This window comes from Citrobacter sp. R-1.5.2 (assembly GCF_035064245.1).
Lineage (GTDB): Bacteria > Pseudomonadota > Gammaproteobacteria > Enterobacterales > Enterobacteriaceae > Citrobacter.
Map to the genome: position 1 here is coordinate 1 of NZ_JASEYC010000003.1, position 57,671 is coordinate 57,671.

Below are 57,671 nucleotides of genomic sequence, written 5' to 3' on the forward strand. Positions count from 1 at the left end.
TCGGTGGAGCTGCATGACAAAGTCATCGGGCATTATCTGAACATAAAACACTATCAATAAGTTGGAGTCATTACCCTGGACTCATTACAAATCACGCTGCAACGTGCTCGTGCACTCTATCAAAATGGTGCTGTTAGTTATATCGAAGTACTGGACGCCGAGCGTTCTTTATTCACTACACAGCAATCGCTACTCGACCTTAACTATGCCCAACAGGTTAATGAAATTAAGCTGTTTGCTGCCTTAGGCGGTGGCTGGGTTGAATGATCTTTAATCTTAAATTCTCAGGAGTATATTGCATGAAAACTACCGCTAAAGCCGCTTTGTTTACTGTGTTATCTGTCGTCATGTTTAACGCTCAGGCCAATGAACATCAGCATGGCGAGATGATGAATATGGCGCCTGCGGCCCAGCAGGAGCAAGTGATTAGTGCGACAGGCGTGATTGACGCTATTGATATGGATAGCAAAAAAGTCACGATTAAACATGAACCGATTCCCGCAGTGAACTGGCCGGCAATGACGATGCGTTTCACGCTGGTATCTGATACCAAGGCCGACGATATTCAGCCAGGTGATAAAGTTGCATTTACGTTTGTTCAGCAGGGAAATCTCTCTGTCTTACGCGATATTCACATCAGTAAATAACGGATCTCGCTGGTCTCTTTTATTCTTGCCCGGGTTTTCCTGAACACGGGCGAGACTATCGCGCAATGGAAATCACTATGGCGTCTTTAAATATTAAAAATACCGCGCTTATTCTCGGCAGCATGATTGTCGGCGGAATTATTTCTGTCGGTGTGTATACCTATTATTCATCCGCAAAAGTATCGGCCGATACCGGCGCTGCTCAAAAAAAAGAAGAGCGTAAAGTTTTATTCTGGTACGACCCCATGTATCCCAACACGCGGTTTGATAAACCGGGTAAATCACCGTTTATGGATATGGATCTGATCCCGAAATATGCCGATGAAGAGACAGCGAGTACATCCGCACCGGGTGTGCGTATTGACCCGACACAGACCCAGAATCTGGGGCTAAAAACCGAACCCGTGCGTCGTGGGCCATTGCAATATGCACAAACTTTCCCGGCGAACGTCAGTTATAACGAATATCAATTTGTCATTGTTCAGGCGCGTTCGGCAGGTTTTATCGAGAAGGTCTATCCGCTGACCGTGGGCGACAAAATTAAGCAGGGCTCGCCGCTTATCGATCTGACAATCCCTGACTGGGTAGAAGCACAAAGTGAATATTTATTGCTGCGGGAAACGGGCGGCAGTGCGACGCAGGTTGAAGGCATTCTGGAGAGATTACGCCTGGCGGGAATGCCAGAGGCGGACATTCAACGCTTGAAAGCGACGCGGAAAATTCAGACTCGCTTTACCCTGAAGGCCCCTATTGATGGGGTGATTACCGCGTTTGATTTACGTACTGGTATGAATATCTCAAAAGATAATGTGGTCGCGAAAATTCAGGGAATGGATCCGGTATGGGTCAGTGCTTCAGTCCCGGAATCTATCGCCTGGCTGATTAAAGACGCCTCACAATTCACCATTACCGTGCCTGCCTGGCCGGGTAAACCCTTCACCATTAGCAAATGGAGTATTTTGCCGAGTGTGGATGCCACGACGCGCACGCTCCAGGTTCGCCTGCAGGTTGATAACCCGGATGAGGCCCTGAAGCCGGGAATGAATGCCTATCTGCAACTAAAAACGCAAAGCGAGCCGATGCTGCTGATCCCGTCTAAAGCGCTGATTGATACCGGTACTGAACAGCGGGTTATCACCGTCGATAATGAAGGGCGATTTGTACCTAAGCAGGTTGCCGTATTCCATGAGTCTCAGGGGTTAACGGCCATCCGCTCTGGTCTGAGCGAAGGTGAAAAGGTGGTGTCCAGCGGTCTGTTTCTGATCGATTCCGAAGCGAATATTTCTGGCGCTCTGGATCGTATGCGCGCCCAGACAAACGGGACACACGCTGTACCCGCGATGCCAGCCCAGGCGAGCCATTCACACTGAGGACATGATAAATGATTGAATGGATTATTCGCCGCTCGGTGGCAAACCGTTTCCTGGTGATGATGGGGGCGCTGTTTCTCAGCATCTGGGGCACCTGGACCATCGTGAATACGCCGGTTGATGCGTTGCCCGATCTCTCTGATGTGCAGGTGATCATCAAAACCAGCTACCCGGGGCAAGCGCCGCAAATTGTTGAAAATCAGGTGACCTATCCGTTGACCACCACCATGCTGTCGGTGCCGGGAGCGAAAACGGTGCGGGGTTTCTCGCAGTTTGGCGACTCTTACGTGTATGTCATTTTTGAAGACGGTACCGATCCTTACTGGGCGCGCTCCCGTGTCCTGGAATATCTCAACCAGGTGCAGGGGAAATTACCCGCAGGCGTCAGTGCTGAAATGGGACCGGATGCGACAGGGGTCGGCTGGATATTTGAATATGCGCTGGTGGATCGCAGCGGCAAACATGATCTCGCTGAATTACGTTCGCTGCAGGATTGGTTCTTAAAATATGAATTGAAAACTATCCCTAACGTGGCGGAAGTTGCCTCGGTGGGCGGTGTGGTTAAAGAGTACCAGGTTGTCATCGATCCGATGAAGCTGACGCAATATGGCATCAGCCTGGGTGAGGTGAAATCGGCGCTGGATGCCTCAAACCAGGAAGCCGGTGGTTCATCTGTCGAAATGGCCGAAGCGGAATACATGGTCCGCGCCAGTGGGTATCTGCAGTCCCTTGATGACTTCAATAATATCGTACTGAAAACCGGCGCTGATGGCGTTCCAGTCTATCTGCGTGATGTTGCCCGCGTACAAATTGGGCCGGAAATGCGCCGCGGGATCGCCGAACTGAATGGCGAAGGCGAAGTGGCAGGCGGCGTAGTCATCCTGCGCTCCGGTAAAAATGCGCGCGAGGTGATCTCCGCGGTTAAGGCTAAACTTGAAACGCTGAAGAGCAGTCTGCCGGAAGGCGTTGAAATAGTTACAACATACGATCGCAGTCAACTGATCGATCGCGCGATTGATAACCTGAGCTACAAGCTGCTGGAAGAATTTATCGTTGTGGCGCTGGTGTGCGCGCTGTTCCTGTGGCATATCCGCTCGGCGCTGGTGGCCATAATTTCTCTGCCACTGGGACTGTGTATCGCGTTTATCGTGATGCATTTCCAGGGACTGAACGCCAACATTATGTCGCTTGGGGGGATAGCCATCGCGGTCGGGGCGATGGTTGATGCCGCAATCGTTATGATTGAGAACGCGCATAAGCGGCTGGAAGAGTGGGGGCATCAGCATCCGGGTGAAAAGCTGGATAACGACACGCGCTGGAAAGTCATCACCAATGCCTCGGTGGAAGTCGGCCCGGCGCTGTTCATTAGCTTACTGATTATCACACTGTCGTTTATCCCCATCTTCACGCTTGAAGGGCAGGAAGGACGGTTATTTGGTCCGCTGGCATTTACCAAAACCTACGCTATGGCAGGTGCTGCGTTTCTGGCCATTGTGGTGATCCCGATCCTGATGGGGTTTTGGATCCGTGGCAAGATCCCAGCGGAAAGCAGCAACCCGCTTAACCGTTTCCTGATTCGTATTTACCATCCGTTATTGTTGAAAGTGCTGCACTGGCCGAAAACGACCCTGCTGGTGGCGGTGCTGTCGATCCTGACCGTTATCTTCCCGCTGAATAAGGTTGGGGGCGAATTTTTACCGCAGATTAACGAAGGCGATCTGTTGTATATGCCTTCAACCTTACCGGGAATTTCCGCAGCACAGGCGGCGGATATGCTGCAAAAAACCGATAAGCTCATTATGACGGTTCCTGAAGTGGCGCGCGTGTTTGGTAAAACCGGTAAAGCTGAAACGGCGACCGACTCCGCACCGTTAGAAATGGTTGAAACCACCATCCAACTGAAGCCGCAGGATCAGTGGCGTCCGGGGATGACGATGGACAAAATCATTGAGGAACTGGACAAAACCGTTCGTTTACCGGGGCTGGCGAATCTGTGGGTACCGCCAATTCGTAACCGTATCGATATGCTCTCTACGGGGATTAAAAGTCCTATCGGCATTAAAGTTTCGGGTACCGTGTTGTCGGATATTGACGCCACGGCAGAGCAAATCGAAGAAGTCGCAAGAACGGTGCCTGGTGTGGCGTCCGCATTGGCTGAACGTCTGGTCGGCGGGCGTTATCTTAGCGTAGATATTCATCGTGAAAAGGCCGCCCGTTATGGGATGACCGTCGGTGATGTGCAACTGTTTATCACCTCAGCAGTAGGCGGTGCCATGGTAAGTGAAACGGTTGAAGGTATCGCTCGCTATCCGATCAATCTTCGTTACCCACAAAGCTATCGCGATAGCCCGGAAACGCTACGCAATCTGCCGATATTGACGCCAATGAAACAGCAAATCACGCTAGCGGATGTGGCGGATGTGCAGGTGGTTTCGGGGCCATCGATGTTGAAAACGGAGAACGCGCGGCCAACCAGTTGGATCTACATTGATGCCCGCGATCGCGACATGGTGTCGGTGGTGAACGATCTGAAAAAAGCGATTGCGGAAAACGTCCAGCTAAAACCGGGGACCAGCGTGGCATTCTCCGGGCAGTTTGAGCTGCTTGAGCGCGCCAGCCACAAGCTAAAACTGATGGTGCCGATGACGCTGATGATTATCTTCGTGCTGCTGTATCTGGCATTCCGTCGTTTTGGTGAAGCCCTGTTGATTATTACCAGTGTGCCCTTTGCGCTGGTAGGCGGAATTTGGTTTCTCTATTGGATGGGATTCCATATGTCGGTCGCGACCGGAACTGGATTCATCGCACTGGCAGGCGTGGCTGCCGAATTTGGTGTGGTGATGCTGATGTACCTGCGCCACGCCATTGAAGCAGAGCCTGCGCTGGAAAATCCGCAAACCTTTACCGTGGATAAACTGGATGAGGCGTTGTACCACGGAGCGGTACTGCGTGTGCGTCCTAAAGCAATGACTGTGGCGGTCATCATTGCGGGTCTGCTGCCGATTTTATGGGGAACGGGAGCCGGGTCTGAAGTCATGAGCCGTATCGCTGCACCGATGATTGGCGGCATGATCACGGCACCGTTGCTGTCACTGTTCATCATTCCGGCAGCGTATAAGCTGATGTGGCTACACAGGCATCGCACCCAGAAATAGCCCCTGCTAGCGCTCGCTTTCATTCCTTTGAAGGTGAGCGCTATGATTCCAGCGCTTTCACCCGTTTACGGTACTCGCCAGGCGTGCAACCGAATTCACGCAGAAAAACTTTGTGAAAAGATGACTCGCTGGCATATCCCACCGATTCGGCAATCACGACCAACGGTTGGGCGCCGCGCGACAGCATCTGGGCGGCGAATTGCAGGCGCAATGTGGTGAGTACGGCGAGCGGCGTGGAGTTTGAAACCTCGCGAAACAGTTGGGCAAAACTGGCCCGGGACATATGCGCGCGCTGCGCCAGTTCTTCAACACTCCAGGGATGTGCGGGTGATTCCAGCATCTGGAACACCACGGCTCCCAGTCGGGGATGTAATAGCAGATTCAGCACATTTTTGGCGGGGGGAGCCTGAGATAACCATTCGCGAACGGCAAACGTGAAAAGCGTGGCGCATTGCTGGCTGCACACAACGTTGGAACCGGGCAGCATGCTCAATGATTCCTGCTGCATCAGCCCAATCATCGCCTTAAGCCAGTGGTAAGCGGGGCTATTTTCGCCAGGTGCCAGCAGCAAAACTTCCGGCAGCGCGGTTAAGAAATAGCGGGAGGATGTCTGTAGTTGCAGACTTCCGCAGACAATATGCGTTTGCTCTTCACCTGACTGGCACAACCGATGCGCGGAGTTTTGCGGCAAGATGACTACCGTACCAGGACGCAGTGTATAAGTGTTGCCGTCAGGCATCTCCAGTAAAGCGCTACCCTGGGTTACCGTATGCCAGCGGATCACGGATAACTCACCTGCTGCATGAGGGAGTTGCCAGTCTCTGCTCAATAGGCAGTTTTGATCAATAGAACCCTGCGGATCGTTAAGCATTAGCAAGCGGCTAAGTGCATCCATAAAGACTCCTGAACAATTTTTATTGTCGTTGATAGAACCGTGATTATCATCATATTTTCACATTAAAGTAATACCATCAAATGGTTACTTTGCATTTTGTTTTGGGGGTTTTTAGTTTTTATTATATGGCTGTAGACGATTGAACAGAATATTGCGCGTTATGGATATGCTGGCCTGACAGGGCACTGCCTATAATCCAGAGTAACAAATGAACAATGACTTTGCGGAGAGGCAGTATGAAACAGTATCAGGCGATCATTATTGGATTTGGCAAAGCAGGTAAGACGCTGGCGGCTACGCTGGCAAAGACGGGCTGGCGGGTAGCGATTATTGAACAGTCCAACACCATGTATGGCGGAACATGCATTAATATCGGCTGTATTCCAACCAAAACCCTGGTGCACGATGCTGAGCTTCAGCATGACTTTGCGACGGCGATGCAACGTAAAACTTCCGTGGTCAGTTTTCTGCGCGATAAAAACTTCCATAATCTGGCCGATCTGGAAAATGTGGATGTGATTGCAGGGCGTGCTGAATTTGTTGACAACCATACCGTGCGGGTAATGCAGTCGACAGGAACGCTTGAGCTGAGCGGTGAGAAGATTTTTATTAATACCGGTGCACAGTCGACGATTCCGGATATTGAGGGATTATCCAGTACGCCAGGCGTCTTTGACAGCACCGGGGTGCTGAATTTGACCCAACGCCCACAGCGCCTGGGTATCCTGGGAGGGGGCTATATCGGCGTTGAGTTTGCGTCGATGTTTGCCAACTTCGGCAGTCAGGTCACTATTTTTGAGGCTGCACCACTGTTTTTACCCCGTGAGGACCGGGATATCGCCGATGCGATCGCTGATATTTTACGCGATAAAGGCGTAGAGCTGATCCTCAATGCTAAGGTGCAGTCGGTTTCGTCTCAGGATGGCGCGGTGCAGCTACAGATGCCGGAAGGGGAACAGGTTGTTGACGCACTGCTTGTCGCATCAGGCCGCAAGCCGGCGACCGAACAGCTGCAACTGAAAAAAGCCGGTGTCGATGTGAACGATCGTGGCGGCATTATTGTGAATAAGTATTTGCGGACATCGGCGGATAACATCTGGGCGATGGGAGATGTAACAGGGGGGCTGCAATTTACCTATATCTCACTGGACGACTTCCGTATTGTGCGTGATGGCCTGTTAGGCGAAGGGCTGCGAAACACCGGCGATCGGCAAAATGTGCCATATTCCGTGTTTATGATACCGCCACTTTCCCGCGTGGGGATGACTGAAGAGCAGGCTCGTGCCAGCGGTGCGGCGGTACAGGTGGTGATGCTTCCCGTCGCTGCGATTCCACGGGCGCGAGTCATGGATGATACGCGTGGTGTACTTAAAGCGGTGGTGGACACGGATACGCAGCGGATATTAGGTGTCTCACTGCTGTGTGTGGATTCGCATGAGATGATTAATATCATTAAAACGGTGATGGATGCCGGCTTACCTTATACCGTATTGCGCGACCAAATATATACCCATCCAAGTATGAGTGAGTCATTAAACGATCTTTTTTCTCTCGTTCAATAATAAATATAGCGTCTGCATCTTTGCCTCACTTGTGTGGGGCTTTTTTTTATCATGTTTTTATAAAGCAATACTATCGAACAGCTATTCTGGCGTTCTGGAATAAATGAAATTAGTGGCTGTGTTTTATTATATCGGTACTGAAATTACGAATGAATGGAAATAGAAATGAACATGGTTAAAACGACGCTACTGATGACAACGTTATTGGCGGCACCAGTGACTTTTTCCGTACTGGCCCAGACACCAACCGAACTGGCCCACGTCAGTGTCTCCGCCGTTTCAGCGGCACCTTCTGTTGTCGAAGCGGCCATTGCTAAACTGGCGCAAGAAAAGCAGGCATCCTCATGGAAAATTACCTCGATGAGAATTGATGGCAGTACTTATGCCACTGCCATTTTGTACAAGTAGGATTGCTGTCATGGAAAAATATCTTCGTTTACTGGGGCAGGGGGATCGAATTGGATTAACCTTGATTCGCCTGAGTATTGCGATTGTCTTTATCTGGATTGGTTTATTGAAATTTATACCTTATGAAGCTGACAGTATAACACCGTTTGTGGCAAACAGCCCGCTGATGTCATTCTTTTATGAACATCCGAATGAATACCAACAGCATTTGACGCACGAAGGTGAGTTAAAACCGCAAGAGCGAGAATGGCAAACTGCGAATAATACGTATCGCTTCTCTAATGGGCTCGGTGTAGTTGAAATTATTATCGCGCTGCTGGTGCTTGCTAATCCGATCAGCCGGTGGTTAGGATTGATGGGGGGAGTGCTGGCATTTGCAACACCGGTTGTCACCTTGTCGTTTTTAATTACCACACCAGAAGCATGGGTTATGCCATTGGGTGATTTACACCACGGCTTTCCGTATTTATCGGGGGCGGGACGTCTGGTGCTAAAAGATACGTTAATGTTGGCTGGGGCAGTAATGATAATTGCTGATTCTGCCCGAGCAATCGTTAAACAACGGTATTGAATTTTTAACGCTGTACCCTCTGTAAGATAGTTTGCCACTCTAATTTAATTCGGTATTTACCGGGGCCAGCATGATGCTGGCCTTTTTTATCACTTAAGTTAAATTACGATTAATATACCTGAATAATGCATTCTTCCCTGTGAAATGAGAGGTTATGGTATTGGTATCAATCCCCGCTGGATATCGTGCCTATAGGTTCAGCACCCCCCCGTCCACGCTCTGTGTTGTCAACCCCTTAGTTTTACAGCATTTTTTCTATTTTATTTCTATGCGATTATTGCTATTTATTATCTCAAAATCGCATTTTTATAAGTCTTGTTATTCGCTTTTGTTATAGCTATTGCGTAGGTTTGCATGGTTTTAGGCATGGCTTAAGCTAAAATTAATTCTGATTAAATGTTTTTACGTATCAATAAATGACAAAAGATAGTTAAAAACTTAAGTTTTAATCAACTGTTCGACATGGAATCCACTATGGTAATTAGGCGCCAGGGGTGGATGCTGATCTCGCGTTTTTGTCTGTCATCAGACCGGGGCCGAGACATATCTTAAATATGGAAATAAGGGTTTTAGAATGAACTTTGGATTAGCAAAGGACAACAAGTTTGAGATCATCGCTATCCTTCGTGAAGAGCTGCATAAGAAGACGAAGCTGGAAGTTTTATGTGAAAACACCAGCGTCATCACGCAGTTAGAAAGGATCGATTTCGAACGCTTTGTGGTCACCGGTCATGAAGACATCATTCCTGAAAAGATCCAGTACTTTATCCTGCACAGTGACAGCGGGATTATAAAATTTAGCGCCAGATTTGAAGCAACCCCATCAACAGGTGCTGAGGCAGGATTATCCTACCTCATCCCGGATATGATTTTCTTTGCCCAACAGCGACAGAATCAGCGGTTTTCTTTTCTGAAGGGGTTCGATTTTTTCTGTTTTGGTCGTTACAAAAACGGAGAGAACTACTCACTTAAGATTAAAAACATCTCTCAGGGTGGCTGTGCGTTAATCGCTAAAGATGTTAATGCCCGTTTTCTTTACAAGGATGCAGTGATTAAAAATGCTGCTCTGGATTTTGATACGTTCGGCAGTTTTCAGCTTGATTTAAAGGTCATTGATGTCGTCGCGATCAACGAATTTGATGAGGATAATCAATTGTATTCCTGTCATCAGGTTTCTTGGGAGTTCGATTTTAAGAACCGTCGTGAAGAGGCTGAAGTTGAGAAAACCATTATTAAATTTTTAATGAGTAATAAAATTAGAAGCTTATAAGGAGCGATGAACAGGATGTTGATGTGTGGCAGTGATAATTTTGTGGGCAACGGTATGTTTGCCTACCTGACAAGCAAACATGTGCCGATAAAAACATTCCAGTTTGAGGATATGTTGCAGCAGTCGTCATTATGCCAGCATCAGACAATGGTTTTTAATATCATTAACAATGAACAGCCGTGTTCCGCCATTGTGCAATTTTTGAATAAAAACCGGTTCAAGTTTTATAATAGCGTCGTCGTCATCGTCGCTGATAGTTTGGTGGCGAAATTATGTGTTGAATTATTATACGTTGAAAAAACGATAGTATTGACTGAGAAATCCTCATTACGTGATTTTTCTCAGTTGGCAACGTTATCGGTCGGGAAATGGAATCCCCGGCTGTATCGCTCGCAGAAAAGATTGACGGAAAGAGAACAACAAATCCTCAGTCTATTGGTAAGTGGTTATTCTGCCAAGGAAATTTCTGAGTTGGTTAGTCTGAACTATAAGACTATTCAGGCGCATAAAATGAGAGTTGTCGCCAAGCTGGGACTGACCAATACATCTGATCTGAATAAACTGATTGTCAGATTTACCCATAGCATGTCTTTTTTACCCTAACCTGGCTATTCTTTTCTGATGTAGCGCACTTAACAGCAGGTACAACTCGGGAGTGATTTTGACTGGTTTTTAATGTATATGATTTGTAAAGGGAGAGGGGAATGTTTAATTCCGATGAGGTGCTCACCGCGCTTGAAAAGGCATTGAATACCAGTCAGCTTTATATGGTTTATCAGCCTATTTTTAATTTACATACCGAGTGTATTAGCGGGTTTGAAGCATTAATGCGGTGGAACAGTCCTCAGATGGGTATGATTTCTCCTGATGTGTTTATCACGTTACTGGAAGACAGTGGCAATATATTTTCAATTGAAGATATGGTTGCCAGTCCACCGTGGAATGTTGCGAGTGCCTGGCCTGAACCTCTTGTATTATCAGTAAATATTTCTGCGCTTGAATTCTGCGATCCTCTTTTACCTCAACGAATAAGACAAAACCTGGCCGCTTCCGGCCTTCCGGTTCATCGATGCCAGATTGAAGTAACGGAAACATCGCCGCTGTGTGACAGTCAAATAGCGGCGAAAAATATGACGGAACTGAAGGCAATAGGGGTCAAATTAGCGCTCGATGATTTTGGTACCGGGCACGCTAATCTTAATTATCTGCTGAAATATCCTTTTGATACCTTAAAAATTGATAAAGAGTTTGTCACCGAAATAGAGCCCGACACTAAATCGACAAGGATTATTGAGGGTATCATTTCTTTAGCGCACAATTTTGGCATTGAAGTCCTGGCCGAAGGGGTCGAAACCCAGTCTCAACTTGATCGCCTGACGCAGATTGGCTGCGACAAAATTCAAGGCTTCTTCATTTCTCCCCCGGTGTTGGCAGAAGAAATCCCTTCACTGTTAGCGCAATATAACCGTTAATCCCTCCTTATTTACGTTTCCCAATCCCTTGATTGTTCCGCGTTGCTGGTAAGTCTGTCAGCCTGATAAGCGTAGCGCATCAGGCGGCCCTGAACGGCAAAAAAAAGCCCCCTGTGAATAGGGGGCTTGCGAGGTTATGCCTGCTTAAAACGATTTCTTAAAGCCAATAGACGCATTGACCGGGGCTTCAACCTGCGATTTATTGCTGCCGTTGCTGAACTGTGTCCCCAGTTCGCCGTAGACCTGCAGATTACGATCGATAGACCACGACAGACCCGCTGCAACCTCGGTGCTGGAGTACTGCTGTGAAGATTCCAGCGTGGTGGTGGCGACCGCATTGCTGAAGTGCGTTTTATCTTTGGAACCCAGACCCTGCCAGACGTTTACCCGGCCGTACGGCTGGAACTTGCCGTGGTTGGTGTCGTAGTCCGCGACCAGACGCACGCCCAGACGCGCGGTAAATGAATCGGCGGTATCCATATTCACTCTCGTTTGGGTTACACCATCCAGCGTGTTGTTATCAAAGTCGCTGTACTGATAGATCAACTGGGCCTGCGGTTCCAGGCTCCAGGCGCTGGCACCTAAACGGAATGCTTTACCCACTTCAGTTGAGGCCGTCAGCGTATTGCCTTTGACGGTGTAAGAGCCGTTGTTACCCGATGCCGACAGGCGGGACTTATGGTTCCCGTACTGCAGAACGTTATCGACATACATACCGTCACCAGAGAACCAGGTGGCATAACCGCCAACGTAAAATGCGTTGTCGTCGATGTTGCCGCCTTTGCCGTTGCTGCCCGTTTTACTGCCTTTCACATTGCTGTCGATATCCAGAATGCTGGTGTACATACCGGCTTTCCAGCTTTCATTGGCGTACATATCGACGCCGACCTGAATACCCATGGTATGGGAGCTGGTTTGCGTACCGGCTGCATCATCCAGTTTGGTTTTACCGGAATAACCAATCATTCTCGCCCAGGCGCGATTGTCTTCATCAATACCCGGTTTAACCTCATCACCCATACGTTGGTGCATGTTGCCCAACAGACTGATGTCACCCTGGCGAACCACGCTGGCGAGACCGGAGTACAGCATGGTTTCCGGACGATATTCACTCCTCAGGTACCAGTTTTCGCCCTGACCCTGTGCATTCCCGGCGTGGAGCTGATACTCAAAGGCACCCGCAGCCATACGCTCAGCGGCAAGATGGAAGGCATCCTGCGACGTTTGCGCCGTCGTCGTTGCGCCATTAAGCGCCGTGACCACTTCGATACCATCACCCACGGTCGGTGCGCCGAGCCCGGAACCGTCGACATCCAGCAACGTGCTTCCGCTGGCTTTACCGCCATCAATAATCAGTCGGTCAGCAATACCTGTGCCGCCGGCATTCTGCCGGGCAGCCATGTTGATAGTGCCTTGTTCGCCGCTGTAATCCCCTTTAACCGTTAAGGTTGTGCCAGGTTGCTGGCCGATAAGGGATACATCGCCACCGTTGCTCAGCCCGGCGACTGTCTGGTTATAACCCTGGGTATTCAGGGTGGTGCCCGCGACAACATAGTGGTGCGAGGCGGCACTCAGGGTGTTGGTATCACCGGCTTGCAATACCCCGCTGGTGATGAGTGTTGCACCGCTGTAGCTGTTTTGACCTTGCAGCTCCGTCGTACCATTACCGGTCTGATGCAGCTGGCCTGTACCACTGATGTTCCCGCTTAACGCCAGCGTATCGGCGCGATTAACGTTGAGCACGCCGTTATCAACGATATCCCCTTCAATGCTACCTATCGTACCGCCGGTACCGAGCTGCAATACACCTTGTTCGATGGTGGTACCGCCGGTATAGGTGTTATCCAGTGTCAGCGTCAGTGAACCTTTACCGGTTTTGGTCAGTTGACCGTTACCTTCGACTTCCGTCAGCAGGGATACATCATGTCCGTTGGTGTCGAATGTCCCACCACCAGATTCCAGCGTAACCTGACGTGCGGTATCAAACGCTTCACCATATTTCAGCGTACCGCCGTTAAAGGTGATTCCGGTCTCTGCTGCGCCGAGGTTGGTATCGCCTGCAACCTGAAGCGTCCCTGACGTGATAGTCGTACCGCCGCTGTAGGTGTTGTTGCCTGTCAGGATTAATGTACCGAGGTCGCCTTTATTCAGACCACCGGTACCGCGGATCACGCTATCAATGGTTGCGGTGTAGTTGATACCATCGACTGTGCCATCGCCGACGCGAATCAAGGTATTGGCGGTATCGGTAGTGATGGCTTCACCGCCTACACGATAACCGTCGGTGGCGAATTGTGCGCCACTGATGATCACGTCGCCTTTGCTGTTATCGACGGTCACATTACCGGCTTCCCCCTGGAAGACGGCAAATGCGGCATCGGTAAACGGTGCGTTCAGCGCGCCTTCTGGCGTAGACTCATCCGTCGTCCAGTTGTCGTTCCCCTGGCTTGACTGCCAGATACCATCACCGCCGTTGATGACGCCGTTATTTTTCAGCTCGCCATTTTCACCGCCGGTACCGTCCCAGAAGCGCAGCGTCAGCCCAGCATGGTTGACCAGGTTGACCTGATTTTTCACCGACGTCTGCACGTACAGGCTGTCAGCCGCTTCCGGCGCGTCAGCAATATCCATCACATTGTTAGTCAATGTGCCGGTGTAGTTGATGACGCGATAGACGCCAACGTCAAAGCTACCGCCCGGTGAGGTTTCAATGTTGAGCTTACCGTCGAGCGTCAGATCGCCATTCACGTCAATCAAGTCGTTGAAAGCACCGCCCGGGGTATAAGCCTGTCCAAACTGATAATCCAGTTGGGCGTTATCGCTGAGCGTCAGAGAACCGGTAGTCAGTTTACCCACGCTATTGATGGCGGCACCGGCAGTAATGTGGCCGTTATCCTGCACATCGACCGCACCGCCGATAATACCGTTACCGCCGAGTGTGGCACCCGATTTCACTGTGACCTGACCGGTAGAAGCAGATTGATTGCCGTTGACCAGCAATACCCCCTCATTGACATCAGTGATACCGGTGTAGGTGTTGTCGCCTGTCAGGGTCAACGTACCGTTACCCACTTTCACCAGGCTGCCGTCGTTGCCGCTGATAATGCCGCTGATGGTGTCAGCAAGATGCAGATTCCCCAGCGACAGTTGCTTATTACCCAGCTCGACGTTACCTGCGCCGGACAACGAACCGATGGCGGTCTCGCTGTTTACTGCGCTGACATCTACCAGACCGCCTGCAAGGTTGGCCACGCGGGTATTTTCTGCCATTGCCTCATCGGCCATGGTCATCAGCCCACTGTTGGTCACAATGGCATTCCCGCCGCTGGCATTGTCTTCCAGCGCCAGTGTGCTGTCTTTCGCCACGCTGACCGTCGCGTCACCGGCTGTTGCTTTGTTTGAGAGTACGGCTTTGGCTTTACCTGTCAGATTCAGTTTGGCACTGGCGGCGGTGACGGTATCCGCCAGCGTTAACAGGCTGTCGGCAATGTTCATGGTCAGTGATTGCAGACGGGTGTCTGCGCCGCTGACGTTAAGCGTTGCCCCATTATTAACCGTGATGGTGCTGCTCTCGTTGCTGCCGAATACCCCTGTTTTGCTGGCATTGACCGTCACATTGTTGCTATTACCGGTACCGGCAATTTCTGTGTCGCCTTTGTAGCTGTTGGCACGGTCGAGCGTCAGAGTACTGCCCGCATCGCTTGAGCTACTGGTGACTTTCAGTTTGCCATCACCGGTAATCTCGCCGGTCGGCGTGAAGTGGTGCGAATTGAGATCGAATACGGCCGCATTAGCATTGGCGCCCAGCTCAATGGTGCGATTGCTGGTTAAATCTGCGCCTAATTGCAGCGTCGAGGCGTTGTTAATCGCCAAATCGGTTCCGCTCTGGCCGAGGTTGCTGTCAGAGGAGATCTGCAACGTACCGCCATCAATTCGCGTGCCGCCGCGATATGTGTTATCCCCGCTTAGGATCAGACGGCCGAGGTCGGTTTTCACCAGTGTCAGTTTGTCGTTGGTGCTGGCTTCACGAAGGATTGACTCAATGGTTGCCGTAAAGTTTTGTCCCGCACCACCGGCGCCTACGCGCAGCAACAGTTCACCGGTTCCCGGTGTCTGCCCCGCATGGGTGGCATTTTCTGTGGTGGCCCAGGCGTTAAGTGCATCGCCTTTTACGACGTAACCATCGGCATCAAACTGCGCACCAGAGAAGTTGACGTCACCTGCAGCGTTATCCACGGTAACAGTGCCACCCTGGGTGGTGAACACGGCGAAGGATTTCTGCGCCCACGGGGCGTTGCCCTCGCCGGTCGCTGTCGTCCAGTTGTTGTCACCCTGAGCACCGATCGCCATCCATTTACCATCGCCACCGTCAATCTTGCTGTTGCCTTCGATGCCCGTTAAGCCGTGGTTCTGGCTGGTGGTTGCGCCATCCCAGAATTGCAGGGTCACGCCATTGGCATTTACCAGGTTGACCTGTTTGTCGATAGAGGTCTGGACAAAAATGTTGCTCTTATCCTGAGTGTCCGGTACCGCACCTAACTCCAGCGTCTGGTTATTCAGCGTACCGCCGTAGTTATAAATACGGTACACACCAGGACCGAAATTCCCGCCCGATGACGTGGTGACATCCAGTGTCCCGTCCAGTTGCAGATCGCCTTTGACGTTGATCAGGTCATTCAGACTACCGCCCGGTGTGTAGGCCTGGCCCAGCTCGAAGGCGGACGTCGTTTTGCTGCCAAGCTGCAGATTACCGTTAATGGATAACGTACCCGCACCGCCGTCACCAGCGCTAATCGTTGTGGCATCGTTCATCAACACGTTGCCGCCGATAATGCCATTACCACCCAGTGTGGATGTGCCGCTGACGGTGGTTGCGCCACGTGCCGCGCTTTGATCGCCATTCACCAACAGCGTGCCGTGGGTGACCGTTGTGTCGCCGGTATAGATGTTGTTGCCGGCCAGACGGGTAATGCCGCCACCTATTTGCTGCAGTGCACCGATACCGGAAATAACGCCGTTCAGCAGGACGTCGTTGGCGCGATTAATTACCAGTATGCCGTTATCGATGATGTCAGAAACGTCGCTGACTTCACCCGTATTTCCGCCGGAACCTAACTGCAACGTACCTGTTTGCTCAATGGTGGTAGAGCCTTTGTAGCTGTTGTTGGCGGTAAATACCGTGGTACCGCCTGCCGCACGTTCGAACTTCCCGTCGCCGCTGATAGTACCGTTATAGATTTGCGCTGCGGTGTTATCACCCTGGGTATCAAAGATGACCCGGCTGTCTGGGCCTTGAGTCGTCACATCGTAATCAGCAATCGTTGCCGCGGTGCTGGTGGATTCACCGTGATCGCCTGTACGCAGCGTTGCACCGCCGGTAACGGCAATGGTTTGGCTGGCCAGTTCCAGACGGTCGACAATACGCATATCCGCCTTTTGACCGCTAATTGTCAGTGAATCCCACCCCGTGCCGATGTTGGTGCCGGTGGTCAGGTTATCGCCGCTCAGGCTGCCAATTTTTGCACTGAGGCCGTGTGTATCGGTGAAGGTGAGGGCGTTGCCGCTACCGGCTTTCGTAGTGATGTGGCGGGTCTCATTCAGTTCAACGTCGCCAATATTGGCTTTATTGTTGCCGTTGGCTCCCGCGAAATTCACTTCGCCCGCAAAAGAGCCACTACGCCAGTTAAAGGTATCAGTGCCTTCACCCGTGTTGATCACGCCACTGGTCGTGCCTTTACTGATATCAATCGTGTCATTGCCCTTGCCCGATTCGATAGCCACCGCTGTGTCGGTCAGGGCCTGAAGGGTACCGGTGTTGGTAATGGTTTTATTACTGTCGCCGCTGGCGTCAATCACTGGAGCCGTGGTGCTGGCTGAGACAATTTTTCCGCTGTTGGTCAACGCGCTGACGTTTTTCGCGATGATGGCAGAGCCACCGGCGGCGTTTCGCACATTGATATCGGCACTGGTAGTGACTTTACCGTTTGTGTTGGCGCGGATACCGCTGCCTTCGCTATTCAGTACCTCAATGGTATAGCCTTTACCGATGGCCAGGTTACCCGTTGTCGCGCTCCCGTCGTGCTGCTCAAAAGCGAAGCCGGTACCTTTACCATTGACGTTAAGGATGTTATCAAGCCCATCTTTCATGTTCAGGGCAACGCTGGTGCGGATCCCCGCGCCGTCGTTGGCATCGATGGTCACATTTTGCAGTGTGATATTGGTGTTGTTAGCATCGTTTTGAATACCTGCGCCTGTGCCATCAGCACGGATCTTCACATGCTGCGCTGACAGGTCGCCGGCTTTATCTGCCAGACGAATGCCATCGGCGGTGCCGTTGGTGGTAATGCTGTCGCCACTAATGCCGTTAATCTGCAGGCTGGCCCCTTCCGTCAGCAATACGCCAGCGGTGCCATCATCAACCTTAACCTGGCCCAGTTGATTAATTTGCGCACTGGCACCCGACGCGCGAACGCCGATACCGTTGCTGACATGCAGAGCGGAGGCGGATTTATTGGTCAGACTCCCGCCTTGTTGAACGTCCACGCCGATACTGTCGACGCTGGCAAGATTGATACTCGATTCGCTATCGAGGATCAGGTTACCCAGATTTCTCGCTATATAAGCAATCACTTCATTGCCACTGGCTTCAGAGGTGATCTTCGCGTTTGAGGTAAGCGTCGTGCTGGTGGCATTGTCCTGATTACGACCATTGAGCTGATGCGCCTGGCCATCAACCACCCCGGCAACGGTACGTTCACCGGTTAAATTAATGGTGGTTTTGTCGCTGATATTACCGCTTGCGCCGCCTTCGATGACCAGCGCTGCGGAATCGCTACCCTGCACGGTAAATGTGGCTTCACCAGTATCGACTTTACTGCCTGCGCCGGTAGCGAGAACACCAACAGAGTTTTTGCCGCTTAAGGTGAGATCAAGGTTGGATTGGGTCGGGCTCTGCGGATCGTTGGGGTCGCCGGACAACAATGCACCATTGGCAATACGGAAAATGGTGGTACGTTCTTTACCGTTGTCATTCATCACCGCCTGACCAATATTGGCGGTAGCGCCTTTCCCATACAGATAATAGCCAATCTGATCGGTGTTGTTGAACACCGGGCTGCTCAGGTTGTCGACGTTAGCAATGGCGTTATCACGTACGTGCACGCCGATATTCCCGACCTTGTCCAATATGATGTTGGAATAGACGTTGACTGTCGCCTGTCCGTTGGTGCCACCTTCAGCCCAGACTGCATAGTTACGATCGTTGATGCCACCCGTACCATCTACGATAATGGAACCTGTATCGCTGGTGGTCACTGCGGCGTTCTTTTTGTTGGCGCTGACGTGGATCCCCACGTTATTCGTGCCGTTGACGTTAATCTTGCCGTCGTTTCTGATTTGCTGATTATTTTCCGCGCCGCTGTCACGCACGGAGATACCGTAGTTCTTGCTGTTTCCCGCATCCCCATTACCGTTGATGACGATGTTGCCCGTATTCAGTACGTTACCGGTTGCGTTGCCGATCAAAATTCCTGCCGCGTTACGGACACCGGTGCCCAACGTGATGAGACCGTTGTTAATAACCTCTTGGGTACTTTTGGTCATAATCCCGGCGCTCAGGCTGGCACCACCTGGCATGATGACATCCTGGGTCAGGTTACTTGCGTCACGCCCCAGGTAAATAGCGGCATCGGCACTGTTGGTAAAGGTCGCATTTCCCGCAACTTCCACGCCAAAGGCGGTGCCGTCACCGTAAGATGCACCGTTTTTACGTCCGTCGACGACGTTAATATTGCCGTTATTGACGCCTTTTGCCTCGCCGGACAACTGCATACCAATGGCCAGCGTCAGCGAAGCATCCGGGACATCTTTGCTCCAGGGATCGGCGGCAGATGCGGTGCCGAAGTTATCGGTGGTGATCGCCTGGTTGATGGTGCCTTCGTTGGTGATAACGCTGGTACCTTGCCCCTGCATACCGAATGCGCCGTAGCTGTTGACGTTTTGATTACCATCTTTATCAATGAACAGACCTGAGTTGATAGTCCCGTGGTTGGTTGCCTCGGCGTTTAGCGCCAACATGCCAATCGCCAGGCTTTGCCCGCCAGAACTGCGTAGCGCGTTCAGCTCGCCGAGGTTGTTGATAACCCCACCGTCAATGGCTTTCATGACGCCATTAATACTGCCGTCAACGGCGATTATCGCCCCTTTATTCAGGGTGCCGGTAGTGCCAGCGCCGTTGGCATAAATGGCATGCAACTCACCGCGCGCGGCAGTGGCGTTGTTGGTATGTGAGTCGCCATCGGTCCAGACTTTGTAGTCCCAGGTGAGTTCGTCAGACGGCTGACTGGAATGAATTAAGCTATCGATATACCCGGCATACTTTGCTTGTGCTGCTGTAACGGTTGTGACCTCTTTAGCATCCAGCCACAATTGGATTTGGCTGACCTTATCCCCATTGGCATTTTCTGCGGCGTCGTCACTTCTGCCCAACAGGAAGTCGTTAAAATCGGCCAACTCCTGCGTACTGGTAATGGTGAATGTGCGCACCCCGGTTTCGATAACCTTGCCATCGGCGTCATAGCCATAAGTCATCAGCGTCACATCTTCGCCAAAGACAGAGGTTTGCTTTGAGCCGGTGAACGTTTGTGTGGGGACCACGGGTGCTGCGTTAAATTTTATATAGTTGTCAGACTGCCAGTTTACCTGGCTGTTGGCGCCTTGCGCTTCCAGTAAGGAGGAGTCTTTGGCCAGTAACTCAATGGTATTGGCTTTGTCGCGTACATGGAGCGAGTCATTACCTATGTTCAGGTTGGCCGTGGCGCCATGGGTTGCCAGCGCGATACCAAACTGCTTATAGATTTCAGACTTGGTTGCATCATAAGTATTTAAGACGGAATCGCCGATTTGCGATTTAGTAAGAAAGCTACTTAACACATTGGTATCAAAGACTTTAATGGTTTCTGAACCGTCCGGGAATGCGGGGTCAACCACCGTGAAGTTTTCGCTTTGAGAAGGCTCTGCCGATTGGTTATACGTCAGGTATTCCGCCAGTTCTTCAGGTGTGGTGATTGTTTTGGCACCCTGGCCTGGGCTGGTGGCCTGCAGCGTGATTTTTTTTTCTTGCAGCAATTGACTGATGGTGGTTGATTCTACAACGCCGCTTTGACCGGGATTAATCGTCGGGATTGCGCCGCTGATATTGAGTTCCTGACTGGCGGTATTATTTTCATATAAGAAGCCGTAGTCGTGGGGAGCCTGATAAACGCCCGCAGAAATACCGTTCTGGAAGTCGTCAGAAATATTTCGCGCGCCCGTAGCGGTAATCTGCGCCGCTGAGGCCATCATCGTAGCGCCACTTAATGCGCTGGCTGCCAGTACCGCAACAGTTTTACGTGAACTGCTTTTTTTCTTACCTCTGGTTAATTCAGAGACGACAACCCAGATACCGAGTGCCGCGTTCCAAATAATGCTGTAAACCTTATTCATATATAACCCTCGTCTACATTCCTGTTATGTATGTGTTAATACGTTGAGTTGTTGGCTATGGTTGGCACGCGGATGTGCTACCCGGTATGTCTATTTTCGAAAATAGCGATCCCTTCCGGGCCAGGCGGAATTAAAAAATGAGCCGAAAGGAAATCTGTTAATAATTAACCGTGATTACTATCCTTAAATAAGTCAGTTACGGCTGGCTATAGTGAGAAATGGTGTACTTGAGCCGGGTATTACTTTTACCCAGCTTTCTGGCAATGTTGCTTTTGTACGCCCCGATTGTTTTTTCACTTTTTTGTGATACGCCGGCGATTTGTGTCAGTGACCACCCCCGGGCTAGCATCATCATCACATTGAATTCGTTGGTCGTTATTTTTGTTTGTAGCTCTTTGATATTGCGCGTATTTTTGTTATCGGTGATACGCGTGATTGTTTGCAATAGCTGATCAAGGCTGGTGTCTTGATCGAGGAACTGCAGGGCCATTCCGCACACTGTTTGAAAAATAGAAAAAGTGGCTTCATCGGCTAACACGATGATCGTTGTGGATGGTCGTATAGCCATGTTGCGGATAATCCTGGCATATTTTAAAAAATCTGATTTGTCAGGATTAATAATGATGCAATCCGTTTCATGAGATTGCGTTTGGACGGCAGAAAGCGTCTGGGAGGAATGGTACGCGATATCAATATATAATGATGAGCCACGTAGGATTTCTCGCATGCCTAGCCAGGGGTAAATTGAGTCACCCAAAAAAATAGCTTTAGACATAACGATCTCCTTGAAATTTTGGTGCAAGCAGTCGCCTCTTTTTTTAGTTAAAAAAGAGTTTCTCGCGATGCATGAAATGTTAATTAATTCTCGTATGCCCTAAATAATTCCAGTTGCAGGAAGTCCGGGGAGTGAATTCCCAGGCACACAGATACGATGTGGCTGAGGTGAACTAACGCAGCCAACGCATAGGCAACTTGAAATATGACGGGTATATTTCGCTCTTTACTTTGAACGCATCCTTATTTATTCGGATATCAACAGATATTTTCTGTCTTTATTTAAATCATTAACTATTCTTAAAGTAGATATTACACTTTGTTAAAATTTAAGATAAATCGTTTAAATCACCTCTGCGAAGATGATTGATAGATTTCGCTTATTGATCAGCGAGGTTTTGTGTTCGCCAATTCGATAATGACAGGGGATTCCTATAGATTTAGAAGGGGGAATATTGTTAATTATTAGTAATTTCAAGCAGATATGTTATTTTCTTAACGGAGAGGGAAACAACCAGGAGAATTCTTAATCAAAGAGAGGGTCGGAAAGGAGATAAATGTTCAGAAGAAGAAAATAGTGTTTGATTTAAATTAATGGGCTGCAAATGAAAATAATTTAGATTTATATTCTTTTTGTTTATGAGTTTTAAGATGTTTAACCTGAAGTAAGCTTTTCGTGCTTAATCTAAAAATCAGTCTTGCAGCTGCTTTTTTGTCTGCTTTTTGTACGCGAATTTTCTCAGCCAGCCAATAGCTCTTGCTCCACTTGTTGTACCTGCATTTCCAGCGTATTGCGGATTTCTGTCAGTGCTCGTTGCTGATCGGAAAAGTAGGCTTCTTTGTCTGTTACTGAAGTGGCAAGGCGCCAGGCGTTTTCCGCTTCCAGATCGCTAATCTCTTTGAGCAGTGCATTAATTTGCTCCCTGAGCTGCTGAATCTTGCTGCGTAAATGCTGCAGATCGTTTAATCGGTCACTTGCCATCATCGGTTCGAGTCCGGTTTGTAACTGGGTCAGCAATGCCCTAACCGCGGCCAGATCGGCATTTTGTCGTGCCTGATTAAGCTGCACCATCATCTGATGGGCTTTCTCTTTCAGGTCATCCGCTACCACGTCCGGGTGGCAAAGACGACTGGCCTGGCGCCACAGGCGTTTTAATTCATTACGTTCATCCGTTGAAAGCCGCTGGTCGCGGGTGTAACGGTGCTGTGCATCCTGCTGTTGCTCCTGATATTCATCATATTCATGGCTGGCTTCCTCCTGTGCCTGACGGGTCGCGCTGTCGTCCTGGCGAGAAAAGTCGTTTTCCAGTTCACGAATTTCCGCCAGCAGGGCGGTGATAAGCTCAGTCTGTTGCTGAATGCGCTGGCGAGTTTCCACGGATTCGCGGGAGTCTGAACTCAGATTTACCCAGTGCTGCTTGAGTTTCGCCAGTTGATCAACGGCCTGTGAAATATAGTGCTGGCAGGACTGATAATCTTTTTCCCGACGTTTTCGTTCTGCTTCCTGCTTCCGTTGCGCGCTGGCAGCCAGCTGCTTACGCAGTTCGAGAATTCGGCTCATCAACGGTCCGAGGCGAAGATGGTACAGGTCGTTGAAATCATCGAGGATTTGAATACGCGTATTGCGCTTATCAATCAGATCACGCAGTTGGGTTTCAAGCGCTTTCAGTTCGAGCTTACTGGCGGCAATGCCGGGGTCCTGCCACGTTGATACTGCGCGCTGGGATTGTAGCCAGTGTGTAATTTCACGCAGGGCATCGCCGAAACGCCGTTCTTCAATCGCCTGCACAATGACGCCGGGAATGACTGGCAAAGGTTCATTTTTCAGATGCGCCAATTGCTGGAAAATAATCTCTTCATCTTCCAGTTCGATAGCGCTTTTGACGATCTCAAGTCGTTTAATGATCTTATTCATGACAGTCGTTGCCTGGCGTGGTTCAAAAACGAGTGACTGAACCACGGCAGGTTCACCCGTTTGAAAATGTTGGAAAAACAGTAAAGTGCATTCTGTGGCCTGCGATGCCTTTTCGTCCAGAATAATTCACTGTAATTATGAAAAAGCGGTACTACCGCGCACTTCTCCGCGTCTTTAAACCCTCGTTTCATCTTTTTTATTCACCGGCTAATTATTCTTGATCTGATAAAGATAATGCGTATAGTTCTCATTCTCTTTTTGTTATTAACAATCTGCGTGAACTCTGGTAAGGATCCCGACAATGAAAAAAACAACATCCGCTTTGGCATTGTTGGCTGCCGTTGCATTAAGCGGCTGCACAGCTAACGCCACGCCAGCCAGTAACCCGGCGGCACAGGAAAAAACAATCGCCCCGGCAGCAACGGATATTCAGCAGCGCGCACTGGCTGACGGCTTGTATGAAATGGCGCTGAGTCCAGCGGGTGATGCGCTGTACGTCGCCAGTGCGGAAGGGTTCAAAGATGTTCAGGGTGGGGTAGTTTACAAGCTGGATCCGCAAACGCTGAAGACCCTCGGTCTGAGCCACACCGATCTGAAAAACTTTGGTATGGCTATCTCGCCAGACGGTAAAACAGTGTATGTCACAAACTCCCTGGATGGAGGGTTAAGCGCGCTGAATACCGCTGACGGCAAAGTCAAAAACCGTATCCTGTTCCCGGAACGTAATCCGCAAGGATTCCCCTATGGCGCGCGCCAGGTACTGCTGCATAACGGTCTGCTCTATATTGGCGCCGTTGCCGATCCGGCGGTGATTTGGGTGGTCGATGCCGAAACACTGAAACTGAAAACCCGGATTAAAAATACCGGTAAATGGATGACCGGACTGCATTACTCAGAAATGACGCAGCGTATTTATGCGGCAAACGGCGGCGGCGAAATCCTCGTTATCAACCCGCGTACCCAGCGCGTTGAAAAACGCTGGCAGCCGCTGGGCGATAAGCCCGCATTGCTGCTGAATATGGCGGAGGACCCGCAAACCGGTCGCCTGTTTGTCACCGACAATTCCAAAGCGAAAACGACATTGGTGTTGGATATTCATACGGGCAAGCTGCTTAAACAGCTGGATATCGGGGATTCGCTGGCGGTGAAATTCAATGCAAAACGCAACGAAATCTATATTACCCAGCGTGATTCTGGAAAATTGCTTAGCCTGAATGCAACGGATTACAGCGTGAAGAAAAGCTGGGATCTCCTCCCCAATCCAAACAGCCTGTTGCTCTCTGCTGATGGCCAAACCTTGTTTGTCACAGTGAAACAGAAATTCAATAAAGACCACTCCACCTCCGCGCCAGATAACGTGGTGCGTATCGAACTGAATAAATAATAACACCATGTTGCCGGGGCGTTCTCCGGCAACGTCGTCAGACTTTTAATGGCATGGCTATGGACAACACTAAAACATACGCACACTTAATGAGAAAAACGGTGCTGGCCGCTACTATTGGCGCGCTTTCCGGTACGGTAAATGCTGCTGAGACCCCGACAGAAGCGGAAGAGACCATTGTGGTACAGGCTGCAGAGGGACGTGATTTTAAACCCGGTGGTGATACGTTACTGCCTGCTTTTCTCGACGGTCAGGTTGCCAATGGCGGTAGGCTCGGGATGCTTGGTCAGCAAAATGCCATGGATGTGCCATTTAACGTTATAAGCTACACCTCAAAACTGGTCGAAGATCAGCAAGCTAAGACCGTAGCCGATGTTGTCGCCAATGACGCGAGCGTGCAGGCGGTACAAGGCTACGGTAACTACGCAGAGACATACCGTATTCGCGGTCTGAAACTTGACGGCGATGATATGACTTTTGGTGGATTATCCGGTGTGCTGCCGCGTCAGGTGGTGGATACACAGATGATCGATCGCGTTGAAATCTTTAAAGGTGCGAATGGATTGCTCAATGGCGCGGCCGGTAGCGGCGTTGGCGGGATGATTAATCTTGAACCCAAGCATGCAGACGATACGCCGATCACACGCCTCGGTATGGATTACACCAGTGACTCACAGGTGGGAACGTCGCTCGATGCCGGACGCCGTTTTGGTGACAATAACCAGGTCGGCGCCCGTGTGAATCTGTTGCATCGTGAAGGGGAGGGGGCGGTAGACGACGATAAACGTCGTACTACGCTGGCATCGCTGGGGCTGGATTACCGTGGCGACCGTTTCCGCAGTTCATTAGACGTTGGGTATCAGAAAAAGACGTTTCACGGCGGCAACATGGGAATCAATGTCTACTATGTGCCATTTGTCCCCGATTTGCCGAAAAATACGCACAACTATAGCCAGAGATGGGGCTATAGCGATATTGAAAATGAGTTCGGAATGGCGCGCACGGAATATGATCTGACTGATAACTGGACCGCTTATGCCGGTCTGGGTGCGCAGCACGCGCATGAGATTGGCTTGTACAGTGCCCCGGAAATATACAACCAGGCCGGTGATGCGAAAGCCGGACGCCTTGATACCAATCGTATTATTGATGCGTTCAGTGGGATGGCAGGGCTGCGCGGGAATTTTGATACGGGCTTTGTTTCGCATAAGGTGAACGTAGGTTATTCCGCCGTCACTAAAGAAGACAAAATCGCCTGGCGCATGGGGTCACGTGCCGCACGTCCGGACGTCAATATCTACGATACGCAAGATGTAGCAAAACCCGCGGTGACGGCAACGGGAGGTAACTACAGCGATCCGCTAACCAGTGGACGTACGCGTAGTCAGGGGTGGTTACTCAGCGATACGTTGGGCGTACTTGATGATCAGCTTCTGTTTACTGTCGGCGCACGTCACCAAAAGGTCGTGGTACGTGATTACAACAAAGAAACTGGCGCTGAAAACGTTAAGAACAGTTTTGATGACAGCCGCTGGATGCCGACGTACGGTGTTGTATATAAGCCGTGGCAGGAACTCTCTTTTTACGCGAACCATACCGAATCACTACAGCCAGGCAGCACCGCGCCAAGTAGTGCGGTGAACTACGGTCAAAGCACCGGAATCATCCATGCAAAACAGAATGAGGTTGGGGTCAAAACAGACTTTGGGCGTGTAGGCGGTTCACTGGCGCTGTTTGAAATCAAAATGCCGGTTGCGCAGTTGGATAGCCAGACCCGGTATTACGCAATCAACGGTGAGCAGCGTAACCGTGGCGTGGAGCTGAATGTTTTTGGTGAGCCGGTGTTAGGATTGCGGCTGAACGCCAGTGCAACGTGGCTGGATGCGACGCTCAGTAAAAATCAAAACGGCGTCAACGACGGTAACACGGCAATCGGCGTACCGGACTTCTATGCGGTGCTGGGGGCTGAATATGATATTAAACCGGTTGAAGGACTCACCGCGACGGCACGGTTGAACCATTCTGGCGCTCAGTATGCCAATGCGGCAAATACCAAGAAACTCGACAGTTTTACCACACTGGATTTAGGTGTGCGTTACCGTATGTCACTCAATCAAAACCAGAACCAGATGATTTTGCGTGCAGGGGTCGATAACGTCACCAACGAGAATTACTGGTCAGGTATTGATGATACCGGGACTTATCTGTTCCAGGGTGAGCCACGCACGCTGAAGGTTTCCGTCAGTTACGACTTCTGATTTTTTTTCCTGGGCCTCGGTGCGTTGGGCAAGGATGCCCGGCGTATCCAAACGATTGCGCCTTGCGACAACCAGGTTGAAATGTTAAAAGAAGCCCCTTCAATAAAAACCACACAGGGGTAGGGCGTGAAAAACGCGTCAACTGCATCTGACACCAGCGTGTCCGATGCCGCGTCGACGAATGAACCGACGCTTCAGCGGGGGTTGCAAAACCGCCATATTCAGTTAATTGCGCTGGGCGGCGCAATTGGTACAGGCTTGTTTCTGGGAATCGGCCCGGCTATTCAGATGGCGGGACCTGCTGTATTACTCGGTTACGGTGTTGCCGGGATCATCGCGTTTCTGATTATGCGCCAGTTGGGCGAAATGGTGGTTGAAGAACCCGTTTCAGGATCGTTTGCCCACTTTGCCTATAAATACTGGGGGCCGTTCGCCGGTTTCTTGTCTGGTTGGAACTACTGGGTGATGTTTGTGCTGGTTGGCATGGCAGAACTCACCGCTGCCGGAATTTATATGCAGTACTGGCTGCCTGATGTCCCAACCTGGATTTGGGCCGCGGCTTTCTTCGTGATTATCAATGCGGTCAACCTGGTCAACGTGCGTCTGTATGGCGAAACGGAATTTTGGTTTGCGCTGATCAAAGTCCTGGCGATTATCGGCATGATTGGCTTTGGTATCTGGATGCTGTTTTCCGGCAACGGTGGCGAACATGCAAGCATCGATAACCTGTGGCGTTATAACGGCTTTTTCGCGACTGGCTGGAACGGACTGATCCTGTCGTTGGCGGTAATTATGTTCTCGTTTGGTGGTCTGGAACTGATCGGGATTACCGCTGCCGAAGCGCAGGACCCGCAAAAAAGCATTCCGAAAGCGGTAAACCAGGTGGTGTATCGTATTTTGCTGTTTTACATCGGCTCACTGGTGGTGCTGTTGGCGCTGTATCCGTGGGTGGAAGTAAAATCGAATAGCAGCCCGTTCGTGATGATTTTCCATAATCTTGACAGTAACGTGGTGGCATCTGCGCTGAATTTTGTCATTCTGGTGGCTTCGCTGTCGGTCTACAACAGCGGTGTTTATTCGAACAGCCGTATGCTGTTTGGCTTGTCGGTACAGGGAAATGCACCGAAATTCTTAACCCGGGTCAGCCGTCGTGGCGTACCGGTGAATTCATTGATTCTGTCCGGCGCGATTACGTCGCTGGTGGTGCTGATCAACTATGTGTTGCCGCAAAAAGCCTTCAGCCTGTTGATGGCGCTGGTGGTTGCGACGCTGCTATTGAACTGGATTATGATCTGTCTGGCGCACCTGCGTTTCCGGGCAGCAATGCGTCGTAAAGGGCGTGATACTCAGTTTAAAGCGTTGCTGTATCCGGCGGGTAACTACGTGTGTATCGCCTTCCTCGGCATGATTCTGGTGCTGATGTGCACTATGGATGATATGCGCCTGTCCGCTATCCTGCTGCCGGTGTGGATCCTGTTCCTGTTCGTGGCATTCAAACTGCTGCGTCGCAAGTCTCGCTAATATCTAACCGATCTCATCCTGGTGATGAGATCGGTTCTTTCTTCATGCTACCGATTAACGCTGAAAGACACCTGCCAGTGCACGAATATCATTTCCGGTAGGGGATTGATGAATGCGTAAGCCAAACTCTTCGACGACGGCAAAAATATGGTCGAAGATATCAGCCTGAATACTTTCATATTCCAGCCATACCACCGTATTGGTAAACGCATAAATTTCAATCGGTAAACCGTGGTCATCGGGTGCAAGCTGGCGCACCATTAATGTCATATCTTTGCGAATGCGCGGGTGGTGGCGTAAATATTCGTTCAGATAAGCGCGGAAGGTGCCGATATTGGTCATCTGGCGATGATTCAATACGGACTCAGGCGCATCTAATTGCTGGTTCCACTCGCTGATTTCCTGGTGACGCGTGGTTAAATAGGGTTTCAGCAGATGCGCTTTATGCAATCGCTGGCGTTCATCTTCATCGAGAAAATGAATGCTGGTGGCATCGATGCTGATGCTACGTTTAATGCGTCGACCACCGGAAGCCGACATCCCGCTCCAGTTTTTAAACGAGTCTGATACCAGCGACCAGGTGGGGATAGTGGTGATGGTGTTATCCCAGTTGCGTACTTTTACCGTGGTTAAGCCAATATCAATAACCGCGCCATCGGCACCGTATTTCGGCATTTCCAGCCAGTCGCCCAGCTTGAGCATATCGTTGGCTGAAAGCTGAATACCGGCGACCAGTCCGAGGATCGGATCTTTAAATACCAACATTAAGACGGCGGCCATCGCACCCAGACCGCTGATCAGTATCGCCGGGGACTGGCCAATCAGCAGGGAAATCATCAATATTCCGACGATAATTGCGCCAATTAGCTTGATGCCCTGAAATATTCCTTTCAACGGCAGTTGTGATGCGGCAGGGAGTTTTTGCGACAGATTGAGAATCACGTCCAGCAGGGAGAATAAAGACAGCAGGGCGTACATCATGATCCACAACTGCGCGCAGGTCACTAATATTTCTGCGGCTTCACTGCCTTTCTGTAGCCAGAGTGCGGCCTGTATATTGACAATGATACCCTGCAGGGTGAATGCCAGTCGGTGAAATAATTTGTTCTGCGTGATGATTTGTAGCCACAGGCGGGAGCTGGCGTTGGCGCGCTTTTCAAATGCGCGTAATACCACCCAGTGCAAAATAACGTGAACAATAATGGCGGTGATAAAAATAATGCCAAAAATCATCACCAGCGAGGTGGTGTGATTTATTTCAATGCCGAGTTCTTCAACCTGAGATATCAATTCCTGCATAATGTCTCCTTAATAAACAGCGGTCTATGATGACCGCTGTGTGGAGCTTATGCAAATGTGGGGATCAGACTTCTGTCAGCGTCGTTTCTTGCGGCAGACGTGATTTTGGCAGGGCAGCGTTGAAGTCTTCTACGCTGTGATGGCCCACTGGGACCACAACAACGCTGGTGTAACCTTTTTCTTTCAGGCCAAATTCTGCATCCATGATGTCCGCATCAAAGCCTTCAATCGGTACAGCATCCAGACCCATCGCCGCCACACCCAGCAGGAAGTTACCGACGTTCAGGTACACCTGTTTCGCCATCCAGTGGTTGTCGTCTTTCAGTTCCTTGCGGTGCAGGTCGGCAAAGAATGTACGACCTTTGTGGTTTGCCGCTTTGGCTTCTGGGGTAGCAAAGCGTCCATCGCGCTCTTCTTGATCCACCACGCGTTCCAGCCACGCATCGTCCATCGCCGTTTTGGCGCAGAACACCACGACGTGGGAAGCATCCAGCATTTTACGTTCGTTGAACACAAAGCCGCCGGCTGCGGATTTAGCCACCCGTGCTTTTCCTTCGTCAGTGCTGGCAACGATAAAGTGCCACGGCTGAGAGTTGGTACTGGACGGACTAAACTGCAGCAGTGTTTTTAATTTTTCTGCTTGCTCAGCGGTCAGTTTTTTATTCGGATCAAATGCCTTAGTGGAGTAACGTTTTAAGGCGACAGAAATAATATCCATAACTACTCCTGGTGGTTTTTCGTACCCTGCGGGTGCGTTTTGTTTCAGCAGGGTACAGGGTTAGCGGGAAAATGATAAGACCGAAAAATGCAAAAACACTTATCGACGCTAACGATAAATCAGCCAGGCCGCAGGCGTTTTTGATCCCGCTTAGGCAGGCCGTCTACCACCCGATGCCATGAGTCGTTCACCAGGTCGGTCAGTAATGACTCGCTAATATCATCGCCGGGGTAGACGGATATCCAGTGCTTTTTATTCATGTGATAGCCCGGTTCGATACTGCGGTAAATCTGCTGATTCAGCAGTGATTTTTGTGGGTCTGACTTCAAATTCACCAACGGACGACCGCGCTGCTCTGAGACAAGCATAAAAATCTTACCGCCAACTTTGAAGACATCGTATTCCGGGCCGAACGGCCAGCATTGCTCGGTAAAAGGGAGTTCGAGTGCGATACGTTTAGCACAAGCATGCAGCGTTTGGCCGTCCATTATTTTTCCTCGCGGGTCAGTGCGCGCCACATGGCCTCAAACCCCATCGAAATATATTCATTCGCGCGGGCAGGATCGCGGGCGGCGAATTCCATGGTTGTCTCTGCAAGTGAAAGAAAAAGCCCATCACCGAAGGCACGATATTCGTCAGACATAAATTCAGGGCGAACGGAACGATGACATAAATCGCGCAGTTCCGGGAACATATCGTCAGCCTGCTGTTCGGTTTCTTTGCTGATTTTCTCGCTGACGGCCAGTTGGCGGATAGTGCGATGTCCACAAGTATGGTTCAGACCCCAACTGATGTAGCTGTTCCAGATGTAGTGAGTCATGGTTTTGGCATCGGTTACTGAGCGATCCAGATTTGCCATCATCGACTGGCAGAGATCTTGCTTTAAATGGAGGTAAAGCTCGTTGATCAGATCATCTTTTGTTGCGAAATAGCGAAACAACGTTCCCTCTGCGACACCTGCATTTCGGGCAATAACGGCGGTAGAGGCCGCAATACCTGATTGTGCAAATGCTGTGGTTGCAGCTTCCAGTAATGCCTGTTTTTTGTCTTCACTCTTCGGACGAGCCACTACACTTTACCCCTAAGTCTGTAAAAAAATAGGATTGAATCACGGCCTTTGCAGCACCGCAACGGCGAATGTCAAAGATTGAAAATCATCTTGACGACAAACTTTCGATTTCTATAATGAGTGCTTACTCACTCATAATCAAGAGTCAGTCGCGCAACCCAGCGGAAAGGGAGCGCGTTTAAGGTCAGGATATGAAGCGTCTCACAGTTTGTGTGGTTGTTATTATGCTCATTGCCGCAGCAGCAAGTTTACCGTTTGTATTCAATGCCGGATTTGGTCAGGCGCCGCAAGGAGCACAACTGAGTCAGGTTGAACAGTCGCCACACTATCGTGATGGACAGTTTCATAATCAGGTGCCGACCCCGGGCTATACCGGCAACAAAGGTATGTTGGCGGCCTGGTGGGAGTTTCTGGTCGCGAAGCGAGAAAACGCGCGACCCGCGCAGCCGTTACCACTGGTTGCGACCGATCTTGCCAGTTTATCGCCACAGCAGGATACCCTTGTCTGGCTGGGGCATTCCTCGTGGTATTTACAGTTGGCAGGCCAGCGTATTCTTATTGATCCGGTGTTGAGCAATTATGCCGCACCGTTTTCATTCCTGAATAAAGCTTTTGCCGGTGAGTATCCGTGGACCGCGCAGACGATGCCGGAGATCGATCTTCTTATTATCTCGCATGATCACTACGACCATCTGGATCTCGCCACCATCAAGGCCCTGATGCCGAAGATTAAGCGCGTGATTACGCCACTTGGCGTGGGATCGCACCTGCGTTACTGGGGAATGAACAGCGAGATCATTGAGGAACGCGACTGGAATCAATCCGTCAAAGTGACGGATTCACTGATCGTCCATGTCCTGCCTGCCCGCCATTTTTCTGGCCGGGGGATTAAACGTAACCAAACGCTGTGGGCCAGTTTCATGTTTGAAACGCCGGAACAGAATGTTTACTACAGCGGCGACTCTGGCTACGGGCCGCATTTTAAAGCGATTGGCGAGCAGTTTGGCAAGGTCGATTTGGCAATCATGGAAAATGGCCAGTATGACCAGGACTGGAAGTTCATTCATATGATGCCGGAAGAGACCGCCCAGGCCGCAGCCGATCTCCACGCGAAAGCGGTATTACCCGGACATGCGGGTCGCTTCGTTCTGGCAAAACACACCTGGGATGATCCTTACAAAAGACTGGCACTTGCCAGTCGCCGCCAACATTACCGATTGCTGACGCCAATGCTGGGTGAGCCGGTAGCACTGTCCGAACCGGACCAACAGTTTACGGCCTGGTGGCAGCAGGCAACGCAATGAACAGAGGGGAGAGCATGATGACGATTTCTGCTCAGGTAATTGATACGATTGTTGAATGGATTGATGATAATTTGAATCAACCTTTGCGCATTGATGATATTGCGCGCCATGCGGGGTATTCAAAATGGCATCTGCAACGCCTTTTTCTGCAGTACAAAGGCGAGAGCCTCGGGCGTTATATCCGTGAACGTAAGCTATTATTAGCGGCACGCGATCTGCGCGATACCGACCAAAAAGTTTACGATATCTGCCTGAAGTATGGTTTCGATTCGCAGCAGACTTTCACGCGTATTTTTACCCGTACGTTTAGCCAGCCGCCTGGGGCGTATCGTAAAGAAAATCACAGCCGCACACATTAACGGTATACGGGTTCTCGCGGGTCTATTCTGCCAGCGAGAACCAACGCCGCCAGATGAAGCGTAGTACAAAATACTCAATCACCCCGAGAAGCAAGAACCACAAACAAAACAACAAAGTATAAAACTGGTTAAGATCCATTAAATGGAAGGTTGTGACTAACTTTTGCGCCAACACCAGGCCAAGCGAAGGGGCGGGCAGCAGCAGACAGGAAAGCAGAGCCAGCAGCAGTATCCCGGCGGCGGTCATCAGTGATTCAAGCGGGTGTTTCATGACATTGTTAAACTTGAGTTAAAAAGCCATTGTCGGGGATATCGTTGGTTAACGCAAACGTCGCGCTTAATGTCCCGCCCAGATCTCACAGTGTTTTTTCACCAGTCCACTCAGCGAGCCACCGTTTGCCACAAAATCACGCATGTGCCGGACCTCATTGTGCCCCTTTCTTACCTGCTGATGTAAGGTGTTTATGGCACTGACAGCTCCCACTTTTTCCGCCGACGCTGCGACAGTGTCCAGTAAGCGTAGCGTGTCATCCGCCAGGCGATGGTGATCCCCGGTATTCACGTCGGTAAGTCTTCCTTCCATACCAAAACGACAGGCCTGAAAACGGTTGAACGTGTACAACAGATAATCATTTTCCTGATGCCTGAATGGCCGTTCGGTGAGTAACCAGTGGGCGGTAGCCTGAATAAGCCCAGCTATGTTAAGTGCGTGCTCAAGGGTCAGCGGGGTGTCCATCACCCGCACCTCTACCGTGCCAAAATGTGGACTGGGGCGAATATCCCAGTGCAAATCTTTAATGCTGTCAATCATGCTGGTGTACGCCAGTCGGCGAAAGAGCCCGGTAAATTCCTGCCAGTTGCTCACCCACGGCATCGGGCCATTATCAGGAAATCCGGAGAAAATGTTCAGCCGTGCACAGGCAAATCGTGTATCGGCGGCCTGCATATAGGGTGAGGCTGCAGAGAGCGCAATAAAGTGGGGGACAAATCGCGACAGGCCGTGCAGCAGGTAAATTGCATCGTCACCGTTGGCGCAGCCGATATGAACATGCTGACCGAAAACCGTTGCCTGTTGAATAAGGTAGCCGAAGTTCTCCAGGTTCCGCCGATAGCGTTCGTCATCACACACTTCCTGACGCTGCCATGTTTGAAACGGGTGCGTACCACCGCCGCAGATTTCGAGGTGGAGCGTTTGGGCTGCGTGCAAAACAAGGTGCTGCATGGTGGAAAACTGCGCGGCCGCCTGGTCAACATCGCGACACACCCCGGTCGCCATTTCCAGCATACTTTCGGTGATATCGTGCTTCACCTCGCCGACAGTGAGTTCTGACTTCACGGCGTCAATCAACCTGGACGCGTCCTGGCTCAGATCGTAGCCCGGAGGATTGATTACCTGCATTTCCAGTTCAATGCCTAACGTAAAGGGGTCAGAAACATGAAAATCGGGTAGTGACATCGTGTTCTCCTGAGCGTTGATTTCTAATCAGTATAGAAGGGGCGGCGATTTTCTGTTCTGCGTGAAAAATCCCTGACCAGTGCTTTGAAGGTGAAATGGCGGGTGCTATAACGTGGTTTTTGCTTGCATAACAGGGGTTGAACAGTGCCAGAGATAAATCTGTATGGGCAGACGGTGGGTGATGCCCTGCCGGACTGGAATGGCGCAACCGCGCTGCCACGGAGTGTGCTTATTGGACAATATTGCCGTCTGGAGCCCCTGGACGCTGACCGCCATGCCGCCGATTTGTTTGACGCCTACGCGCAGGCACCTGACGAACGTGACTGGACCTGGCTTGCCAGCACGCGTCCTGCGAGCGTAGAAGAGGCCGCGCGCTGGGTCACGGGCAAATCAACGGATGCCTCTTTGGTTCCCTATGCGGTGATTGATTTACAATCCGGGCGCGCCGTGGGGTTAGTCTCATTTATGGCGATCGACCTTGTAAATGGCTCGGTCGAGATAGGCCATGTGACCTGGTCGCCACGAATGAAGAATACGGTACTGGGTACAGAAACCGTCTGGCTGTTGCTGCGCCAGGCGTTTGCGCTGGGCTATCGCCGCGTGGAGTGGAAATGCGATTCCCTGAACGTCGCATCCCGCCGTGCGGCGGAGCGTTTAGGGTTTATCCATGAAGGGCGCTTTCGCCAGAAAATGGTGCGTAAGGGGCGCAACCGCGACAGCGACTGGCTATCAATGATTGACGATGAGTGGCCACAGCGTGACGCTGTTTTGCAGCGTTGGCTGGCTGTCGACAACTTTGATGAAAACGGACGGCAACGCCAGTCGATGGCAGAGTGCTTTTCCTGTGAGACAGCCAACGCTGAGACTGTGCAGATGCAACAGCAAGGTTATCAACAGCGCTGGCAACAGGAACACGGCTCGCTGACGCAAACACCGCCCGCGCTTCTGGCTGATTTACTCGCAGCACAACCTCGCAATCCCAACCTTTGCTACGACACGCTCAGCTCAAGAGCAGGGTTAGCAGCACTGACAAAAGCAAATGTGTCCACCTCAGAACCGATGGCGGCGATTATCAATACTGAAGTGGATACCGGAGAGCGTCGCATCCCGGTACGGATTTATCGCCCGGCACTGACCGGAGAGCCGAAGGTGGTGGTGTTTATCCATGGCGGTGGGCATCTGAGCGGTTCGGTGGACGTGTATGATCCGGTTACCCGTCATCTGGCGATGGCGACAGGGAATATCGTTGTGTCGGTTGATTATCGACGTGCGCCAGAAAACCCGTATCCGGCTGGTCTTTCCGATGCAAAAGCCGTAATAGAAAACGTCTGGTCGCTGCTCGAAAGTCAGCATATTCCTTACAGCCGCCAGCTCACGCTTATCGGCGACAGCGGTGGCGGCGCATTTAGCGCGACGCTGGCGGCCTACTTTTCCCGCGAGCAGCCAGGATTTATTCATCGCCTGGTGCTGATTTATCCGAGCCTGGACTACACGCTGAACTGGCCGTCGGTGCAGGAGAACGGCGCAGAAAAGCTACTGGATGAAAGCAAAATACGCTGGTATTTTCAGCAATATTTCCGCAATGGAGAAGATCGTAAACAGACGTCTCCGCTTTACCTGCCGTTGAGCCAGGATTTTCCACCCACTCTGGTAGCCAGTGGTGGGTTGGATCCTTTACGGGATGAGAATTTTGCTTTTGTCGCCAGACTGCAAGCTGAGAGGATACCCGTACAGCATGTTCACTTTCCTGGGATGACGCATGCTTATCTGATGCTGGAGGACAAAGTTCTGCAGGAAGCAAAAGCCACCTATCTGGCGATTGGTGACTTTGTTCGCGATTAGCGCCCACACTCAGTCGTGACTGCGGGCGAATTTATCATGATTGCTGACTCGCTAAGGTGTTTGCCAGCGCGTACGCTCAACGGCGCTTTGCCACTCGTGCCAGCGTTTTTGCAATCGACCGTGACGCTCTGCGTTTGGCTGAAATGATATGTGGTCGGGCAAAAAATGGCGTAGCTGAGCGGTTTCTGTACCGAGCAGCGCCTTGCGTGCCAGCAGTCCGGCGCCAATGGCTGAAAGCTCGGGAATGTCGCTGCGCATCACCGGGCAACCCAGCAGATCGGACTGGTACTGCATCAGCCAATCATTTTTTGTCGGCCCGCCATCAACCATCAGCGCGCTGAGGTTGAAACCGCTGTGCTGGTGCATCGCTTGTACGACATCGGCAATTTGATAGGTAATAGACTCCAGCGCGGCGCGCACCAGATGCGCGCGTTTCACGCCGCGGCTGAGGCCATGAATTAACCCCCGGGCGCTTTCATCCCACCAGGGCGCGCCCAGCCCGGTAAGTGCCGGAACAAAATAGACGCCCAGCGTCGAATCGACCGTGGCGGGCAGAGTATTGAGCTCATGTAACAGTTGCTCCTCCGGCAGTTCGCTTAAGCCGGTACTGTCGGCCATCCAGGCCACAGCATCGCCGGTATGGGGAATATTGCCTTCCAGACCATAGACCCGGATATCGCCATCATGCCAGGCAATAGTTGTTGCCAGCGCATTCACCGCAGACTGCGTTGAAGATACCGGAGCCATCACCGATGAGCCGGTGCCATAGGTCGCTTTAACACAACCTTCAGCACCTAGCCCGTGGGCAAAGAGCGCGGCATGAGAATCGCCAATCATCGCCAGAATGGGGATCCCATCGGGGATGGTCGCCAGAGCTTTCGTCACGCCAAAATGATGACTGGAAGGGCAAACTTCTGGCAGCGCCTGTTGCGGGATACCAAACAGCGCCAGCATCTCGCTATCCCATTGGCCGCTATGTAGATTGAGCAACTGCGTGCGCGAAGCGTTGGAGGCGTCACAACGAAACGCCGCACCTCCGGTAAGATTCCACAGTAACCAGCTATCGATAGTGCCGAGGCAAATTTCGCCTTGCTGCGCGAGCGCCATGCCGTTGGGGACGGACTCCAGAAGCCAGCGCATTTTAGAGGCGGAAAAGAGCGGGGCGACGGGCAATCCGGTGGTGGATTTTATTTTCGCCTCATGACCTTGCTCGCGCAACGCCCGGCAAAAGTCAGCCGTGCGCGAGCATTGCCAGGTAATGGCGGGGCCGATCGGACGCCCGCTTGCGCGATACCAGCCGATTGCCGTTTCTCGCTGATTACTGATCGCCAGCGCCGCCACCCGCTGCGTACCTACGGCGGCAACTGCTTGCGCCATTACAGCCAGAGAGGCCTCCAGCAGCGCGTCGCCGGACTGTTCAACCCAGCCTTCGCGAGGCGTGTGGATCGCCAGCGCGCGGGAGAACTTCGCGACCACATTTCCCCGACCGTCCAGCGCAACGGCTTTGGCATTGGTGGTGCCTTCATCAAGCGCAATAATAATGTCTTTCGTTGCTGACATCGTTTTCTCCAGCCTCTCTGTTTCCCTGAGTATTAGCGATGGAACAACGTATCCACCCCGAGATAGCGGGTGAAGGCTTCATGCAGCACCTCGGCGCTGGCGGAATGGTTCATTGCCACGTGATGCTCAAAACCGTTACGACAGATCCACGCCAGTAAATTCTCCAGATGCGGCACCTGGATTACTGCACGACAGCCAACCGTATCCAGCGGGTCGTCTACCGATTGGCCTTCACCGACGTACGCTTTGATTTCACCGGTTAAATCGTCGGTGCTCAGGCGGAAATAGGTCAGCGTGCCGCTTTTCATGCGTCCATGTACTGCACCGCAGGTGTTCTCTTTCCCAACGGTGGTACCGATGATATCCGCTGTGCCCATTTTGGGGTTTTCCAGACTGGCTGATGCAAAGTTACCGCAGTGAAAAAGCACACATTTATCACGCTCGTCGCCGAAATTGTTATTCCAGTCGGCAATAGAAGCCGGGCTTAAGTTGCTGCTGGCGAGGGTGTACATTGACAGCGCGCCCATCACATCCACTTCGCAGGCGCTGGGCATTAACTGCCCGGACATCACGCTCATAATTGAGCATACGTTGATACCTAAATTTTCCTGCAGCGAAGTCCAGCACTGGATCGCTGTGGTATCTATATCGTTAGCGATGACCCATTCGCTGATGACGACAAACAGTTTTGCCATTGTGACGAGTTTGTCGGCGGGAATGGCGCTGGCATCGGCGTTATCCAGCAGCAGACGACGTTTTTCATCCACGCGGATATCGTCATCGCGCAGACATTTGATGCGGGTAAAGACTTCAGACAGATCCAGTGTTTCAACGGCGATACCCAGTCTTTCGAGTAGTTTTTCGCTGTAGCGAACGGTATTGAATCCAGCCGGACGAGCACCGATAGCGCCGACGCGTACGCCACGCATGCTGCTGACAACACGGCAAATCTGTTCGAAACGTTTCAGATCCTGAGCAAAAACCTCACCGGCCAGATCGCAGACATGCTGGGTGGTGAGTGTAAATGGAATGCCGTACTGACGCAGGTTATTGCACAGGGAGATTTTTCCGCAGAAGCTGTCACGGCGAGTGGCAAGCCCCATTTTATCAAGGTTATCTTCCTGCGCCTGAACCAGTACCGGGACATTCAGGCCAGACAGGCGCAGCGTTTCGGCTATTGCTTTTTCATCGCCAAAGTTCGGCAACAGCACTACCACGCCGTGAATGTCGTCGCGGTGAGCGCGGAAAAGTTCGGCGCACACTTTCGCATCCTGGCGGGTTTCTACCCCGCCGAGTTCCGTTTGCGTATCGTCGAGCATAATGGTTTTAATGCCCAGTCGCGCAAAGAGCGCGCTGGCTTGTTCGCGGGCTTCAGCAACCAGATAGCTTGGGAAAAATCCCCGATTGCCAATAATCACCGCCATGGTCAGCTGTTGAGGAATTCGTGACATCGCTTTCTCCAATAAGTGTTCTGTTGTTATTGTTTTATCGTGTGGCGCTGCAACAGCGCGGCGGCGTTTTTCACGACGCCAGCGGCGTCAATTTCGTGGCGGGCACGCGTTGCCGCCCGGTCGGCCGCAATGGCATATTGACCATCGCCAATGCCGAGTCGGCGCAGCGGAATGGCACAGCCAGCTTCTGCCAGTACTTCCGCCACCAGGCTTCCCACGCCACCATTAATGTTATGCTCTTCCACACTGACCACGGCCTTGCAGTGGGCGATTGCTGCCAAAAGCTGTTGGGTATTGCAGGGACGAATTGACGGTACACTGATTACGCTAGCATCAATACCTGCCTGTTCCAGCACTGTGGCAGCCTCGACAATTTCATGGACGGTTGAGCCCATCGCGACCAGCGCGACATCTTTTCCTTTCCGCAGAATATCGATATTACCCGGGGTGAACTGGTAATTTTCGTCGTGCAGTTCCGGTAAGGCTTTTCCGTCGAGGCGAACATAAACCGGGCCGACGTGGCTTAAGGCATAGTCGATAATCTGCCGGCATTCCACTGGGCAGGACGGGGCGTAAATTTCAATATTGCCAAAACCGCGCAAAACGGAAATGTCATCAATACTGTGATGCGTGCTGGCAAGGGGGCCGTAGCTGGCGCCCGCGTTCAGGCCGATCAGCTTCACGTTGGTATTGTTGTAGCAAATGTCGACTTTGATTTGCTCATTGGCCCGCGAAATAAGGAACGGAGCGGCATTACAGGTGACGGCGATTTTGCCCCCCAGCGCCAGGCCGGCGGCGGCGCCAACCAGCGTCTGTTCGGCGATACCCACGTTGACCAGACGACCGGGAAATTCCTTCATAAACGGGGCGATTTTCGCCGTAGACGTGGAGTCAGCAACGACGGGTACAACGTCCATTCCGCGCTCGACTGCGGCAATTAAGGTATTCACCATCACGGTGGCGAGGTGTTCACTATTACGCATCTTTCAGTTCCTCCAGCGCCAGTTCAACTTCTTCCCCTTTTGGCACGCGGTGGTGCCATTCCGGGCGGCCTTGAATAAAGGAGATCCCGGCCCCTTTGGTGGTGTGGGCAATGACGACGTGCGGTTTACCTTCCGGGGTTAACCCTTCCAGCGTGCGCACCACATCACTCATATCATTACCGCGGCACTCTGTGACCTGCATACCGAAGGCACGCCATTTCTCATCCAGTGGATCTGTGTTCATGATCTCTTTGGTTGCGCCGGCAAGTTGGAGGTTATTTTTGTCGTTGATGATAATCAGGTTATCCAGCTTGTAGTGGGCGGCGACCAGTGCGGCTTCCCAGTTGCTTCCTTCTGCCAGTTCACCATCACCGGTAACGACAAACACCCGGCGCTTGCTGTTGTTACGTTTAGCTGCCAGCGCAATGCCCACGGCGACCGGCAGACCGTGACCGAGCGCTCCGGTATTCAGTTCGATCCCTGGCGTTTTGTGTTTCACCGGATGGCCCGGCAGGTGTGAATCGGCGTGCTGATAGGTCGCCAGCCAGTCCACGGGAATAAAACCAGCCTCAGCCAGCACGCAGTAGTAACCGCCCACTGCATGACCTTTCGACTGGATGTAGATGTCGCGCTCATCGCTTGCTATAAGCTCTGGTGAGCAATTCAGGATACGAAAATAGAGTGCTGTCAGCAGTTCGACCTGCGACAGGTCAGCGCCGGTATGTCCCCCCGCGGGGCTTTCTGCATTCAACACGATAATGCGACGACGTACCGCACGTGCTTTCTTGACTAGCTCTGGTATTGAGAGCGAAAACGGATTCATAAGACACCTCTTGAATGTTTAATCCTTAGTGAATAAATATTCCATGTGGGTGCAGTAGTGCAACTGTCTCGCTATCCACTGCGTAATATGCAGCTAAAACAGTTGGTCGTTATCGGTTAGAATAAATATTCACTACTGATTTATTATTCATGATATAAAGATATGCCTTGTCTGAGGGTTTGTCTACGCCTTGTAGCAGCAATTTTTGGCGAAAAGAGAAAAGGATCACACTAACGCGATAACCGGAAAGGCGCAGATGACTTGTTATCTATTCAGGTATGAATAAAAATAACAGGCAGTTTACCAGGGGGAATGCTATGTCAAAGCAGGATGAACAGCGGTTGCTGGTTAAGATAGCCACACTTTACTACGCCGAAAATAAAAAACAGTCTGAAATCGCCACGCTGCTGCATTTGTCGCAGTCCTTTGTCTCCCGTGCCTTGACGCGTTGTCAGAAAGAAGGGCTGGTGAAAATCACCGTCGTACAGCCGACCAATATCTTTGTCGAGCTGGAAAAAGCCATTGAAGAGCGGTTTGGTCTTCGCCAGGCGATAGTCGTGGATGTTGGCGACAACCCCAGCAGTACGCAAATTAAGCATGCCATTGGCAGTGCGGCGGCACATTACGTTGAAACTCGTCTGCGTGCCGAAGACCTGGTCGGTATTTCCTCCTGGAGTAGCACCATTCGCTGCATGGTTGATGAAATGCACCCGCAAAATATTCGGGCGGCAGGCGTGATCCAATTACTGGGCGGCGTGGGGCCAAACGGCAACGTGCAGGCCACGATTCTGACGCAACAGCTGGCGGCACACCTCGGCTGCCCGGCCTGGCTGTTGCCTTCTCAAAGTATTGAGCATTCGGTGGAAGAACGTTCTCGGCTGGTTAACAGCCCGGACGTGGCGGCGGTCGTCGAAAAATTTGCTGAAGTGGATGTGGCGATTGTCGGCATCGGGGAGCTGGAACCTTCTCAATTGCTGAAAAATTCTGGAAACTATTACAACGAAGAGATGCTGCGACTGCTGGCCGAACGCGGCGCGGTCGGGGATATCTGTCTGCATTATTACGACGCGGCAGGCAATCCGGTACTCAGCCATGAGGAAGACCCGGTTATCGGCATGGAGCTGGCGCAGATCCGCGACTGCAACCATGTGATAGCGTTGGCGGGCGGGGTAGAAAAACAGAATGCGATCCGTGGCGCGCTGCAGGGGAATTATATCGACGTACTGATCACCGACTACCCGACAGCGCGCAATCTGGTTAAAGGGTGACGCCGCGGCGAGTCAAGTTATCGCCAGCCCCTGAGGCTGGCTGTAGTCATCAGAGTTTTGTTAAGCGTAGAGCAATCCATGGCTTAGCCGGTAGATCCAGCTTGTCACCGTGTTGAATAACCCCCGCAACCGGCGTGATCGTCATGGCCCAGGTATCAATGATATCGACCTTCCACGCCGTATTCTCCGGCAACATAGTCATCATCTTGTAGGCAGGGCAATGTTCGCCAAAATAGAACAGTCCCCAGTTGCCCTCGCAGCTTATCCCCATCGACGTATCCCAGTGGCTGCCCCACGGGTGCGGCGCCAGGCGTTTGGCCTGCCCTTCCTCAAGGATGTTGCGCAAAAAAGCGATGCGCGGGATGCTTGCTCCTTTGAGCGTGCCGCCATGTGACCACCAAATAATCTCATCTTCATTCAGGTATGTTTCGCCGTGAGTGACATAGCCGCCGAGTATTACGCCATGCCAGAACAATGCAGTCATTTTTTCTCCGGTGATATTGCCCCAACCGAGATCGACATTGCCTTCATAGCAGCATTCGTCAATGACAATGGGTTTGGCAAATGTCTGCCGCCATTCCGGGACAAAGTGCATATCGTGATGCTGGATGCTGGCGTGGGTGAGCGCGGGATTGTGATGATCGTACCAGTGCGCATTTGAGCGGTAGTGGATCGGCGGGTTGTGCCAGTTATGAATGGAGATCATGTGCGAAGAGGGATCCTCTCGTTTGATTTGCGCTATGGCGGCATCCCAGAATGACATCGGTTTTTCTTTCAGCAGGTCGAACTCATTGGCCAGCGACCACCAAATATTTTTAAACGATGCGAGGCGTGCCACCACGTAGCGGAGATAGCGGCGATCGGTCTCCTGCGACATGGCGGAAAATCCCCAGCGGTCGTACGGATGAAAGAGGATCAAATCCACCTCAATATTCAGTTCATCCAGCTTTTGTATTTGACTCTCCAACTGGGCAAAAAAGGTGGTATCGAAGCGGGTAAAATCAAATCCTTGGTCGAGGGTACCCGGAAAGGGGAAGCGCATCGGTTCCTGCAGATTGTAGCGATAGTGTTTAGGAAATACGCACATGCGAATTTTATTGAACGGACTCGCCGCCAGCGATGCCAGCGTTTGTTGCTGTATATCGTCCGGTTGATAGTTCCAGACGTAGGCCGTGGTACCAAAAGGATAAAACGCATTGCCATTGGCATAGCGGAAGTGCCCGTCGCCATCACGCTGTACCGGGCCGGTTAACTGTGTTTCAGGGACGCAGGTAAACGTTCCTTCGACAGGGGACTGCGAAGGAATATTTGAGCTGATGCGATAGTGCCAGACGCCGGGGATATCCGGCATAAAGCGCAGTATGAACTGACCGTTACCGTTGTAAAAGCCCCAAACCGTGCGGGATTCTTCACCGCAGGTAAAGGTGGCTGATAGCTCGGTGTCGGTAAAATGGCGAGGATCGTCAACGTCCGTGACCTGATACTCAAACCGCCCCCACAGGGCAATACTTTGTTCGCTCATAGCACCTCTCTTTTGGAATATATATTCCATTGTGATTTTATATTCACGATGAGGGTAAGTGAGGTTACCGTTAACATTCCACTGTTAAGGCGAATAAATGAGCAGACGATCACAAAAACGCCGCCATTTCTGCTGATTACTGTGAGATTTTTACTGTGAGGCTGAAAAGAGTAAGCGTTATCTGAATGACGGGAGAAACGGCCAGCCAGCATAAACGTCTTGTTTATTAATAAGATGACATTTCGCCACTAGATGACGGCGCGGTTAGGAGCAAAAGAATGAGGTTAATTGTGATACTGGTAACAATGTCACGACTAACTACTTGCCAGCGCTAAATTCGTGGGCTTAACCTTTATGTGAATAGTAATTCGATAATGAATATATATTCATAAAGAGGGTTTCTCATGAAGCAACAGCATAAATTGAGTATCAAAGAGAAGATCTGTTATGGGTTAGGTGATTCGTCAGCGAACATTTTTCTTGGGATGACGATGATGTTTTTGCCCTATTTTTATACCGATGTTTTAGGGATTTCGGCAGCGGCGATGGGGATATTGTTTATTGTTGCCCGTCTGGTTGATGCCTTCTATGATCCATTTATCGGTAATATCTCCGATCGCACGCGGACAAAGCACGGCTCGTATCGTCCTTTTTTGCTTTGGTTGGCGATCCCTTATGGTATTTCCTGTTTTTTAGTCTTTCTGGCGCCGGACTTTTCACCCACTGGAAAGCTAGTCTATGCAGTGATTACCTATCTATTTCTGATCCTGATGTATGCCTCCACAGTGGTGCCGTATGTGGCGTTGTTGACGACACTCACCGCCGATCCCATGGATCGTTTAAGCGCCAACTCCTGGCGTTTCCCACTGGCTAAAATGGCCTTTCTTATCTGCTCAATGGTAGTGCCGATTTTCGTCGCCTGGTATGGAAAAACCGATGAAGCACGCGCCTACATGATGGCGATGAGCTTTATTGCCGTACTGGCCACGGCATTTATGCTGCTCTGTTTCTGGGGAACAAAGGAGCGATATCAGGTTAGCGTGGAAACGGATAAAGTCCCGTTTACCAAACAACTGGGAATTATGCTGAAAGCGAAACCGGTGGTTGTTTTCTATCTGTTCAAAATTACCAGCTCCATTGCTTTTGTAATTAAAGGCAGTGTGACTATTTATTTTGTGAAGTATTTCCTGAATCGTGGGGATGGCTTTGTTTCTGGTCTGCTTTCGGCTACAGCGATTGCGGGGATCATTGCGCCGATGATTGCTATTCAACTGATTAAGCGCAACAAACTCTCGAAATTAGGTACGCTGAAGGTGGCACAACTGGGCGGTGGCGTGGCGGCATTATGTCTCTATTTCGTTAACCCTGAACAAATCTCACTGGCATGTGTTCTACTGGTGCTGTCGGTATTGATGGCTGAACTTGGCTCGATTACTGCCTGGGCGCTGCCTTCTGATTGTGCCGACTATTGTGAAGACAAATCCGGCGTCAGAATGTCTGGGGCTGTCGCTGCCGGTACGCTCTTTTCGATGAAGGTTGGTCTGGCGCTGGCGGGTGGGATGGTTGGGCTAGTGCTCTCCCTTAGCGGTTACAAAGCGGGTGAGGCGGTGTCATCGGAAACGATGACGGCGATTATGTTCTTAATTGCCGGGATCCCTGCAATTTTCCATGCCATTAGTTTGGGATTGCTGATGATGTTTAAACTGGATGATAAGGTTTCGGCAGGGCAGGCTGAAGCCGTCATGAAATAAAATTTCCCCACTGCCGGATGGCGGCGCATTATCAGGCCCATATGTCATACACGACCTGGGCCTGATAAGCGCAGTGCCATCAGGCGTAATTTCAGGGCTACTGACTTTCCATCGCCGCCTTTTGCGCAACCACTGCGGCTTTTTGCTGCATCCGGTTTTGCATCTGGTCGATAATGACCGCGACAATAATCACGATGCCCTTAATCACCATTTGCCAGAACTCGCTGACGCCCATCATCACCAGACCATCGGCCAGAAAACCGATAACGAAAGCGCCAATCAACGTGCCTAAGATGGTGCCACGACCGCCGGCCAGCGACGTACCACCAAGTACAACGGCGGCAATGGCGTTCATCTCAAATGCTGTACCGTTGGCCGGATGACTGGCGGAAAGTTGTGCTGAAACAACTATTCCGGCAATTGCAGCACATAGTCCAGACAGGGTGTACACCCAGATTTTTACCTGCCTCACTTTTACGCCGGACAGTTCAGCAGCGCGTTCATTATCGCCGATGGCGTACACGTGGCGGCCAAAGGGCAGACGGCGGGCAACGTAGGCAATAACCAGCGCCAGCACAATCATCATCCAGATGGCCCACGGAATACCAAACAGAGTTCCCGCGCCAATTTCATCAAAACCGGTGTTACCCAACTGTGGATTGCCGGAAAGTCCGGGGAATGTTTGTCCGTCAGAGGTCAGCATCGCCGCGCCGCGCAATACGTACATGGTGCCCAGCGTACAAATAAAAGGTGCGACGTTATAGCGCGTAATAATCCAGCCATTTGCTGCGCCAATCAATCCGCCAATCAGCAGTACGACAGGTACAATCACCCAGACGCTGGGGAAGATAGCGATGCCAAACATGGGCAATACAATGCCTTTGGTGATCAGCCATCCGGCAATCATGCCGCACAGCCCAAGCGTAGCGCCAATCGAGAGATCAATGCCGGCAGTAATAATGACAAAGGTGATTCCCAGCGCCAGAAACGCGTTAATGGCGATGTGCTTGATCATAATGACCATGCTGCTGCCAGAGAGGAATCCGGGGACGGTGAAGGCAAAAAATCCGACGATCAGAAACAGCGCAATAAAGGTACGTAATTTCAGGATCAGCAGCAGGATATTTTCCCGCGAGAAGGTGACACCGGCTCGCGGTGCGACGACGGCAGATTGTAGTGTTTTCATGTCAGAACCCCTGAGCACTTGCGGTGACCAGCTCCGATTCTTCGGCACGATCGCGAGTAATATCGGCCGTGAGCTTGCCGCCAGACATCACCAGAATGCGGTCAGATACCGCCATAATTTCTTTTAAATCCGAGGTGGAGAAGACAACGGCAATACCCTGTTGTGAAAGCTGTACCATCATGCGAAACACATCGGCTTTCGCGCCAACGTCAATGCCGCGTGTGGGCTCATCAAGGAACAGAATTTTGGGATTGGTAAGTAGGGAGCGACCAATCACCACTTTCTGCTGGTTACCCCCGCTCAGGGCCTGGATTTCAACATCCGGTGAAGACACTTTGATCGACAAATTACCAATTGTGCTGGCGACGACGGCCTCCTCATCTTTGCGGGCGATGGCAAAACCGCGCTGCAGGCGACGCCACAGGCTGGCAATAGTCAGATTGCTGGCAACAGAAGAAATGGGGAAAATGCCTGTGCGCTTGCGATCTTCCGGTACCAGACTCATTCCCATACGAATGCGGTCGGCGGTGGTTAAGCGCTGTGGAACTGGCTTGCTGTCGAGCCACAGTTTACCGAGGTAGTTGCGCTCAGTACCCAGCAAGCACTCGAACAATTCGGTTCGTCCGGCCCCCATCAGTCCATAGATACCGACAATTTCGCTCGCGTGGACGTTAAAGGTGACGTCGTTGACCACCGCATTGCCAGCGGCATTGACGCAGGTAATATGTTCCGCTTCGAGAACCGGCGCGCCGAACGAGCGACTTGGCTCAAGAAAATTACTCACCGGGTCGCTGCCCAACATTTCGCGCACAATCCACGGCACATCGATATCGCTAACTCTGGCTTCGGCCTGGAATTTGCCATCGCGTAAAATGGTGATCACATCGCCAATCGCCATCAATTCTTCGAGTCGATGAGAGATGTAGATTATCGAAACGCCCTGGCGAGTCAGTTCGCGAATCACGCGAAACAGGATCTCGACTTCGGTTTTACTCAGCGCCGAGGTGGGTTCGTCGAGGATTAGAATGTCAGCGTCCTCCGCCAACGCTTTGGCGATTTCAACCAACTGTTGCTGTCCAACTTTGAGATTGCCGACCAGATCGCGGGGTGAAATGGGCTGATCGAGCCGGGTTAGCAGCTCCGCAGTACGCTTCTCCTGTTCGGCCTCATCAATGGGGGTCATGCCTTTTTGGATCTCCCGACCAAGGAAAATATTTTCCGCGACGGTGAGATTCTCAAACAGGTTAAGTTCCTGATGCACCATACCAATCCCGTGCGCCGCGGCGTCCCGGGTATTGGCGAAGCGAACAGGGTTGCCATTGAGCGTCATCTCGCCGCTGCTGGGCTGCTGAACACCGGCGAGGATCTTCATCAGCGTGGATTTCCCCGCACCGTTTTCGCCAATAATCACGTTGACCTTACCGCGCCACACCTGATAATCCACGCTGTCCAGCGCAATCGTGCCGGGAAACAGCATTGAGATGGCATGTGTGCGCAGGATGATGTCATCTGCTGAGGAATTATTCATCAGTGTGCCTCCTGTTCTAGCGCTAACGCTGCCGCGTTTTCCGCTTTTCCAGCACTCAGCGTTACGGCGAACAGTACCGTGGCACGCTTCCCTTGCCAGCTTTCGTCCACTGCGGGCAAGTGTTTTACCGCTTCGCGGTTATACGCCCGGGAAAGCTGGGCAAACTGAACCTGGTTAGTGAAGTCTTCAAACTTAAACCCACTTGCATCGCGAATGGCATTGCCGCGCATCACCGGGCCTATTTGGATGGTGACAGGGGCGTCATTGACCCTCATCACAATGCTTTTCTCGCGCGCATTGGTGGTGTCGACGTTCTCAATCTGACTGGTCAGGCGTACAAATACGCTCTCGGCGGTGGGTGAGGGCGTCTTCAGGCGTGCGCTCAGCGCTGACGCATCCAGAGCGTGTTGCTTTGCCGCATCCAGGACGCGGGATTGCCAGGTTTGTTGCGCGATCTGCTCGGGTGTTTGATTGTCGAAACTGGCTTTGGCCTGTGGGTCGGCCGGGATGATGGGGTTGCCGTTTTCGTCGAGGTCAACTACCGTGCAGGCCGTCAGCAACAGGGTGGCGCACCCAACCAGTGCAGCACCCCATTGTGTTAACGACATAGTGCCTCCGCTTAGTGGCTCAGGTTGAATTTACTCAGCTTGCTGGCATTGGTTTCATCAATCAGCACGCAATCCATGAGCTGTTTTTCTTCTTTCTGCGCTTTGCCGTTTTTCAGGTAGTAATCAGCCTGCTCAACCGCCATTTGTGCCTGCTGCCAGCCGGGTTGAAGGACGGTCGCTTTAATGTTGCTCTTGTTGATAATGGAATCTCGGGTGTAGTCGCTGCCGTCAAAACCCACCACGATGACATTGTTTTTCCCAGCAGCCTTCAGGGCAGCCTCTGCGCCCAGCGCCATGGTGTCGTTGCCGGAAATGACGCCGACGATATCAGGGTTGGTTTGTAAAATAGCTTCCATACGGGTAAACGCTTCAGTTTGGCTCCAGTTCGCCGTTTGCTGGGCGACCATTTTCATATCCGGATAGTCGTCGAGCACATCGTGATACCCCTGTGAGCGCACATGCGCGTTGGTGTCGGACTGGCGTCCCAACAGCTCAACGTACTTGCCTTTTCCATCCAGTAGTTTGGCGAATTTCTCTGCGCCGAGCTGCGCGCCCTGGTAGTTGTTCGACACGATTTGCGCGACTGCGATGCCGGTCTTATTAATTTCACGATCGATGAGGAATGCAGGCACGCCCGCCGCTTTGGCTTTTTCCAGTGGACCAACGGTGGCATCGGCGCCCGCGTTATCGAGAATGATGGCTTTCGCTTTTCGGGCTATGGCGGTCTCAATCAGTTGGTTTTGTTTATTGACATCATCATCATGAGAGGCGACCAGCGTGGTATATCCCAGCGCTTTCGCTTTGGCGACCGCGCCGTCGGCTTCGGCTTTAAAGAACGGGTTGTCGTGTGAAGGGGTGATAATCGCAATCAGTCCGTTGTCGGCAGCATACAGCGAACCCGATGCGGTAAGGATCGAGGCCAGTAATACGGATTTAATCAGGGTCTTGTTCATCTTTTTCTCCACTTTGAATATTTATTCAAATATGATTTATTATTCAAATTAACGATAAGTCGAGATAATCGAACTGTCTACGATTTGCGCAGCTAATTTCTTAAAAGGAGAAAAGGATCACGATCCTGACAGCGTGGGTACACACAGGGTAATGATGTTTTTATCGCGTTGAAACCAATGCACGTTAATTTCCTGATTGGCGAGGTTAGGCGAAAATGATGGCATGATTTGCAATGTTAATTGCTGATTCGTGAGTGCGGTAATTTTTGCGCTGGTGAAACCTGGTAACCCGGATGCCTGAGTGGAAAATGCCTTATACAGACTCTCTTTGGCGCTGAAGGCCAGAGTTAAAGCTAGCGGAAAGGGGAGTGACGCGAGAAGCAAAACCTGTCGCTCAGTGTTGTCGATAATGCTGTCAGCCAGCTCAACTGCGGTTTGTGGCATAAAAATAGCTTCTATATCCAGCCCAACGGGATGCGTCGATACTACCGCCAGCGCAGTTGATGCACTATGGCTGATACTGCCAAAGAGGCCATGTGGCCACAGCGGTTGTCGCTGCTCGCCGATGCCGGGCACCGTTTTGATGCCGTATTCACGTAAAGCATGTATTGCGGCGATACGTCCTGCCAGGTGTTCTGCTTTACGTTTACGTGCACCAGCGGTTAGCTGGGCATGGTGAGGGAGCCAGAGCAGATCGTGTTCGTGAAAGCTGTTGGGATCGAACTCGACCATGTGCAGCGTGTGGTCTGCGAAAGTGAGCGGTGTGTGCGTGGTGTGCATGATAGTTATAATTTCCCTCTCCTCGCAGCGAGGAGAGGGAAAGCGTTATCAGAAGTGGGTATTCACGCTCATGAACCACGTACGACCCGGTTCGTTATAGGTGTATGCGCCAGCGCCCGCCATATAATTACCGGTAACGATATCGCCAGTGGTCTGGGCATTGCCTTCACGCCACAGACGTTTGTCAAAGACGTTATCCACGCCGCCGGTCAGGCTGACGTTTTTGGTCACGTCCCAGGTCGCGCTCAGGCCGACGATGCTGTACGGACTCACTTCTTGTGCCGAGCTGCCGGTCACCGGTTTACCCTGATAATCGTATTTCTTCGGCTGCTGTTTGCCGTACCAGGTAAAGGTGGATTGCAGTGACAGATCTTCACGAGCCTGCCAGCTCAATGTTGAGTTCAGCGTGTATTCCGGAATAATCGACAGACGTTCGCCAGTCTCTTTATTCTTACTTTGCAGCATGTAAGTGATGTTGTTGGTCCAGTTAACGGTCTCGCTAACCGGTACGTTCAACGTCCCTTCCAGACCTTCCACCACCGCTTTAGGAATATTTTCCCACTGATAGATATCGGTATAGGTTGTGGTGGTCTTGCCCGTAGTTGCGTTTTTCTTGCTGATAGAGGTTCTGTCAAACGGTACCGTACCCGCTTCAATCTTGTTACGGTAATCGTTGCGGAACCAGGTGACGCCGGCCAGCCAGCCGTCACGTTTGAACTCCAGACCAATCTCTTTGTTGATGCTGGTTTCAGCTTTCAGGTCATCGTTACCCATCATGTAGCAACCAATGCCCGTCGCAGATCCGGTGGCATAGCAGCCCTGGCCTTTACTGTACAGAATGTAATTTGGGTTGAGTTGGTACAGGCTTGGTGCTTTATAGGCGCGCGCGATGCCCATTTTCAGCGTAAAGTCGTCGCCCAAACCCTGAGACAGGTTCAGCGACGGACTCCAGTTGTCGCCCACAATGCTATGGTGATCGAAACGCAGGCCCGGCGTCAGCATGGTGCTGTCGGTCAGCTCCATGTTGTTTTCAGCAAACAGAGAGAAGATCTCGGCTTTCGAATATGGGCTGCGATCGGTGCTGCTGTAGCCTGGAATATTACCGCCCATAAAGGTCTGCGAGTTAGACAGCATGTCCTTCATGCGCTGCTGGTTCCATTCAGTACCCAGCGTCAGGTTTTGATTGACCAGCAGATCCAACGGAATGCTGATCTCACTGTGCAGCATGACGTCATTCAGGTCGGCATCGACATATTTTTGTGAAGCATTCGGGTCGAAGATCCCCTCTGTTCCCCCGGCCAGACCTTCCGGCGTGCGAGAGTTACGCGTGTGTTCGTACTGCACCCAGTTGCTGGTGGTGACACCATTATCCCAGCCGCCGTTCCAGGTCAGCGAGTAGTTCTGACGGTACAGACGGTTAGTTTCTTTACCGTAGTTATCTTTCACCAGCTGGTTAGTGTTGGTATTTTGCGTGTCACCCGCGTACAGGTTGCCCTGGCGGCTATAACCCGCTTCCAGTTCCAGTGACTGAAGTGGGGCGAAATCCCAACGCACAATACCGTTGATGTCTTTGTTGATCACCCCTTCGCGACCGGCCGGTAAGGTATTGGAATACGTACCTGTACGTTCTGACTGATGGCCCTGGTTGATGTCCCACGCGTCTGCCTGGGTTTTGTCGAGGTTACCGTACAGACGGAAGCTGAAATCTCCGCCCAGCGGGCCATTCAGGCTAAAGTTGGTGCGTTTGGTCGAACCTTCGTCTTTGTGCTCCGGCGCGTTGAAATAGGTATCCCATGAACCGTGCCATTCACTACTGCCTTTTTTGGTGATGATATTCACCACACCACCTGCCGCGCCGTTGCCGTAGCGTGCTGCTGCCGGGCCGCGCAGGACTTCAATGCGTTCAATCATTTCTGGTGGCACCCAGGCGGTATCACCGCGGGTATCACGCTCACCACGCCACCCCTGACGCACTGAGTTGCGGCTGGTCACCGGTTTACCGTCGATCAAAATCAGGGTGTTTTCTGGCCCCATGCCGCGAATATCGATCTGGCGGTTGTTGCCGCGCTGACCGCTGGTTGAGTTACCAGTCAGGTTCACACCAGGCATGGTACGGATGATTTCCGAGACGTCGCGAGCCGGAGGGTTCTTACGAATTTCATCAGCGGTGATGGTTGAAACGCCTGGAGCCTGCAGGTTCTGCTGAGCGGCGGTGACGACGATGGTGTCTTCATGAGAGACGGCGGCGCTATCGGTTTTATCTTCTGCCATCGCGGGCAGTGCTACCCCGTAAATCCCTAAATTGACCAATAAGGCCAGTGAATGAATCTTGTTGTTCATTGTATGTCCTGCTTTCTTTTAGCCACGAGTACCCGTGTGCCGTTTTGGGCACCAGGCCTGATGTCGCCCGCATCTGCGTAAACCCTCCGTTCCAGAAAAAGTACGCAGCGCCAGGTCGGTTTATAAGTGGTGAAAAACTGTGCGCGCTTCCCACAGCGCGTCAATACGCTATTGCAAATGCAAATAGTTATCAATAATATTATCAATATATTTCACGCTCAGATATAAAATTTCACAATAAACATGGGGTTATGACGGTGACGGCGTTAATGATGGGAAGCGAGGCGTGGTGGCAGTCAAAAAATGGCCCGGAATGGGAGCGTGAAGACAACGGAGATTACCGCGTAACGTTCTGGTGGCGTGACCCACAGGGAACCGAAAAAGAGTCAGCCATTCGCCGGGTGTGGGTCTACATCACGGGCGTTACCGATCATCATCAAAATGCCGTCCCCCAGTCGATGAGACGTATTGATGGAACGAATGTTTGGTGCTGGAGCATTTCCCTGAGCGCTAACTGGCGCGGCAGCTACTGTTTTATCCCCTCCGATCGAAACGATATTTTTGCCTCACTGGCACCGGGTGAAACGCCCGATCGCACTGTGCTACGCGAAGGCTGGCGACAACTGTTGCCACAGGCTATTGCGGACCCTCTCAATACTCAAAGCTGGAAAGGGGGCCGGGGGCATGCGGTGTCCGCCCTGGAGATGCCAGATGCTCCCGTACAGCCGGGATGGGATCGCCCTGAAAACCCCGGCTCGCCCGCCGTATGCCTGCAATGGCACAGTGACCGGTTGGGTAATACGCGCCGGGTGTGGGTTTTCACCACCGGTGAAGCCAACCCGGAAGAACGTCCCCTGGCTATTCTGCTGGACGGACAATTTTGGGCACAGAGTATGCCGGTCTGGCCGGCTCTGACCTCACTCACTCATCGTGGCCAGCTTCCTCCCGCGGTATATCTCCTGATTGATGCCATTGACACGCCGCATCGCAGCCATGAGTTGCCGTGTAACGCTGATTTTTGGCTGGCAGTTCAGCAGGAATTATTGCCGCGGGTGAAGACTATGACGCCATTCAGCGACGACCCGCAGCGTACGGTGGTTGCCGGGCAAAGTTTTGGCGGTTTGGCTTCGCTGTATGCCGGACTGAACTGGCCGGATCGGTTTGGCTGCGTACTCAGTCAGTCCGGATCTTATTGGTGGCCGCATCGCGGTGGCCATCAGGATGGCGTGATTATTGAACAACTGAAGGCCGGAACGCTAAGCGTTCAGGGTTTACGTATTGTGCTGGAAGCCGGGACCCGCGAGCCGATTATTTTTCGTGCTAATCAGGCGCTATTTGCCCAATTTCCCTCTGCACCACAGTCTATTTTCTGGCGTCAGGTTGAGGGTGGACATGATGCGCTTTGCTGGCGCGGCGGTTTAATGCAAGGGCTGATGACGCTCTGGCAACCGCTCACTGACACGCTTTAACCGGACGATGTTCCACGACAGGAGTTGAGTATGGAATTCAGTAACCCCTTCGATAACCCGCAGGGACAGTTTTACATTCTGCAAAACCCACAACGTCAATTCAGCCTCTGGCCTCAGCAGTGTTCACTTCCTGCTGGCTGGACGGTTGCGTGTGAACCGCAGTCGCAGGAAGTCTGCCAGCAATGGCTGGATGCGAACTGGACCACGCTGACGCCAGCGAACTATGTCGATGTACAGGAGGCGCAATGACTCAGCGCTTACCCTTAGTTGCGGCCCAGCCAGGGATCTGGATGGCAGAAAAGCTCTCCACATTGCCCTCGGCGTGGAGCGTTGCACACTATGTCGAATTAACCGGTGAACTGAATGCACCACTGCTGGCAAAGGCGGTCGTGGCCGGTCTGGAGCATGCGGATACCCTGCGGATGCAGTTCACTGAGGATAACGGTGAAATCTGGCAATGGGTTGATCCTACGCTCACCTTTGCTGAACCTGACATACTCGATTTACGCGATGAGTCCAGTCCGCACGAGGCGGCACGCGCGTTGATGCGGGCGGATCTGCAACAGGATCTTCGCGTTGACGGCGGCAAGCCGTTGGTCTTCCATCTGCTCATTCAGGTGGGAGATAAACGCTGGTACTGGTATCAACGCTATCATCACTTACTGGTTGATGGCTTTAGTTTCCCAGCTATTACCCGCCAGATTGCTGCAATTTACACAGCGTGGCTGCGCGGTGAATCCACGCCAGCCTCGCCATTTACGCCGTTTGCCGAGGTCGTGGAAGAGTATCAACAGTATCGTCAAAGCGATGCCTGGCAACGTGATCGCGCATTCTGGGCTGAGCAACGCCAACAACTGCCGCCGCCGGCTTCATTGTCGAACAAACCGCTGCCGGGTCGCTCAGCCAGCGCGGATATTATTCGGATGAAGTTAACGGCACCTGAAGGTTCATTCCGCCTGCTTGCGTCGCGTATGCCAGATGTTCAGCGTGCGGATCTGGCGCTGGCGCTGGTTGCATTGTGGCTCGGTCGTTTATGCAGCCGAATGGACTATGCCGCCGGGTTTATCTTTATGCGCCGCATGGGATCAGCGGCGCTTACCGCTACCGGACCGGTGTTAAATGTCCTGCCCTTTGGTGTGAGACTTGATGCAGCAGAAAGTCTCCCTGTGCTTGCGCAACGACTGGCCAGCCAGATGAAGAAAATGCGCCGACACCAGCGCTATGATGCCGAACAAATTGTCCGTGACAGCGGGCGTGCGGCCGGGGCTGAACCGCTGTTTGGCCCGGTGCTGAACGTGAAGATCTTTGACTATCAGTTGAATATTCCTGGCGTGCAGGCACAAACCCATACGCTGGCGACGGGGCCGGTTAACGATCTGGAACTGGCGCTGTTCCCGGATGAAAACGGTGGGCTGAGCATTGAAATTCTGGCGAATAAGCAGCGATATAACGCCGCTACGTTGGCACAACATGCTTCGCGTTTAACGGCGCTTATCGCGCAATTTGCCGCAAATCCGGCGCTACGCTGCGGTGATGCAGAGATGCTGCTGGCGTCTGAGCACGAACAGCTGGCGACAATTAATAATACGGCAGTGACGATCCCTTCCACCACATTGAGTGCGCTGGTGGCTGGGCAAGCCAGCAAAACACCGGATGCGCCGGCGCTGGCCGATGCCCGCTATCAGTTTAGCTATCGCGAAATGCGTCAGCAGGTGGTGGCACTGGCAAAATTGCTGCGCGAACGCGGTGTGCGCCCTGGGGACAGTGTGGCGGTTGCCTTACCGCGCTCCGTTTTCCTGACGCTGGCGCTGCACGGTATCGTCGAAGCGGGGGCCGCCTGGTTACCGCTGGATACCGGATATCCGGATGATCGCCTGCGGATGATGCTGGAAGACGCTAAACCTACGTTGCTTATCACCACTGATGAACAACGGGTTCGTTTTAGCGATATCCCTGGGCTGGAAAGCTTGTGCTACACCGCGCCGCTACCAGAGCAAGATGACACACCATTAGCATTATCACGACCAAATCATACGGCCTATATCATCTTCACCTCAGGCTCGACGGGCAGACCAAAAGGGGTGATGGTGGGGCAAACCGCCATCGTTAACCGCCTGCTATGGATGCAGAATCACTATCCGCTGACAGTCGACGATGTGGTGGCGCAAAAAACGCCATGCAGTTTTGATGTTTCGGTCTGGGAATTTTTCTGGCCCTTCATTGCCGGCGCAAAACTGGTGATGGCTGAACCAGAGGCACATCGTGACCCGCTGGCGATGCAACAGTTCTTCGCGAGGTTTGGGGTAACGACAACGCACTTTGTACCGTCGATGCTGGCGGCGTTTGTGACCTCACTGACGCCAGAAACGGCGCGGGAAAGCTGCTCCACGTTGAAACAGGTGTTTTGTAGCGGTGAAGCGCTGCCGGCAGAGCTGTGCCGCGAATGGGAGCAACTGACCCACGCGCCGCTGCACAATTTGTATGGGCCAACCGAGGCGGCGGTAGATGTCAGCTGGTATCCAGCCTGGGGTGAGGAACTCGCTGCCGTGACCGGCAACAGCGTACCCATCGGCTATCCGGTCTGGAATACCGGTTTGCGGATCCTCGATGCCATGATGCGTCCAGTGCCCATTGGTGTCGCCGGTGATCTGTACCTGACGGGGATCCAACTGGCGCAGGGATATCTCGGCCGACCAGATCTGACGGCGAGCCGTTTT

At 51.8% G+C, this 57,671-nt stretch carries 41 protein-coding genes and 3 pseudogenes (1 of these 44 running past the window's edge); 23 read left to right on the top strand and 21 right to left on the bottom strand.

Annotated elements, in window-relative coordinates; all coding sequences use genetic code 11:
* From QMN38_RS26975 to QMN38_RS07000, 5 genes and pseudogenes are all read left to right on the top strand, one after another.
* On the top strand, positions 1 to 60 hold a 60-nt coding region (locus QMN38_RS26975), incomplete at its 5' end, for an IS1 family transposase (protein WP_071528444.1).
* Between the two features lie 15 nt (positions 61 to 75).
* Positions 76 to 267: pseudogene (locus tag QMN38_RS06985) on the top strand (TolC family protein); the annotation flags it as partial.
* A 32-nt stretch (positions 268 to 299) separates the two neighbouring features.
* The gene (gene cusF / locus QMN38_RS06990; RefSeq protein WP_323604748.1) at positions 300 to 647 is read left to right on the top strand and encodes a cation efflux system protein CusF; all 348 of its coding nucleotides are present in this window, start codon (positions 300 to 302) and stop codon (positions 645 to 647) included.
* A gap of 77 nt (positions 648 to 724) precedes the next feature.
* The gene (locus QMN38_RS06995; protein WP_323604749.1) at positions 725 to 2,017 is read left to right on the top strand and encodes an efflux RND transporter periplasmic adaptor subunit; all 1,293 of its coding nucleotides are present in this window, start codon (positions 725 to 727) and stop codon (positions 2,015 to 2,017) included.
* 11 nt (positions 2,018 to 2,028) lie between these two features.
* Complete coding sequence (locus QMN38_RS07000; protein WP_137384565.1) at positions 2,029 to 5,172, top strand: CusA/CzcA family heavy metal efflux RND transporter; 3,144 nt, start codon at positions 2,029 to 2,031, stop codon at positions 5,170 to 5,172.
* Positions 5,173 to 5,212: 40 nt separating this feature from the next.
* On the opposite strand, the gene rclR is transcribed toward QMN38_RS07000, so the two are convergent.
* Positions 5,213 to 6,067, bottom strand: coding sequence for a reactive chlorine-specific transcriptional regulator RclR (gene rclR / locus QMN38_RS07005; RefSeq protein WP_271449436.1), 855 nt, complete (start codon positions 6,065 to 6,067; stop codon positions 5,213 to 5,215).
* Positions 6,068 to 6,303: 236 nt separating this feature from the next.
* On the opposite strand from rclR, the gene rclA reads away from it, so the two are divergent.
* From rclA to QMN38_RS07035, 6 genes are all read left to right on the top strand, one after another.
* Complete coding sequence (gene rclA / locus QMN38_RS07010; RefSeq protein WP_323604750.1) at positions 6,304 to 7,629, top strand: reactive chlorine resistance oxidoreductase RclA; 1,326 nt, start codon at positions 6,304 to 6,306, stop codon at positions 7,627 to 7,629.
* A gap of 171 nt (positions 7,630 to 7,800) precedes the next feature.
* Positions 7,801 to 8,037: a reactive chlorine resistance periplasmic protein RclB gene (gene rclB / locus QMN38_RS07015; RefSeq protein ID WP_323604861.1), complete on the top strand. Its 237-nt coding sequence runs from the start codon at positions 7,801 to 7,803 to the stop codon at positions 8,035 to 8,037.
* 10 nt (positions 8,038 to 8,047) lie between these two features.
* Positions 8,048 to 8,608 (top strand): reactive chlorine resistance membrane protein RclC, encoded by a 561-nt coding sequence (gene rclC / locus QMN38_RS07020; RefSeq protein ID WP_271455846.1) that lies wholly within the window; start codon positions 8,048 to 8,050, stop codon positions 8,606 to 8,608.
* A gap of 574 nt (positions 8,609 to 9,182) precedes the next feature.
* Complete coding sequence (locus QMN38_RS07025) at positions 9,183 to 9,878, top strand: flagellar brake protein (RefSeq protein WP_323604751.1); 696 nt, start codon at positions 9,183 to 9,185, stop codon at positions 9,876 to 9,878.
* A 15-nt stretch (positions 9,879 to 9,893) separates the two neighbouring features.
* Positions 9,894 to 10,481 carry a helix-turn-helix transcriptional regulator gene (locus QMN38_RS07030; protein WP_323604862.1) on the top strand — a complete coding sequence of 196 codons (588 nt, stop codon included), beginning with the start codon at positions 9,894 to 9,896 and terminating at the stop codon, positions 10,479 to 10,481.
* 101 nt (positions 10,482 to 10,582) lie between these two features.
* Positions 10,583 to 11,350, top strand: coding sequence for a putative bifunctional diguanylate cyclase/phosphodiesterase (locus QMN38_RS07035; RefSeq protein ID WP_271442689.1), 768 nt, complete (start codon positions 10,583 to 10,585; stop codon positions 11,348 to 11,350).
* Positions 11,351 to 11,494: 144 nt separating this feature from the next.
* On the opposite strand, the gene QMN38_RS07040 is transcribed toward QMN38_RS07035, so the two are convergent.
* The 3 genes from QMN38_RS07040 to QMN38_RS07050 all read right to left on the bottom strand — a co-directional run bounded on the left by QMN38_RS07040 (position 11,495) and on the right by QMN38_RS07050 (position 23,522).
* The gene (locus tag QMN38_RS07040; RefSeq protein ID WP_323604752.1) at positions 11,495 to 20,833 is read right to left on the bottom strand and encodes an autotransporter outer membrane beta-barrel domain-containing protein; all 9,339 of its coding nucleotides are present in this window, start codon (positions 20,831 to 20,833) and stop codon (positions 11,495 to 11,497) included.
* A gap of 196 nt (positions 20,834 to 21,029) precedes the next feature.
* Positions 21,030 to 21,608, bottom strand: a complete 579-nt coding sequence (locus QMN38_RS07045) for a helix-turn-helix transcriptional regulator (protein WP_202039204.1) — start codon at positions 21,606 to 21,608, stop codon at positions 21,030 to 21,032.
* A gap of 738 nt (positions 21,609 to 22,346) precedes the next feature.
* Positions 22,347 to 23,522: a DnaJ family molecular chaperone gene (locus QMN38_RS07050; RefSeq protein WP_271455381.1), complete on the bottom strand. Its 1,176-nt coding sequence runs from the start codon at positions 23,520 to 23,522 to the stop codon at positions 22,347 to 22,349.
* A gap of 301 nt (positions 23,523 to 23,823) precedes the next feature.
* Between QMN38_RS07050 and QMN38_RS07055 the strand changes: the two genes are divergently transcribed.
* From QMN38_RS07055 to pheP, 3 genes are all read left to right on the top strand, one after another.
* Complete coding sequence (locus tag QMN38_RS07055; protein WP_323604753.1) at positions 23,824 to 24,906, top strand: YncE family protein; 1,083 nt, start codon at positions 23,824 to 23,826, stop codon at positions 24,904 to 24,906.
* Between the two features lie 59 nt (positions 24,907 to 24,965).
* Positions 24,966 to 27,164 (top strand): TonB-dependent receptor, encoded by a 2,199-nt coding sequence (locus QMN38_RS07060; protein WP_271441912.1) that lies wholly within the window; start codon positions 24,966 to 24,968, stop codon positions 27,162 to 27,164.
* 126 nt (positions 27,165 to 27,290) lie between these two features.
* Positions 27,291 to 28,685 (top strand): phenylalanine transporter, encoded by a 1,395-nt coding sequence (pheP, locus tag QMN38_RS07065; RefSeq protein WP_137384554.1) that lies wholly within the window; start codon positions 27,291 to 27,293, stop codon positions 28,683 to 28,685.
* A gap of 54 nt (positions 28,686 to 28,739) precedes the next feature.
* Here the strand turns inward: pheP and QMN38_RS07070 are convergent, their stop codons facing one another.
* The 4 genes from QMN38_RS07070 to QMN38_RS07085 all read right to left on the bottom strand — a co-directional run bounded on the left by QMN38_RS07070 (position 28,740) and on the right by QMN38_RS07085 (position 31,771).
* On the bottom strand, positions 28,740 to 29,984 hold the full coding sequence (locus tag QMN38_RS07070; protein ID WP_202039199.1) for a mechanosensitive ion channel family protein: 1,245 nt from the start codon (positions 29,982 to 29,984) through the stop codon (positions 28,740 to 28,742).
* 64 nt (positions 29,985 to 30,048) lie between these two features.
* Positions 30,049 to 30,702: an oxygen-insensitive NAD(P)H nitroreductase gene (nfsB, locus tag QMN38_RS07075; protein ID WP_323604754.1), complete on the bottom strand. Its 654-nt coding sequence runs from the start codon at positions 30,700 to 30,702 to the stop codon at positions 30,049 to 30,051.
* A gap of 119 nt (positions 30,703 to 30,821) precedes the next feature.
* On the bottom strand, positions 30,822 to 31,190 hold the full coding sequence (locus QMN38_RS07080; RefSeq protein ID WP_323604755.1) for an MmcQ/YjbR family DNA-binding protein: 369 nt from the start codon (positions 31,188 to 31,190) through the stop codon (positions 30,822 to 30,824).
* Positions 31,190 to 31,771, bottom strand: coding sequence for a TetR/AcrR family transcriptional regulator (locus QMN38_RS07085; protein ID WP_271450152.1), 582 nt, complete (start codon positions 31,769 to 31,771; stop codon positions 31,190 to 31,192). The genes QMN38_RS07080 and QMN38_RS07085 overlap by 1 nt, the downstream gene beginning before the upstream one ends.
* A 191-nt stretch (positions 31,772 to 31,962) precedes the next feature.
* Here QMN38_RS07085 and QMN38_RS07090 point away from each other — a divergent pair, with 191 nt between their 5' ends.
* Both QMN38_RS07090 and QMN38_RS07095 read left to right on the top strand, forming a co-directional pair.
* On the top strand, positions 31,963 to 33,075 hold the full coding sequence (locus QMN38_RS07090) for an MBL fold metallo-hydrolase (protein ID WP_271455384.1): 1,113 nt from the start codon (positions 31,963 to 31,965) through the stop codon (positions 33,073 to 33,075).
* Between the two features lie 17 nt (positions 33,076 to 33,092).
* The gene (locus QMN38_RS07095; RefSeq protein WP_005122005.1) at positions 33,093 to 33,434 is read left to right on the top strand and encodes a RamA family antibiotic efflux transcriptional regulator; all 342 of its coding nucleotides are present in this window, start codon (positions 33,093 to 33,095) and stop codon (positions 33,432 to 33,434) included.
* A 22-nt stretch (positions 33,435 to 33,456) separates the two neighbouring features.
* Here QMN38_RS07095 and QMN38_RS07100 read toward each other — a convergent pair whose 3' ends face one another.
* Positions 33,457 to 33,705 (bottom strand): DUF1158 family protein, encoded by a 249-nt coding sequence (locus tag QMN38_RS07100; RefSeq protein WP_005122002.1) that lies wholly within the window; start codon positions 33,703 to 33,705, stop codon positions 33,457 to 33,459.
* A 66-nt stretch (positions 33,706 to 33,771) separates the two neighbouring features.
* Positions 33,772 to 34,890 carry a YbdK family carboxylate-amine ligase gene (locus tag QMN38_RS07105; RefSeq protein ID WP_323604756.1) on the bottom strand — a complete coding sequence of 373 codons (1,119 nt, stop codon included), beginning with the start codon at positions 34,888 to 34,890 and terminating at the stop codon, positions 33,772 to 33,774.
* A 144-nt stretch (positions 34,891 to 35,034) separates the two neighbouring features.
* On the opposite strand from QMN38_RS07105, the pseudogene QMN38_RS07110 reads away from it, so the two are divergent.
* Positions 35,035 to 35,724, top strand: a pseudogene (locus QMN38_RS07110) (GNAT family N-acetyltransferase); the annotation flags it as partial.
* 294 nt (positions 35,725 to 36,018) lie between these two features.
* A pseudogene (locus QMN38_RS07115) lies at positions 36,019 to 36,732 on the top strand (alpha/beta hydrolase); the annotation flags it as partial.
* Between the two features lie 51 nt (positions 36,733 to 36,783).
* Here QMN38_RS07115 and QMN38_RS07120 read toward each other — a convergent pair.
* Genes QMN38_RS07120 through QMN38_RS07135 form a run of 4 tightly spaced genes read right to left on the bottom strand, consistent with a single transcriptional unit; the run spans position 36,784 to position 41,549 of the window.
* The gene (locus QMN38_RS07120; RefSeq protein ID WP_323604757.1) at positions 36,784 to 38,292 is read right to left on the bottom strand and encodes an FGGY family carbohydrate kinase; all 1,509 of its coding nucleotides are present in this window, start codon (positions 38,290 to 38,292) and stop codon (positions 36,784 to 36,786) included.
* Between the two features lie 32 nt (positions 38,293 to 38,324).
* Positions 38,325 to 39,743, bottom strand: coding sequence for an L-fucose/L-arabinose isomerase family protein (locus tag QMN38_RS07125; RefSeq protein WP_323604758.1), 1,419 nt, complete (start codon positions 39,741 to 39,743; stop codon positions 38,325 to 38,327).
* A gap of 26 nt (positions 39,744 to 39,769) precedes the next feature.
* Positions 39,770 to 40,726, bottom strand: coding sequence for a transketolase family protein (locus QMN38_RS07130; protein ID WP_323604759.1), 957 nt, complete (start codon positions 40,724 to 40,726; stop codon positions 39,770 to 39,772).
* Positions 40,719 to 41,549, bottom strand: a complete 831-nt coding sequence (locus QMN38_RS07135) for a transketolase (protein ID WP_032942640.1) — start codon at positions 41,547 to 41,549, stop codon at positions 40,719 to 40,721. The genes QMN38_RS07130 and QMN38_RS07135 overlap by 8 nt, the downstream gene beginning before the upstream one ends.
* Before the next feature lie 317 nt (positions 41,550 to 41,866).
* On the opposite strand from QMN38_RS07135, the gene QMN38_RS07140 reads away from it, so the two are divergent.
* Complete coding sequence (locus tag QMN38_RS07140) at positions 41,867 to 42,817, top strand: sugar-binding transcriptional regulator (RefSeq protein WP_048214728.1); 951 nt, start codon at positions 41,867 to 41,869, stop codon at positions 42,815 to 42,817.
* Between the two features lie 49 nt (positions 42,818 to 42,866).
* Here QMN38_RS07140 and QMN38_RS07145 read toward each other — a convergent pair whose 3' ends face one another.
* Positions 42,867 to 44,339: an apiosidase-like domain-containing protein gene (locus tag QMN38_RS07145; RefSeq protein ID WP_323604760.1), complete on the bottom strand. Its 1,473-nt coding sequence runs from the start codon at positions 44,337 to 44,339 to the stop codon at positions 42,867 to 42,869.
* 404 nt (positions 44,340 to 44,743) lie between these two features.
* Here QMN38_RS07145 and QMN38_RS07150 point away from each other — a divergent pair, with 404 nt between their 5' ends.
* The gene (locus tag QMN38_RS07150) at positions 44,744 to 46,090 is read left to right on the top strand and encodes a glycoside-pentoside-hexuronide (GPH):cation symporter (RefSeq protein ID WP_063940731.1); all 1,347 of its coding nucleotides are present in this window, start codon (positions 44,744 to 44,746) and stop codon (positions 46,088 to 46,090) included.
* Positions 46,091 to 46,187: 97 nt separating this feature from the next.
* On the opposite strand, the gene QMN38_RS07155 is transcribed toward QMN38_RS07150, so the two are convergent.
* The 6 genes from QMN38_RS07155 to QMN38_RS07180 all read right to left on the bottom strand — a co-directional run bounded on the left by QMN38_RS07155 (position 46,188) and on the right by QMN38_RS07180 (position 53,485).
* Positions 46,188 to 47,276, bottom strand: coding sequence for an ABC transporter permease (locus QMN38_RS07155; protein ID WP_323604761.1), 1,089 nt, complete (start codon positions 47,274 to 47,276; stop codon positions 46,188 to 46,190).
* Position 47,277: 1 nt separating this feature from the next.
* Positions 47,278 to 48,804, bottom strand: a complete 1,527-nt coding sequence (locus tag QMN38_RS07160; protein ID WP_323604762.1) for a sugar ABC transporter ATP-binding protein — start codon at positions 48,802 to 48,804, stop codon at positions 47,278 to 47,280.
* Positions 48,804 to 49,412 carry a DUF2291 family protein gene (locus QMN38_RS07165; RefSeq protein WP_271455025.1) on the bottom strand — a complete coding sequence of 203 codons (609 nt, stop codon included), beginning with the start codon at positions 49,410 to 49,412 and terminating at the stop codon, positions 48,804 to 48,806. The genes QMN38_RS07160 and QMN38_RS07165 overlap by 1 nt, the downstream gene beginning before the upstream one ends.
* 11 nt (positions 49,413 to 49,423) lie before the next feature.
* Complete coding sequence (locus tag QMN38_RS07170; protein ID WP_271455026.1) at positions 49,424 to 50,365, bottom strand: D-ribose ABC transporter substrate-binding protein; 942 nt, start codon at positions 50,363 to 50,365, stop codon at positions 49,424 to 49,426.
* Positions 50,366 to 50,482: 117 nt separating this feature from the next.
* Positions 50,483 to 51,145, bottom strand: coding sequence for an enterobactin synthase subunit EntD (gene entD / locus QMN38_RS07175; protein WP_323604763.1), 663 nt, complete (start codon positions 51,143 to 51,145; stop codon positions 50,483 to 50,485).
* 48 nt (positions 51,146 to 51,193) lie between these two features.
* Positions 51,194 to 53,485 carry a TonB-dependent siderophore receptor gene (locus tag QMN38_RS07180; protein ID WP_323604764.1) on the bottom strand — a complete coding sequence of 764 codons (2,292 nt, stop codon included), beginning with the start codon at positions 53,483 to 53,485 and terminating at the stop codon, positions 51,194 to 51,196.
* Between the two features lie 251 nt (positions 53,486 to 53,736).
* On the opposite strand from QMN38_RS07180, the gene fes reads away from it, so the two are divergent.
* The 3 genes in view from fes to entF are tightly spaced (at most 30 nt apart) and all read left to right on the top strand, a layout consistent with a single transcriptional unit that may run on beyond the window.
* A complete protein-coding gene (fes, locus tag QMN38_RS07185; protein ID WP_323604765.1) occupies positions 53,737 to 54,954 on the top strand; it encodes an enterochelin esterase in 1,218 nt (405 codons plus the stop codon).
* 30 nt (positions 54,955 to 54,984) lie between these two features.
* Positions 54,985 to 55,203, top strand: a complete 219-nt coding sequence (locus QMN38_RS07190; protein ID WP_137379192.1) for an MbtH family protein — start codon at positions 54,985 to 54,987, stop codon at positions 55,201 to 55,203.
* Positions 55,200 to 57,671, top strand: the 5' portion of a protein-coding gene (entF, locus tag QMN38_RS07195) for an enterobactin non-ribosomal peptide synthetase EntF (RefSeq protein ID WP_323604766.1). It continues 1,419 nt past the right edge of the window; 2,472 of the gene's 3,891 nt are visible here — the first part of the coding sequence; the start codon lies at positions 55,200 to 55,202; its stop codon lies off the right edge, out of view. Before QMN38_RS07190 ends, entF begins: the two co-directional genes overlap by 4 nt.

What these genes read in the sequence shown, in the direction of transcription:
- QMN38_RS07120 (WP_323604757.1), bottom strand. Translation starts at nt 38,292, where the DNA reads ATGTCAGCAACGAAAGACATTATTATTGCGCTTGATGAAGGCACCACC.
- QMN38_RS07145 (WP_323604760.1), bottom strand. Translation starts at nt 44,339, where the DNA reads ATGAGCGAACAAAGTATTGCCCTGTGGGGGCGGTTTGAGTATCAGGTC.
- QMN38_RS07165 (WP_271455025.1), bottom strand. Translation starts at nt 49,412, where the DNA reads ATGTCGTTAACACAATGGGGTGCTGCACTGGTTGGGTGCGCCACCCTG.
- QMN38_RS07180 (WP_323604764.1), bottom strand. Translation starts at nt 53,485, where the DNA reads ATGAACAACAAGATTCATTCACTGGCCTTATTGGTCAATTTAGGGATT.
- QMN38_RS07045 (WP_202039204.1), bottom strand. Translation starts at nt 21,608, where the DNA reads ATGTCTAAAGCTATTTTTTTGGGTGACTCAATTTACCCCTGGCTAGGC.
- QMN38_RS07000 (WP_137384565.1), top strand. Translation starts at nt 2,029, where the DNA reads ATGATTGAATGGATTATTCGCCGCTCGGTGGCAAACCGTTTCCTGGTG.
- QMN38_RS07060 (WP_271441912.1), top strand. Translation starts at nt 24,966, where the DNA reads ATGGACAACACTAAAACATACGCACACTTAATGAGAAAAACGGTGCTG.
- QMN38_RS07040 (WP_323604752.1), bottom strand. Translation starts at nt 20,833, where the DNA reads ATGAATAAGGTTTACAGCATTATTTGGAACGCGGCACTCGGTATCTGG.
- QMN38_RS07170 (WP_271455026.1), bottom strand. Translation starts at nt 50,365, where the DNA reads ATGAACAAGACCCTGATTAAATCCGTATTACTGGCCTCGATCCTTACC.
- QMN38_RS07160 (WP_323604762.1), bottom strand. Translation starts at nt 48,804, where the DNA reads ATGAATAATTCCTCAGCAGATGACATCATCCTGCGCACACATGCCATC.
- QMN38_RS07080 (WP_323604755.1), bottom strand. Translation starts at nt 31,190, where the DNA reads ATGGACGGCCAAACGCTGCATGCTTGTGCTAAACGTATCGCACTCGAA.
- nfsB (WP_323604754.1), bottom strand. Translation starts at nt 30,702, where the DNA reads ATGGATATTATTTCTGTCGCCTTAAAACGTTACTCCACTAAGGCATTT.
- QMN38_RS07125 (WP_323604758.1), bottom strand. Translation starts at nt 39,743, where the DNA reads ATGTCACGAATTCCTCAACAGCTGACCATGGCGGTGATTATTGGCAAT.
- QMN38_RS07050 (WP_271455381.1), bottom strand. Translation starts at nt 23,522, where the DNA reads ATGAATAAGATCATTAAACGACTTGAGATCGTCAAAAGCGCTATCGAA.
- QMN38_RS07090 (WP_271455384.1), top strand. Translation starts at nt 31,963, where the DNA reads ATGAAGCGTCTCACAGTTTGTGTGGTTGTTATTATGCTCATTGCCGCA.
- rclC (WP_271455846.1), top strand. Translation starts at nt 8,048, where the DNA reads ATGGAAAAATATCTTCGTTTACTGGGGCAGGGGGATCGAATTGGATTA.
- QMN38_RS07030 (WP_323604862.1), top strand. Translation starts at nt 9,894, where the DNA reads ATGTTGATGTGTGGCAGTGATAATTTTGTGGGCAACGGTATGTTTGCC.
- QMN38_RS07025 (WP_323604751.1), top strand. Translation starts at nt 9,183, where the DNA reads ATGAACTTTGGATTAGCAAAGGACAACAAGTTTGAGATCATCGCTATC.
- fes (WP_323604765.1), top strand. Translation starts at nt 53,737, where the DNA reads ATGACGGTGACGGCGTTAATGATGGGAAGCGAGGCGTGGTGGCAGTCA.
- rclR (WP_271449436.1), bottom strand. Translation starts at nt 6,067, where the DNA reads ATGGATGCACTTAGCCGCTTGCTAATGCTTAACGATCCGCAGGGTTCT.
- QMN38_RS07130 (WP_323604759.1), bottom strand. Translation starts at nt 40,726, where the DNA reads ATGCGTAATAGTGAACACCTCGCCACCGTGATGGTGAATACCTTAATT.
- QMN38_RS07190 (WP_137379192.1), top strand. Translation starts at nt 54,985, where the DNA reads ATGGAATTCAGTAACCCCTTCGATAACCCGCAGGGACAGTTTTACATT.
- QMN38_RS07155 (WP_323604761.1), bottom strand. Translation starts at nt 47,276, where the DNA reads ATGAAAACACTACAATCTGCCGTCGTCGCACCGCGAGCCGGTGTCACC.
- QMN38_RS07105 (WP_323604756.1), bottom strand. Translation starts at nt 34,890, where the DNA reads ATGTCACTACCCGATTTTCATGTTTCTGACCCCTTTACGTTAGGCATT.
- QMN38_RS06995 (WP_323604749.1), top strand. Translation starts at nt 725, where the DNA reads ATGGCGTCTTTAAATATTAAAAATACCGCGCTTATTCTCGGCAGCATG.
- QMN38_RS07150 (WP_063940731.1), top strand. Translation starts at nt 44,744, where the DNA reads ATGAAGCAACAGCATAAATTGAGTATCAAAGAGAAGATCTGTTATGGG.
- QMN38_RS07100 (WP_005122002.1), bottom strand. Translation starts at nt 33,705, where the DNA reads ATGAAACACCCGCTTGAATCACTGATGACCGCCGCCGGGATACTGCTG.
- cusF (WP_323604748.1), top strand. Translation starts at nt 300, where the DNA reads ATGAAAACTACCGCTAAAGCCGCTTTGTTTACTGTGTTATCTGTCGTC.
- QMN38_RS07140 (WP_048214728.1), top strand. Translation starts at nt 41,867, where the DNA reads ATGTCAAAGCAGGATGAACAGCGGTTGCTGGTTAAGATAGCCACACTT.
- rclB (WP_323604861.1), top strand. Translation starts at nt 7,801, where the DNA reads ATGGTTAAAACGACGCTACTGATGACAACGTTATTGGCGGCACCAGTG.
- entD (WP_323604763.1), bottom strand. Translation starts at nt 51,145, where the DNA reads ATGCACACCACGCACACACCGCTCACTTTCGCAGACCACACGCTGCAC.
- QMN38_RS07095 (WP_005122005.1), top strand. Translation starts at nt 33,093, where the DNA reads ATGACGATTTCTGCTCAGGTAATTGATACGATTGTTGAATGGATTGAT.
- QMN38_RS07055 (WP_323604753.1), top strand. Translation starts at nt 23,824, where the DNA reads ATGAAAAAAACAACATCCGCTTTGGCATTGTTGGCTGCCGTTGCATTA.
- QMN38_RS07070 (WP_202039199.1), bottom strand. Translation starts at nt 29,984, where the DNA reads ATGCAGGAATTGATATCTCAGGTTGAAGAACTCGGCATTGAAATAAAT.
- QMN38_RS07135 (WP_032942640.1), bottom strand. Translation starts at nt 41,549, where the DNA reads ATGAATCCGTTTTCGCTCTCAATACCAGAGCTAGTCAAGAAAGCACGT.
- QMN38_RS07035 (WP_271442689.1), top strand. Translation starts at nt 10,583, where the DNA reads ATGTTTAATTCCGATGAGGTGCTCACCGCGCTTGAAAAGGCATTGAAT.
- rclA (WP_323604750.1), top strand. Translation starts at nt 6,304, where the DNA reads ATGAAACAGTATCAGGCGATCATTATTGGATTTGGCAAAGCAGGTAAG.